The sequence below is a fragment of the Carnobacterium sp. genome (genome assembly GCF_040274945.1).
Taxonomy (GTDB): domain Bacteria; phylum Bacillota; class Bacilli; order Lactobacillales; family Carnobacteriaceae; genus Carnobacterium_B.
Window position 1 is genome coordinate 57672 of sequence record NZ_JBEMAR010000005.1, and the last position, 57671, is coordinate 115342.

A 57671-nucleotide genomic window follows, 5' to 3' on the forward strand; every position below is an offset into this window, starting at 1 on the left:
GTAAAAAGGTTGGTATGGTTTTTCAACAACCAAATCCATTTCCGATGAGTATTTACGATAATATTGCTTATGGTCCAAGAACACATGGGATCAAAGATAAAAAAGTATTAGATGCTTTAGTTGAAAAAAGTCTTCGAGGAGCAGCCATTTGGGAAGAAGTAAAAAATGATTTGAAAAAAAATGCGTTGTCTTTATCAGGTGGACAACAACAAAGAATTTGTATTGCACGTGCGTTAGCTGTTGAACCTGAGATCTTACTGATGGATGAACCTACAAGTGCATTAGATCCCATTTCGACTGCTAAAATAGAAGAGTTAGTTACAGTTTTGAAAGAAAATTATACCATTGTAATGGTTACACACAATATGCAACAGGCTTCTCGTGTATCAGATAGAACCGCATTTTTCTTAAATGGAAAAATTGTCGAAACTGGTGAAACAAGAAAAATATTTACAAATCCTCAACAAAAGCAAACAGAAGATTATATCTCAGGACGTTTTGGTTAACCATTTTAATAAGAATTGGAGGAAATGATTTGAGAAAAGTATACGAAGAAGATCTGGAAAATTTACATGTTCATTTTTCGGAGATGGGTATGATGGTTAATGAAGCTGTTTACAAGTCAGTCAAAGCATTTACTAATCATGACAAAGAACTTGCCCAGCAAGTGATCGATAACGATATTATGATCAACGCACGTGAAACTGAATTAGAAAAAAAATGTTTTGAGTTAATTGCATTGCAACAGCCGGTTACAAGTGATTTACGTAAAATAGTAACGGTTATGAAAGCTAGTGCTGATTTAGAAAGAATGGGAGATCACGCAGTAAGTGTGGCAAAAGCTGCTATTCGAGTTAAAGGTACAAAACGTGTTCCGAAAATTGAAGCTGATATAGCAGAGCTTTCAGAGAAAGTAAAAGTAATGGTTGAAGGTGTGCTAGAAGCTTATATCAAGGAAGATGCCAACAAAGCAAAGAATTTATCAACAGCTATTAACGATATTGATCAGGATTTTTATGGCATTTATCAGCAATGTATTGATGAAATGAAAGCAGATCCTGAATTGATTTTAGGGGCGACTGATTACATGTTGGCTGCAAGATATTTAAAGCGTATCGGTGATTATGTTACAAATATCTGTGAATGGATCGTTTATTTAAAAACGGGTAAAGTTGTAGAGTTGAATACCAGTAAACGATAAAAAGAAATAGTTTAAGCTGCTTTCTATAAAAATTAAGTGGATTTAAATTGGAGAGAGATAAAAAATCTCTCATTTGATTTTTTGGCAAGTAAATTAGAGAAGCAAAGAAAAAAAGCGTAGACCAGAGATAAAACTCTAGCTAACGCTTTTTTCTTTGCTCTTTTAATTTAAAAAAGCTAGAATGATAATAAGGTACATTGTGCCTTTACACAAAATTTACAATTACGCTATTTAATTTTTACAATAGTACGTTATTATTAAGAAGTATGTAATTTAGGTAAATACCTAGGAGGTATAAAATGAAATTAATAAATAGTCGATTTCTGTTGATCATTGCATTTGGATTTATTCTAACAGCATGTGGACCTGTAGTAGAAGAAGAATCGATTACTGCAGTTGGGTCATCTGCTTTACAACCCCTTGTAGAAGCTGCTGGCGAACAATTCAGTTCTGAAAATGTTGGGAAATTTATTAACGTTCAAGGCGGAGGTAGTGGAACTGGCTTAAGCCAAATTGCTGCGGATGCAGTAGATATTGGAAATTCAGATATTTTTGCTGAAGAAAAAGATGGCATTGATGCCTCTAAATTAGTTGATCATCGTGTAGCTGTTGTTGGAATCACACCAATTGTGACCCCCGGTACTGGAGTTACTGATATTAGTATACAAGAACTGCAAGACATCTTTACTGGGAAAATTACGAACTGGTCAGAATTAGGCGGTAAGGATTTGCCAATAACGGTTTTGAATCGTGCAGCTGGTAGTGGAACACGTGCTACATTTGAACAATGGGTCTTAGAAGAAGGTCAAAACAGCATTATTACACAAGAGCAAGAATCAAGCGGGACAGTACGTCAAATTGTTGCTAGTACCCCTGGAACAATCAGTTATGTAGCTTTCTCATATGTAAACGATGATGTGGTCGCTTTATCAATAGATGGAGTAGAACCAACAGATGAAAATGTAAAAACAAATGAATGGCCGATTTGGTCTTATGAACACATGTATACGAATGGAGAACCAACTGGTTTAACAAAAGAATTTCTGGATTACATTTTATCGGACGACATTCAAGCTTCATTGATTGGAGCTTTAGGCTATATTCCAACTAGTGAAATGGAAGTTGAACGAGATGTTGAAGGAAATACAGTACCTATAGAGTAGATTACTAATTTAAAATGAATAATGAGATAGAAAAGATAGCATGAAGCTGAAGACGATCTTTCAATATGAAAAACCGTCTTTCAGCTTGTTGTATTTGAGATAAGAGGAGGGCTTCTTTTGGAAGAGATTCAAGCAAGATTACTTGGAAACTCAAAAAAAGGTAGACTGGAAAAATTAGGAAAAACCGTTAGTTTTATTTGTATCGCTATTATCGTACTTGTAGTTGTGTCGATCTTATATTTCGTTACGAGCAAAGGTCTTTCTACTTTCTTTACTGATGGAGTTTCTTTTTGGGACTTTTTAACTGGTTCAGTTTGGAATCCAGGAAATGTTAGTGAAGACGGATTGCCTCTTGTAGGTGCACTTCCAATGATTACAGGGTCATTTTTAGTGACATTGCTTTCGGCAGCACTAGCGACACCATTTGCAATCGGTGCAGCAATTTTTATGACTGAAATTTCACCATCTACCGGGAAAAGAGTTTTACAGCCGGTCGTTGAATTACTAGTAGGTATCCCATCTGTAGTTTACGGATTTATTGGGCTGACTGTCGTTGTTCCTTTTGTTCGTTCTATTTTTGGAGGAACTGGTTTCGGTATTTTATCTGCTACTTTTGTGTTATTTGTTATGATTTTACCTACTGTAACAAGTATGGCAGTGGATGCTTTAAACTCTGTACCAAGACATTACCGTGAAGCTTCTCTTGCTATGGGTGCAACAAGATGGCAAACCATTTATAAAGTTGTTTTAAGAAGCGCAATGCCAGGATTGTTGACAGCTGTTGTTTTTGGAATGGCTCGTGCCTTTGGAGAAGCTCTTGCTGTTCAAATGGTTATTGGTAATGCTGCATTGATGCCTACAAGTTTAATTACTCCGGCTTCAACATTAACAAGTATATTGACCATGAGCATGGGGAATACAGTAATGGGAACATTAGAAAATAATGTTCTTTGGTCACTAGCATTAATTCTAATGGTTATGGCACTATTCTTTAATATCTTAACGCGTTGGATCGGTAAGAAAGGGGCTATAAAATAATGAATGCAAAAAAATGGGATAAATTCGCAGTCGGTGTCTTATATGCTTTATCTATGTTCATCGTTCTTATTTTATTCAGCCTACTAGCCTTTATTTTATGGCGAGGTGTACCACAAATTTCATGGGAGTTTTTAACTCAGCCTGCAAGATCGTTTCAAGTGGGTGGCGGGATAGGAATTCAATTATTCAACTCGTTTTACTTGTTATTTTTGACTATGTTGATTAGTGCACCATTAGCTTTAGGCGCTGCTATTTATTTGTCAGAATATGCAAAACAAAATTGGTTGACGGATATCATCAGAACAGCGATAGAAGTACTGAGTTCATTGCCTTCTATAGTTGTTGGGCTTTTTGGCTTTTTAATCTTTGTTATTCAATTTGATTTTGGCTTTTCGATCCTTTCTGGTGCTCTTGCATTAACGATCTTTAACTTGCCATTGTTAACACGAACAATAGAAGACTCACTGCAAGCCATACCCGGTGTTCAAAGAGAAGCTGGATTAGCTTTAGGATTATCTCGTTGGGAAACAGTTACTCGCATTATTTTACCTGCAGCATTGCCTGGTATTTTAACAGGAATGATTTTAGCGGCAGGACGTATTTTTGGTGAAGCAGCAGCATTGATTTACACAGCTGGACAAAGCGCACCAGCGTTAGATTTTGCCAACTGGAATCCACAATCAATCACAAGTCCATTGAATATTATGAGACCAGCTGAAACATTGGCTGTTCATATCTGGAAGATCAACAGTGAAGGTGTTATGCCCGATGGAGCACAAGTGTCGGCAGGAGCTTCAGCTGTTCTAATCATTGCAGTATTATTATTTAATTTAGTCGCTCGTTACCTAGGAAGAAAACTTCAAAAGAAAGCTACTTCTGCTTAGCAAAAGAACTAAATTGTAGAAGTAAGGATTCAGTTAGATAAGGAGGATTTATGGAATGCCCAATCAAGCTAACTTAGAGACAAATGTTTTAAAAATGGCCCCCGGTACGAAGATCGATTTGTCGACCGAAGATTTACATGTATGGTATGGAGATAATGAAGCAATCAAAGGTGTTTCATTAGAATTTGAAGAAAATAAAATTACCTCGCTTATCGGACCAAGTGGATGTGGAAAATCAACTTACTTGCGTTCTCTAAACCGGATGAATGATGAAATTGAATCGGCTAAAGTAACAGGGAAAATTATGTACGAAGGTATTGATGTAAATGCTTCAAATATCGATGTATATGAAATGCGTAAGAATATTGGAATGGTATTCCAGCGTCCTAATCCATTTAGTAAATCGATTTATGACAATATCGCCTTTGCTTTAAGAAGACATGGAGTCAAAGACAAAAATACGTTAGATGAAGCAGTGGAAACTAGTTTAAAACAAGCTGCTTTATGGGATCAAGTGAAAGATCAATTAAATAAAAGTGCTTTGGCCTTATCTGGAGGACAACAGCAACGTTTATGTATCGCAAGAGCGATTGCTCTTAAACCGAACATTTTACTATTAGATGAACCAGCTAGTGCATTGGATCCAATTTCTACTAGTCAAGTAGAAGAAACGCTACTGCAATTGAAAGAAGATTATTCAATTATTATCGTTACTCACAATATGCAGCAAGCTTCAAGAATCAGTGATTACACAGCTTTCTTTTATGTTGGAAACGTGATTGAGTATGATGAAACGAGAAAAGTTTTTACTCGTCCAAAAATTCAAGCAACAGAAGATTATGTATCTGGTCATTTTGGGTAGGAGGAAAAAGAGTGAGTAATGAAAAATTTATTATTGAATCTAAAGACGTTCATTTATACTATGGAAATAACGAGGCACTAAAGGGTGTTTCGCTGGACTTCAAGCCTAAGGAAATTACAGCATTGATTGGACCAAGTGGTTGCGGAAAATCTACTTTTTTAAGAACTTTAAATCGAATGAATGATTTGATTCCGAATGTGACGATTACTGGTAACGTAAAATTTGAAAATAAAGAAATATACAGTCCTAAAATGGATACTGTTGAATTAAGAAAAAAAGTCGGTATGGTATTTCAACAACCGAATCCTTTTCCATTTTCAATCTATGAAAATGTTGCTTATGGTTTGAAAATTGCAGGAATGAAAGACAAAGCTAAGATAGATGCCATTGTGGAAGAAAGCCTAAAAAAAGCAGCAGTTTGGGAAGATGTGAAAGATAAATTGCATAAAAGTGCTCTTTCACTTTCAGGTGGACAACAACAAAGAGTATGTATCGCACGAGTATTAGCAATTGAACCGTCTGTTATTCTACTGGATGAGCCGACAAGTGCTCTAGATCCTATTTCGAGCGCAAAAATTGAAAATATGTTATTAGAGTTAAAAAAAGATTATACCATGATAATCGTTACCCACAATATGCAACAAGCATCAAGAATATCTGATAATACAGCATTTTTCTTAAATGGACACTTGATTGAACATGGGGAAACAAGACAAATTTTTACAAGTCCTAAACAAAAAGAAACAGAAGACTATATTTCTGGACGTTTTGGGTAATTCATTGCATAATTAAGAAAATGGTATAGGAGTGATGGAAAGTGAGACGAGTATTTGAAGAGGAATTAAATGATTTACACGTTCATTTTTTTGAAATGGGAAAAATGGTTAACGAAGCAATTTATAAATCAGTAAAAGCCTTTGTAAATCATGATAAAGAGCTCGCTCAAGAAGTGATTAACGGAGACTTGGAAATTAACAGACACGAAGTTGAGTTAGAGAAGCAATGTTTTGAAATGATTGCGCTACAACAACCGGTCACAACAGATTTAAGAAAAATTGTCACGGTTATGAAAGCTTGTGCTGACCTTGAAAGAATGGGCGATCACGCAGTTAGTATTGCAAAGTCGACTATTCGAGTAAAAGGAAATAAACGTATCTATGAAGTTGAAGCAGAAATTGCTGAAATGTCTGAAAAAGTAAAAGTTATGGTTCAAGGCGTTTTAGATGCGTACGTTAATTTTGATACAGAAAAAGCTAAACAAATAGCATTGAGTGATCGAGCAGTAGATAAGGATGCAAAAAAAATCCACCACGATTGTATAGAACACATGAAAGTTGATTCAGAAATTGTGTTGGGTGGATCAGATTATATGCTTGTAGCTGGATACCTAGAACGAATTGGGGATTATGTAACAAATATTTCTGAATGGATCGTATACCTGAATTCTGGTAAAGTTGTTGAATTAAATACTCACAATAAAAATAGTCCTATAAGTTAATCAGCAAAAACGACTGGAATAATTATTCCAGTCGTTTTTTTATCTAGTTTAGAATAAGAGATATAGTTGTCAAGGTCTTTTGCTTTCTTAAGTATTCTATGTTAGGATAATAAAAATTTAACAAATGGAGGATGAGGTAAAATGGGGATGCACCAGTATATTAAAAGTTTAAGTGATTTAGAAAACATCTTTCGTTGTCCAGGGAAGTTTAAATATGAAGACCATTCTGTTGCAGCACATTCGTTTAAAGTTACTCAAATTGCACAATTTCTAGGAACTGTAGAAGAACAAGCAGGCAATGAAATCAACTGGAGAGCACTATATGAAAAAGCGCTCAATCATGACTATACAGAACTTTTTATAGGAGATATTAAAACGCCTGTTAAATATGCGACGCCTGAACTAAGAGGAATGTTAGCAGATGTTGAAGATTCAATGACGGAAAACTTCATAAAAAAAGAAATTCCAAAAGAATTCCAAACTGCTTATTTTGAACGATTAAAAGAAGGAAAAGATGAAACTTTAGAAGGTCAAATTTTATCAGTTTCAGACAAAGTTGATCTGCTTTATGAATCTTTTGGGGAAATTCAAAAAGGAAATCCGGAACGAGTTTTTACTGAAATATATGAAGAATCTCTAAAAACGATTTTAGAATTCAGACATTTGGCGAGTACACATTATTTTTTAAAGGAAGTGCTTCCGGACTTGTTAAGTGGGGATTTTACAAATCAAGATCAATTACAAAAAATAACGCAACGAATTGTGAATGATTCATTAAGCGACTAGCAAAAATCTGGGATGAACAAATGTTCGCCAAAAATAATAAAATATGATAAACTAGTAAGATAAAGGTAGGATGCATGTAGCTATCCTATTTTTTGTGTTTTCGTTAAACTATTCTTATAAACTAAAATTAGAAGCGTAAAAAAATAACTAAAAAGGAAGTAAGCAAATGGCACATGATAAAATTACCGTCAAGGGCGCACGTTCACACAATCTAAAAAACATTGATGTAACGATACCAAGAGACAAACTAGTAGTTGTGACCGGATTATCAGGGTCTGGTAAAAGTTCTTTAGCTTTCGATACTTTATATGCTGAAGGACAAAGACGTTATGTTGAAAGTCTTTCAGCTTATGCTCGACAATTTCTTGGTCAGATGGATAAACCAGATGTTGATAGTATAGATGGATTAAGTCCAGCTATCTCGATTGATCAAAAAACAACCAGTAAAAATCCACGCTCTACAGTAGGAACGGTAACGGAGATTAATGACTACTTAAGATTGTTGTATGCTCGTATTGGTCATCCTATTTGTCCAAATGATGGTACGGAGATTTCTAGTCAGTCTGTTGAGCAAATGGTGGACCGTGTCCTAGAATATCCTGAGGGTACAAGAATCCAATTGCTAGCTCCTATAGTTGTTGGAAAAAGAGGTCAGCACAAGAAAGTCTTTGATAAAGTTAAAACTGAAGGCTACGTTCGTGTACGAGTAAACAAAGAAATGTACGATATTACGGATGATATTGAGTTGGAAAAAAATAAAAAGCACGATATTGAAATTGTTATTGATCGAATTGTAGTCAAAGAAGGCATTCGTTCGCGTTTATTCGATTCATTCGAAGCAGCTTTGCGCTTAGCAGAAGGCTATGCGATTGCAGATATCATGGGTCAAGAAGAAGTATTGTTTAGTGAGCATTACGCATGTCCTTACTGTGGGTTCACTGTGGGTGAATTAGAACCTCGATTATTTTCATTTAATGCGCCATTTGGTTCTTGTCCCGATTGTGATGGGCTAGGCGTTAAATTAGAAGTAGATGTTGATTTAGTTGTGCCAGATAAAAGCTTATCGTTAAAAGACGGGGCTATTTTGCCATGGAATCCGATTAGTTCAAATTATTATCCGCAAATGTTGGAACAAGCCTGTAAACATTTTAACATTGATATGACCATTCCATTTGAAGAATTGCCCGAAGAAGAACAAGAATTTGTTTTAAAAGGTTCAAAAGGAGAATTATTCCATTTTCATTATAAAAATGATTTTGGTGGTGTACGTGATGTCGACATCCCATTTGAGGGCGTATTGACGAATATTGAAAGACGGTACCGTGAAACAAGCAGTGATTTTACAAGAGACCAAATGAGGTTGTACATGACGGAATTGGCTTGCCAATCTTGCGGTGGAAAACGATTAAATCCAGAAGCATTATCTGTAAAAGTTGCTGGAAAAGATATTGGGGAAATTTGTGAATATCCGATTGAAAAATCAATGCAATTTTTCGAAGAATTGTCTCTATCTGAGCATGATGTCATTATTGCAAAGCCTATCTTGAAAGAAGTAAACGATCGATTGAGTTTCTTGAAGAATGTTGGGTTGAATTATTTAACCCTAAGCCGAACTGCCGGTACTTTATCTGGGGGAGAAGCACAGCGTATTCGCCTGGCAACTCAGATTGGATCTAATTTGTCGGGTGTTTTATATATACTAGACGAGCCTTCAATAGGGCTGCATCAAAGAGATAACAATCGGCTTATTGAATCATTGCAAAAAATGCGTGATTTAGGAAACACGCTGATTGTTGTTGAACATGATGAAGACACTATGAGAGCTGCCGATTATTTGATTGATATAGGTCCTGGTGCGGGTGAAAAAGGCGGAGAAATCATGGCCATCGGAACACCTGAAGAAGTCGCTAATAATAAGAATTCCTTAACAGGTGCTTACTTATCGGGGAAAAAATTCATACCTGTTCCTAAAGAACGAAGGGCAGAAGATAAAGGTGTCATTCGCGTTAAAGGAGCAGCTGAGAACAACTTAAAAAATGTAAATGTTGATTTTCCGCTAGGCCGTTTTGTAGCTGTTACGGGTGTTTCAGGATCTGGTAAGAGTTCTTTAGTTAATTCTATTTTGAAAAAGACCTTGTCTCGTGATTTAAATCGTTCAAAACAAAAACCTGGGAAATACAAATCGTTAGAAGGTCATAAAGGATTAGAAAAAGTTATTGATATTGACCAAAGTCCAATAGGGCGTACACCTCGAAGCAATCCAGCAACGTATACAAGTGTATTTGATGATATGCGCGACTTATTTGCCCAAACAAATGAAGCTAAAATAAGAGGGTACAAAAAAGGACGGTTTAGCTTTAATGTAAAAGGTGGACGTTGTGAAGCATGTAGAGGAGATGGAATTTTAAAAATAGAAATGCATTTCCTTCCTGATGTTTACGTACCATGTGAAATTTGTCATGGTACACGTTACAATTCAGAAACATTAGAGGTCAGATACAAAGGGAAAAATATCTCTGAAGTTCTGAACATGACAATAGAAGAAGCAGTTGTCTTTTTTGAAAATGTTCCTAAAATTCGCAAAAAATTACAAACAATCATTGATGTTGGACTGGGGTATGTCACTCTAGGACAACCGGCTACCACATTATCAGGTGGGGAAGCGCAACGAATGAAGTTGGCTAGTGAATTACGTAAAAGTTCAAATGGTGATAACTTCTACATCTTAGATGAGCCTACGACAGGATTGCATACAGATGATATTGCACGACTATTAGTTGTGCTAAATCGATTAGTTGAAGCTGGCAACACCGTTTTAGTTATTGAACACAATTTGGATGTGATTAAAACAGCGGACTATGTGATTGATTTAGGACCAGAAGGTGGAGCTGGTGGAGGTACGATCATCGCTACTGGAACTCCAGAGGAAGTTGCTAAGGTCAAGAAAAGTTTTACTGGACAATACCTGAATGAAATCTTGAAAAGAGATAAGAAGCGCGAAAAAATGATGGAAAAATAATTGCTGATTAACAAAAGGATGAATCCAACTGAGATCAATCAGGTGAATTCGTCCTTTTTGACGTATTTCTTTTTTAAATCAAGTTGTTTCATGTTAAACTTAACATGAAAACTGACCTCCTGTTCAGACTATGTAACGATAGTAAAATCGTACTTAAGTCCTATGACAAATTTCCTTAGATGACGCATAATAATGATAACAACAAAGACAGTATACAACTAACTTTTAACATTATCAGGCAAACACTATTAGAGGAATTGAAAATTTTGAGGAGGAAATGACCATGAAACAAAGAGAAAGAATACTCGAACTAGTTAAACAAGGAATCATCTCAACTGACGAAGCCTTAGTTTTACTAGAAAATGCAGCAAAAAAAGAAGGTAAAGAAGCAATTAAAAAAGAACAAGCTCATACGCAAGAGACGCAAGAGCAAGCAGTTACACCACCTAAACCTGAAACACCATTTTTTAATGAAGAAACAGAAACTGATTCAGAGTTTTTAAAATCAGAAGAAGCCGCTCAAGACGAAGCGTTCTCTGCTGAAGAACAAAAAGATCGTGATCAGTTGGAAAAAATATTAGAAAGTTTATCTAATGAAGCATCTTCTTATTCTGTTAAATTAGACGAAAAGAATCTAGAAATTGCTACACTTAAAACTAAACTTAGAATGGTACAAGAGAAATTAATGGTACTTGAAACCAAAGAAGATTTGGATGAATTGCATCCTGAAAAGGCACCTGAAATGAAACAAATGAAAAATGAAATCAATGAGTTAGACATTCAGCTAAAAGATTTGGAAGAAGAAAAAGCTGAATTAGAAAATCAATTGAGAACGGTAAAAAGAAAACAATGGGGTACTCAAAAGAAACAAATTTCAGAAAAATTTGAGATACCAGAAGATTGGAAAGAAACAGCCAATGAAACATTGAATCAAGTAACAGGAAAAGTAGTGGATACTGGAAATCAATTTGGTAAGTTCATGAAAGAAACGTTCTCTACAGTGATGGAAAATATGGACTGGAAAGATGTTAATGTTCGTGTACCTGGTTTAGCTACAACTAAATTTACTCATGAATTTAATTACCCTGAAAGCACAGCATCTATTTTAGATGTAAAAGTTGCAAACGGAAATGTACTATTTAAAAATTGGGACAGCCAAGATATTAAAGTTGAAGCTGACGTTAAAATTTATGGTAAATTAGACACTGCTACACCTTTAGAAGCATTTGAAAAACGGAGCACGGTGGAAGTAACCGATGAAAAAATGGTATTCCACGTTCCAAACAAACGGATACGTTGTGACTTAGTATTTTATCTTCCTGAAAGAGTGTACGATCATACCGCAATCAACCTTTTGAATGGAAATGTAAAATTTGAAGATTTCGAAGGAAAAGATTTCTATGTTAAATGCACAAATGGGAATGTTTTTTTCCAAAATCTAACGGCTACCATGTTGGAAACTGATGGCGTTAATGGTACAGTTACAGTATTAGATAGCACAGTAAGAGATCTAATGGTGAAAAGTGTTAATGGTGGAATCGTTGCACATGGTAAAATTAAGAGTGGAAATCTTTCAACGGTCAATGGTACTGTAAAGGTTACATTAGAAGGTGAAGATTTAACACGTATGGCAGCTTCTTCTGTTAATGGAAGTGTAAAAGTATCTTTTCCTAAACAGTATAGTATAGAAGGAGAAGCAAAAAGTAATTTAGGAACGATCCAAAATAGAGTTGCAAATCTTGAAACGCTTAAAGAAAGAAAAGATCGTACAAGTCAACTTCTAGAGTTTAGAAGAATAGCTGATACGCAACTATTAGTGTTAAAATTAGAAACAACAACAGGTAACATTTTGTTAAAAGAAGCAGATGAATTAGTTTAAACTGTATGATAACTCAGAGAGGTGAATGAAAATGAAAAAATTGACTAAATCAAGAGACAATAAAATGGTGAGCGGTGTCTTAGCTGGTATCGCAGAATATTTTGGATTTGATCCAACAATGCTCCGTATTATTTATGGAGCAGCTACTTTAATCGGAGTCGGTTCGCCGTTTATTCTGTACATCGTGCTAGCTATTGTGATTCCGGAAGCTCCTAGAACGAATAATTCAGAAAATACAGGTGCGTATGGATTCAAACCAGGAAATAATCGACCAGAAAAAAAAGAACCACGTAAAGAAGCTGAGAAAGTTAAAGAGGAAGACTGGAGTGACTTCTAGTGAGATTCTGGCAAAAAATTATTGTTAATGCCTTAATTTTCTTAGCCTTAGCTGGTTTTTTGCAAAATATGTTCTATGTGGAAAGCATATGGGTAGCTTTAGGAGCAAGCCTGGTCTTGGCCATTTTGAATATGGCTGTAAAGCCAATCTTGTTTATCTTATCCTTACCTATAACTCTTTTAACTCTTGGACTGTTCACTATCGTTATTAACGCAGCTATGTTAAGTATGACCGCTGCGATTGTAGGGAGCGGATTTGAATTTTCATCATTTGGAGCAACGATGCTTGTGGCTATCTTGATGTCGCTAGTCAATATGTTATTAAATAGTCAATTAAGACAGCCTAAGTGATTGCGTAACGTAAAAAAGTATATTGAGACCCGGGTTTTCTGACTGGATACCGGGTCTGTTTTTTTTGAACACGTTTTAGAAAAATAATCAGATAGGCATAGGAGATGGAACGTTCGTTTCATTTCCTATGCCTATTTTTTGTTTTTAAAAGAAAATTAAACTTATAGGAATGAGTAATGTTGAAGCTTTTTATTATTTGAATAGGTTTTCTTGCGATTTCCTTTAAACAGAAGGATTAAAATGGTAAAATGAGAATCATGTAGTCGTTTCAAACAATTAAAAATGAAAGTAAAAAAAGATCTTTAAACAGAGGAGAAAAAATTATGACCAAAAGTGTAACTGTAAAACAATTAGTAGACTCTCTGAAGTTAGAAGTACATAACGGGAAGGAATTTCTTGATCGTAAAATTCTAACAGATGATATTTCACGGCCAGGTCTTGAACTTACTGGTTATTTTAATTATTATCCTCAAGAACGTATACAATTATTCGGAAGAACAGAAATTTCATTCTCTGAGCAAATGACCAGTGACGAACGGTTAATTGTGATGCGAAGAATGTGTCAACCAGATACACCTGCTTTTCTTGTTTCAAGAGGCCTGACTCCTCCAAAAGAGTTAGTACAAGCAACAACTGAAAAAAGCATTCCTTTACTCTCATCCCCACAATCAACTACACGTTTATCTAGCAATGTAACAAATTTCTTAGAAGCTGAATTAGCTGAGCGTATTGCTATGCATGGTGTGCTAGTAGACATTTATGGAATGGGCGTTATGATCACTGGAGATAGTGGAGTAGGTAAAAGTGAAACGGCATTGGAATTAATCAAAAGAGGCCACAGACTTGTAGCCGATGACCGCATTGAATTGTATGTGATCGATGATAAAAAAATCGTAGGTGAACCACCTGAAATTTTAAGTCATCTAATGGAGATTCGTGGAATAGGTATCATAGATGTCGTAAATCTATTTGGAGTTGGATCAATCCGTTTAAGTAAAGTCGTTAATTTAGTGGTTAATTTAGAACTTTGGGATAAAGAAAAAACGTATGATCGATTAGGTAGTGGAGAAGAAAAACAGCGTATTTTAAATGTTGACGTTCCTAAAATTTCGATTCCAGTTAGAACGGGACGTAATTTAGCGATCATTATTGAAAGTGCAGCAATGAATACTAGAGCAAAAATCATGGGATACAATGCTACCGAAACATTCGAACGCAATTTAGAAAAATTAATCAAAAAAAATTCAACTGAACAGTAAGATTGGAGATTGAAATATGAGCAATCTGTTAGGAGCAATTAATCCAATTGCCTTTTCATTAGGACCACTTGATGTATATTGGTACGGTATCATTATCGCTGCAGCAATATTTGTAGCAATTTTTTTAAGTACGCGAGAAGCTGAAAAAAGAGGAATTGATGGAGAACATATCGTGGATATGGCTCTTTGGGCGCTCCCGATAGCTTTCATTGGAGCACGTTTGTATTATGTGGTATTTGAATTAGATTACTATCTTCAAAATCCTGGTGAAATCATAGCAATTTGGAATGGCGGTATAGCGATTTATGGTGGCTTGATTGCCGGAGGGTTAACCGTCTACTGGTACACAAAGAAACATGGGATTCCACTTTGGTTAATGTTGGATATTTTAGCACCAAGCGTATTGCTAGCTCAAGCAATTGGACGTTGGGGCAATTTTATGAATCAAGAAGCCCATGGAGGAGAAGTAACGAGATCGTTTTTAGAAAATCTATTTTTGCCTGAATTTATTATCAAGCAAATGGAAATTAATGGCGTGTACTACCAACCTACTTTTTTATATGAGTCTTTATGGAGTTTAGTTGGTTTTGTACTAATTGTTATCTTGCGAAATAAGAAGCATTTATTTAGACAAGGTGAAGTGGCATTGAGTTATGTACTATGGTATTCTCTTGGACGTTTCTTTATTGAAGGTCTTAGAACAGACAGCTTATGGATTTTTGATTTTATTCGTGTGTCGCAAGCTTTATCTGTTGTTTTATTTATAGGAGCACTCAGCCTATGGGTTTACAGAAGAAGAGATTATCCGCCTATTCCGTACTATTTAGATGGGATGAATAAATCAGAAAAGAAACAGCAGAAATAAAGGAGCTTGAGTAAAATGTCAAAGAAAGTAGCCGTTTTAGGAGCTGGTTCTTGGGGAACTGCTTTAGCAATGGTATTAGAAGAAAATGGAAATGATGTTCGCATATGGAGTCATAAAGCAAAACAAGCAGATGAAATCAATCGTAAACACACCAATAAATTTTATCTGCCGTCAGTTGTTTTAGCTGACAGCATTAAAGCAACACATCATATTGAAGAAGCAATCAAAGATGCTGAAGTGATTGTTTTTGTGGTTCCAACCAAAGCCATTCGTGAAGTCGCTAAGAAAGTTGAACCATTTTTAACTAAGTCAACGGTCATTGTTCATGCCAGTAAAGGGCTAGAGCAAGAGAGCCACAAACGTATTTCAGAAATTTTAGAAGAAGAAATTTCCGAAAGCAAACGCCAAGCGGTAGTAGCTTTATCGGGTCCTAGCCATGCGGAAGAAGTTGCACTTAAAGATTTAACAACCATAACTGCAGCTTCAACAAATAAAGACGTGGCTAAAATTGTCCAAGAATTATTTATGAATGATTATTTTAGAATTTATACCAACGATGATATTATCGGTGTTGAATTGGGCGCAGCTTTAAAAAATATTATTGCCGTAGGAGCCGGAGCACTTCAAGGATTAGGTTATGGCGATAATGCAAAGGCTGCTTTAATGACTAGAGGATTAGCTGAGATAAGTCGTTTAGGAGTAGCTTTTGGCGCAGACCCAATTACTTTTCTTGGATTGAGCGGTGTAGGTGATTTAATTGTCACTTGTACAAGTATTCATTCTAGAAACTGGCGAGCTGGTCACATGTTAGGTAAAGGAAACAGTTTGAAAGAAGTCCTTGAAAGTATGGGAATGGTTGTAGAAGGAATTGCAACCACTAAAGCAGCCTATGAGTTAGCTCAGGAAAAAGGGATTGAGATGCCAATCACTGCAGCAATTTACGAAGTATTGTATAATGGAGCTAAAGTGGAAGATATTATCGTCTCATTGATGCAACGAGAAGGAAAATCAGAAGCATAAGGAAAGAAATACCCATTATCTAAATCAATTGGAGGAATAAAAGACATGCAAAAAGTACGTAAAGCAATTATCCCCGCAGCAGGATTAGGAACACGATTTTTACCAGCAACAAAAGCTATGGCTAAAGAAATGCTGCCAATTGTAGACAAACCAACGATTCAGTTTATTGTAGAAGAAGCAATTAATTCAGGTATTGAGGATATTTTAATTGTAACTGGGAAAAGCAAACGCCCTATTGAAGATCACTTTGACTCAAATCCAGAACTGGAAGCTAATCTAAAATCTAAAGGGAAAATGGAACTTTTAGAATTAGTTGAAGAAACAACCGGTTTAAATTTATTTTTTGTTCGTCAATCGTATCCAAAAGGTTTAGGTGATGCAGTCTTACAGGCTAAAGCATTTGTTGGAAATGAACCATTTGTTGTTATGCTTGGAGATGACTTAATGGAAGATGAAGTTCCGCTAACCAAACAACTGATTAACGGATACGACAAAACCCATGCATCAAACATTGCTGTAATGAAAGTACCTCATGAAGAAACCTCTAAATATGGAATCATTGATGTAGAAGGACAAGTAGATGAAACAACCTATAATGTTCGTCGTTTTGTTGAAAAACCAAATCCAGAAGATGCACCAAGTGATTTAGCGATCATTGGACGTTACTTACTAACTCCTGAAATTTTTGATATTTTAGAAACGCAAGAACCAGGTGCTGGAAATGAAATTCAACTAACGGATGCAATCGATACTCTAAATAAAACGCAACGTGTTTTTGCACATGAGTTTAAAGGAACCCGTTATGATGTTGGAGATAAATTTGGTTTCTTGAAAACAAGCATTCAATACGGTTTGAAACATCCAGAGATAAAAGATTCTTTAAATGAATACATTATTGAACTAGGTAAAAAATTAGAAGCTGAATAATCTACACTAGCTAAACTACAAAGAGGTGAACGAGAAATTGTTCCCCTCTTTGTAGTTTTTTGGCTTGAACAAGACCTATTAAAAATACCACCTATATGCTATACTGGTTAGTAAATGTTACTTTAGAGGAGGATTGCATATGTCTGAAATTGAAAATCAAAAGGCGACGATTATAGAAGTTATTCCAACAAGTGAATTTTATTTTAAGCGTGGAATTGCTGCATTTCAAAAAAATGAAATGGATCGTGCAAAAAAATACTTCTCACGAGCAGTAACCTTATCAAAAAATGAAGAGGAAAGTATTTTCGCCTCTTGCCAATTAGCTATTTGTTATCAACATACTGGTGAATACGATGAATCAATCGAAATATTAGATGAACTAATTAAAAACAGTGGCGATATTTTTGCAGAAGCCTACTATTTCCAAGCCAATAACTATGCTTTTTTAGAAGATTTAGAACAGTCATTGATATTAGTAGAACAATACCTGACTCTGGATCCAGACGGTGACTTTGTTGACGAAGCATCTGAGTTGCAAGAGACACTAAAAATGGAATTAAACGAATTTTAGAATAATTATTCATTCACTTCTAATTTGTAAGCAAATATATAGCGATTCTTGGCAAAAAGGTGTACAGTAAGATGAAACGATTAAGGAAAAAGAGGGGTTTTATAATGGAAACAGAAGAAAAAATTTATGATGTTGTTGTTATTGGAAGCGGCCCAGCAGGAATGACAGCTGCTTTGTATGCTTCAAGATCTAATTTATCTACGCTGATGTTGGAACGTGGAGTACCCGGCGGACAAATGATCAATACAGCAGAAATTGAAAATTATCCTGGATTTAATAGTATCGTAGGACCAGAGTTGTCTGAAAAGATGTTTGAAGGTTCTAAACAATTTGGAGCAGAGTATGCGTATGCTGATGTTAAAGAAATTCAACAAGGAACAGAATACAAAACAATTATTGCTGGAAAAAAAGTCTTTAAAACACGCTCGATCATTATTGCAACAGGTGCAGAACACCGTAAATTAAATGTTGGTGGCGAAAATGAATACAACGGTCGCGGTGTCTCTTACTGTGCCGTTTGTGATGGGGCCTTTTTCCGTAATAAAGAGTTAGTAGTTGTTGGCGGAGGAGACTCGGCTGTTGAAGAAGGAACCTATTTAACTCAATTTGCTAAAAAAGTTACGATTATTCACCGTCGCGATGAGCTAAGAGCTCAAAAAATTCTTCAAGATAGAGCCTTTAAGAATGAAAAAGTTGATTTCATTTGGGATTCTACCGTAGAAAATATTTATGGTGATGACAACAAAGTAACAGGTGTCAAAGTTAGAAACGTTCATACAAGTGAAGTCAAAGAATTTCCTGCAGATGGCGCATTTATTTATGTAGGTATTTTGCCAAACACAGATAAATTTAGAGACTTAGGGATTACGGATGAAGAAGGTTGGATTCCAACTAATGAAACAATGGAGACTTCACAACCTGGAATTTTTGCTATTGGAGATGTTCGTTTAACTCCTTTACGTCAAGTTGCAACAGCTGTTGGTGACGGCAGTTTAGCAGGGAATGCCGTTTTCCACTATGTTGAGAAACTGAAAGAAAGCTTAGAAGCAAAAGCGATTACTTCAAACTAATAGAAAAGAAAAATAGATTTAAATAGTAGTAAAGAAAGAAACAAGAGAAATCTTGTTTCTTTTTTTATACAAATAAACTTTATTAGTGTAGATTATTCTTTTGTAATTAAAATGGTTACTAAATCAAAAAAAGGTCAACCGATTATTTGAATTGAAATGTGTGCTAGGATGAATAAGAAATGGTATACTTATAAGGGAAGCGTTAACGAAAAATAAAAGACTACTAATTATGTAAAGGGTGAATTGAAATGAGCTGGAGAGAGACTTATCAACTTTGGGAAAATTTTAATGATTTAGAAATTGAATTAAAAGAAGAATTAAAATCTTTGAAAGATGATTCGGATACATTAGAAGATGCATTTTATGCTCCTCTAGAATTTGGAACGGCAGGTATGCGTGGAATCATTGGTGCAGGTGTTAATCGTATGAATGCTTACACAGTAAGACAAGCAACAGAAGGACTAGCTCTTTTTATGGACAGCCTTGGAAATGAAACGCAAAAACGTGGAGTCGCAATCGCTTATGATTCAAGACACAAGTCTCCAGAATTTGCTATGGAAGCTGCAAGAACACTTGGAGCACATGGAATTCCGGCTTTTGTTTTTGAAAGTCTTCGTCCAACACCAGAATTATCTTTTGCTGTTCGTCATTTAAATGCATTTGCAGGGATCATGATTACTGCAAGTCACAACCCCGCTGAATACAATGGATACAAAGTGTACGGAGAAGATGGCGGACAAATGCCACCCAAAGAAGCAGATGCTTTAACAGCCTACGTTCGCAGTGTCGAAAATATTCTTGAAATTGAAGTGTTATCACAAGAAGACCTTGAATCACAAGGACTACTTACGATTATTGGAGAAGATGTAGATAGCGAATACTTAAAAAATGTGGGAAAAGTTACGGTTAATCCAGAGTTAGTGAAGGAAATGAGCAAAGAGATGAAATTAGTCTATACGCCGCTTCATGGAACTGGAAAAATGTTAGGTGAAAGAGCTTTGAAAAATGCCGGATTTGAATCTATTTACCTTGTTCCAGAACAAGCTGAAGCAGATCCTGATTTCTCGACAGTTAAATCTCCTAACCCTGAGGAACCTGGCGCATTTGAATATGCAATCAAGTTAGGTAAAGAAATTGATGCTGATGTATTAGTGGCAACAGATCCAGATGCTGACCGTTTGGGGATAGCTGTTAAGACTGCAGAAGGTCATTACGAAGTGTTGACAGGAAATCAAATAGCAAGCTTGATGCTACACTATTTATTAACTGCACAAAATGAAGCGGGAACATTACCAGCTAACGGAGTGGTTCTTAAATCGATTGTTTCTAGTGAATTACCTACTCAAATTGCGGATAGTTTTAACGTCAAAATGGTGGACGTTTTAACAGGATTTAAATTTATTGCTGAAAAAATTAAGCAATATGAAACAGATAGCAGTCAAACGTTCTTGTTCGGCTTTGAAGAAAGCTATGGTTACCTTGTTTCACCATTTGTACGGGATAAAGATGCTATTCAAGCTCTTGTGCTGATTGCAGAAGTAGCTGCTTATTATAAGCAAAAAGGCGATACATTATATGATGGATTGAAACAAATCTTCCATAACTATGGCCATTTTAAAGAAAAAACGATTTCCATCAGCATGCAAGGGATCACTGGAGCTGAAAAGATCAAAGCATTAATGGTGAAATTCCGTGAAGAGTCACCAAAAGAATTTGCTGGAATTGAAGTCGAATACGTAGAAGACTTTTCAATCGCTAAACGTACGCTTCATGATGGGACAATAGAAGATATTGATATGCCTACAGCTGACGTCTTGAAGTATAAATTAGTCGACAGCAGTTGGATTGCTATCCGTCCTTCAGGAACAGAACCGAAAATCAAATTCTACATTGGAGCATGTGATGATTCAGGTGTAGAGATTGAAAATAAAGTTATTCGTCTTGAAGAAAGCATCAATTCAATCGTAAACGAATAAAAAATAGCGAAAAAACAACGCAAAGTAGTTAAAATTGCGTTGTTTTTTCATGCTATCTAAAATAAAAAATAGTGTACCTTTAGAAAATTGACTAAGGAATGATTAAGTTTCAAGGAAAAGCTTGAGATAACTATACACGACACACCCGGCATGCTATAATGAATTAGGTGAAGTCCGAAGAACCAAAAGAAAGAGGCGAATAAGATGGTAGATAGTCTACAATTAGTCATTCTTACTGGAATGAGTGGAGCAGGTAAAACTGTGGCAATGCAGAGTTTTGAGGATATGGGTTATTTTTGTGTGGACAATATGCCGCCAAGCTTACTGCCGAAATTTTGGGAATTAGTTAAAGAATCTGGTAAATTAACAAAAATTGCTTTAGTGATTGATTTACGCTCGAGAGCTTTCTTTGAAGAAATCGTAACAGCTTTGGAATCTATGGATAATACCTCTTTTGTGACGACAAAAATAGTCTATTTAGATGCAAGTGATGAAGAATTGGTTTCTCGTTATAAAGAAACACGACGCACACATCCTTTAGCAATGAATGGACGTCTCATAGTAGGAATAAAAAAAGAAAGAGAATTATTAGAAGATATAAAAGGGCGAGCGCAAATTGTGATTGATACAACGAAATTGACGCCACGACAATTAAGAGAAAAAATCAATAGTAATTTTAAAACCGTGGATACAGAGTTATTTAGAATTGAAATGGTATCATTTGGATTCAAATATGGTTTACCAATTGATGCAGATGTAGTAATGGATGTTCGCTTTCTACCGAATCCTCATTATATTGATAATTTAAGACCGTTAACAGGTCAAGATAAACCTGTTTATGACTATGTAATGAAACAACCAGAAACAGAAATATTTTATCGTAAATTTACAGATTTATTAGAGTATATTTTGCCTGGATATAAAAAAGAAGGTAAAAACAATGTCACTATCGCAATTGGCTGCACGGGTGGAAAACATCGCTCAGTAGCCTTAGTAGAACGGATTGCTCAGAAAATTGAAATCGATGGCTACCCTGTTCATGTTACTCATCGCGATAAAGGAAAGGTTAAAGAATCGGTGAATCGTTCATGATACAAGAAAGAAAGAAAAATAGACCTAAAATCGTGGTCATTGGTGGAGGTACTGGGTTACCTGTGATTTTGAATGGTTTAAAATCAAAACAAGCAGATGTAACAGCCATTGTAACCGTTGCTGATGATGGAGGAAGCAGCGGAACATTAAGGAACTATGCCAATATCGTTCCTCCAGGAGATATTCGTAATGTGCTGATCTCACTTTCCAATATTCCTCCTGCTCAAAAAGAAATTTTTCAGTATCGATTTGATACAAATGATAACTTTTTAGCAGGACACTCAATTGGGAATCTGATCATTGCTGCTATGTCTGAAATGAGAGGGAGTATTTTTGAAGCCATTCAAGTACTGTCTAAAATGATGTTAGTAGATGGACATGTTTACCCAGCAGCAGAAGAACCGTTAACATTGCATGCCATTTTTGAGGATGGTTCTAAAATTTCAGGGGAATCAAAAATTGCCAAAGAAAGAAAAAAAATAGAACGCGTATATGTAACAACAGTAGAAGATGATCATAAAGCTAAAGCTTCTAGAAAAGTCATTTCAGCTATTCATGATGCAGATATGGTCGTTTTAGGACCAGGAAGCTTATTCACGAGTATTTTACCCAATTTAATGATTGATGATTTAGGGAAAGCAGTCAAAGAGACTAAAGCAAAAGTTGTTTACATTTGCAATATCATGACTCAGCTTGGCGAAACCGAAAATTTTACGGATGCTGACCACGTATGTGTGTTGCATCAACACTTAGGAAAAAAATTCATTGATACAGTCTTGGTCAATATCGGTGAAGTTCCGGAAAATTATATGGATACTGAACGTTATAATGAGTACTTAGTACAAGTAGCCCATGATTTTAAAGGATTAGCTGAGGAAGTTCCTTCTATTATATCGGATGATTTCCTTGAATTAAGAGACCAAGGAGTCTTTCATAATGGAACAAAAGTTGTGGATGAATTATTTAAATTAGCTTTTGACCATAGACGCTTAAAAAAAAGAAATAGTTATTAAATAAAGGAATAAATAATAGAAAGGAGGTTACTCTATGTCTTATGCTTCAGAAGTAAAAAAGGAATTGACTCAATTAGAAGTTCATAGGGAGCACGCTAAAGCTGAATTAGCAGCTTTGATTCGTATGAATGGAACGGTCGGGTTAGTAGATAAAAAATTTATTTTAAACGTACAAACTGAAAATGCAGCTATCGCAAGAAGAATCTATGTGTTGTTGAAAGATCATTTTGATGTTGAAAGTGAATTGTTGGTTCGACGGAAAATGAAATTAAAGAAAAATAATGTGTATATTGTACGGTTAAAACACGGAACTAAGGAAGTGCTCTCAGATTTATCTATTATGGAAGGGATGTCTTTTCATAGCCATGTTTCAGATGAAGTAATGATGAATACTCAAAAAGTAAAATCGTATTTACGAGGCGCTTTTTTAGCAGGAGGATCCGTGAACAACCCAGAAACTAGTCGTTACCATCTTGAGATTCATTCAAGTTATGAAGAACATAATGATGATATTTGTCAAATGATGAATCAATTCGATATGAATGCTCGTACATTAGAAAGACGCAATGGGTATATTACTTATTTGAAAGAAGCAGAAAAAATTGCAGACTTTTTAGCGTTGATTGGCGCAACAAGCGGTATGCTTAAGTTTGAAGATGTACGAATTATCAGAGATATGAGGAATTCAGTAAATCGTTTGGTCAATTGTGAAAATGCCAATTTAAATAAGACGATTGATGCGGCCAGTAAACAAATTGAAAGCATTAAATTTATCGATGAGATGATTGGATTAGATAAAATTCCAACAAAACTAAGAGAAATCGCGCTTGTGCGTTTAGAATATCCAGAAGTAACGCTAAAAGAATTAGGAGAAATGATCCCTAGTGGAACGATTAGTAAGTCAGGAATCAATCATCGCTTGCGCAAGTTGAATGAGATGGCAGAAAACTTAAGAACTAAGGAACGTACAAGATCCGTTGTAGGCAATTAAAAAATATAGGTATAAAGACATGCAAGAAATTTCTTTGTTTGAAGAGAAATGTAGACTTGGTCAGTCTAGAAATTCTCCTTGTTTTTTCATTATAACTGGGCTACACTGTAATAGTTGGTATTTTGGCGTTTGTCAAAATAGGATTGTAACTTAAACAAGGTTGTTTGAGAGCAGTCCCCTTAGTGTAATGGATATCACGCAAGATTCCGATTCTTGAAATGGGGGTTCGATTCCCTCAGGGGGCATTTATGTAGGCCTAATGATGTTGGTATAACAATACTTTGAAATGTGTGTCGTAAAGTTATCACATGCTATTGAAGAGAATACATGTAAAATTCAGACCCGAATTTCGTGGGAATACTTACGATTTTTGGATCTTTTTTTCTATCTCATTTGTTCTACAATGTTTTTTTGAATTTTAATAAAGCTGTCTAACCAACTTGTAGAAGAGGAATAAATAGGTAAGGTACCTAAAGGAAACGAATTGGACTTATTTTATAAATGTCTGTATAATTTCAACTGTTAAAAAATCATTATTGAACGGCTATTTAGTTTGTATAGATGTATATAATTTGGGTGAAAGTATAATCTAATAGCCCGTTATGGAAGGATCGATTAGTTAAGATGAAAGAAAATTTTTGGCAAGATTTGCCACGTCCGTTTTTTGTATTGGCACCGATGGAAGATGTAACGGATGTCGTGTTTCGCCATGTAGTGAGTGCAGCAGGTAAGCCAGATGTATTTTTTACAGAGTTTACAAATGCCGTTAGCTATTGTCATCCAGAAGGACGTGATAGTGTTCGTGGTCGTTTAACATTTACGGAAGACGAACAACCAATGGTAGCTCATATATGGGGAGACGAACCAGAACACTTCCGCCAAATGAGCATTGGTATGGCAGAACAAGGTTTTAAAGGAATCGATATTAATATGGGCTGCCCGGTACCGAATGTAGCAGGTAAAGGAAAAGGTAGTGGTCTTATTCGCCGTGCTGCAGTTGCGGCAGATTTAATCCAAGCAGCAAAAGCAGGGGGGCTACCGGTAAGTGTCAAGACTCGACTTGGCTATACAAATATCGATGAATGGCGTGATTGGTTGTCACACGTTTTTGAACAAGATATTGCCAATCTTTCTATCCATTTACGGACAAGAAAAGAAATGAGTAAAGGCAATGCGCATTGGGAAATGATTTCAGAAATTAAAAAATTGCGCGACGAAATTGCACCTCAGACACTTTTGACGATCAACGGAGACATTCCGGACCGTGAAACAGGATTGAAACTTGTTGAAGAATATGGTGTGGATGGCGTTATGATTGGGCGAGGTATTTTTCACAACCCTTATGCGTTTGAAAGAGAACCAAAAGAGCACAGCAGCCAAGAATTGCTGAATCTATTTAGATTGCACTTAGATCTTTTTGATAAATATACCGTTGATGAGCCACGTGCATTCAGACCACTTCGTCGTTTTTTTAAAATTTATGTTCGTGGTATTCGTGGAGCAAGTGACTTAAGAGTACAGTTGATGGAAACAGAAACAACAGATCAAGCCCGTGCATTACTTGATGAATTTGAAGAAAAGAATAAGGATATTTTAGGGGAATAAAAAGAGTATCGCTCTATTAAGATTAATTTTTTTATGGTGGATAAAAGATGAAGTAGATAATAACCATTTAGAAGCTTATGATTTTTTGAATAAAATATTTATGTTATAATTATTTTATTGAAAATGATTGAATTGTATTAAAGTTTTTAAGGTTGTTTTTGTGATTAGAGTATAAATTCTAATCGCTTTTTTTTCAAAGTTAGCAAACGAAAAAAATTGACCTTTTTTGACCAATGGAGTAAAATACACTTAGTAACTCTTAGTGTAAATCGTTTAGTTGCACTATAAAAGAAACGAACAATTGAGGAGGAAACAAATTATGAATTTAGTCCCTACAGTAATCGAACAGTCATCAAGAGGTGAACGTGCCTATGACATTTATTCACGTCTTTTAAAAGACCGTATTATCATGTTAAGTGGTCCAGTAGACGATGATCTAGCAAACGCTGTAATCGCTCAGCTGTTATTTTTAGACGCACAAGATTCTGAAAAAGATATTTATATTTATATTAATTCTCCAGGTGGTAGTGTAACTGCTGGTTTAGCGATTTTTGATACAATGAACTTTATTAAAGCAGATGTACAAACCATTGCAATGGGAATGGCTGCTTCAATGGGAAGTTTCTTATTGACGGCTGGTACAAAAGGGAAACGTTATGCGTTACCGAACGCTGAAATCATGATTCACCAACCATCAGGCGGATCTCAAGGGCAAGCTACAGAAATTGAAATTGCTGCTCGTCACATTTTAAAAACTCGTGAACGCTTGAATAAAATTTTATCTGACCGTACAGGTCAACCAATAGAAGTTATCCAACGTGATACAGATCGTGATAACTACATGTCTGCAGAAGATGCAAAAGCTTATGGTTTAATTGATGAAATTATGGAAAACAGTTCAGCATTAAGCTAATAGTACAGACTCGTCTAGATAAGTAAGGCACTAGACAAGGAATACATCTGAAGAGTAAAAAAAAGAGATTGGAGCAGTGCTTCAGTCTCTTTTTTTTGTTCTATTGGTCAGTGGAACAACTAAATAAGTCGAATCCATTTAATTGATCCAATATTATCTGTATAATGAAATCAATGAGTGAATAGGGGAGGATATTTAATGGATATCAGCAACATAAAGGCAGACAAAGTAAACACAACCCATGGAATTAAAATTGGAAGTGATGACGCTCCAGTTAAGGTGATTGAATTTATTAATTTAAAATGCCCTTATTGTAAAATGTGGTACGAAGATTCAAAAGATATACTAAACGACTATGTTTTTGCTGGAAAAGTGCAGCGAATCATTAAGCATTTTGATAAAGAAAAACCGAGTTTAAAAAAAGGGAATATTGTGCACCGTTATTTAGACTATTCAAATCCTGAAAAAGCGCTTGAAGACATCGATTTCTTTTTTGCTCACCAAGAAGAGTGGGGATATTTAGAATCGTTTGATGATATAGCTGCTTATGCAGTTGAGAAAAGAAGTTTATCCTTACAATCAAATGAATCGGTAGCTCAAGAAATTATCCAAGAAGCGAACCAAGCAAATGTTGTATTTGTACCGACCGTGTTTATTGATGAAGAGATCTTCGATGAACATATTACACAACAAGAACTTAAAAACTTGATTGATGCACGCCTTTAAGAAATCGCTTGTGAAAAAGACCTATCTTCTTCACGATTTTAATGAAAAACTTATAAACATAATAGTTGAAAGATTACTAGATAACTGGTACAATTAACGTTGTGAGAGATGGTAATAGTGCTTCGTTTGGTGCTGTTGTTGAATGATAAGAAAACAAGTACAGGAAACTGAAAGTTTGATTTTCATTTTTGATTCTCTTGTTTTTTTAAGTAACAATGGTCGCTGAACGACTAACGCGGTCACAAAGCGACCAACGTAGAAAGAGGTCGCTTATGCAAAATGTATTATCTGTTATCGAAGAAGTCATTCCAGATATCATGTATACACTTCAGAATCGTTACCAAATTTTGCGCAATGTCTTTTTATTAGGTCCTGTTGGAAGAAGAGTCGTATCTGATCGTATGGGAATTACAGAACGTGTTTTACGTACAGAATCAGAAGGCTTAAAGAAACAAGGGTTGATAAAAACTTCGAAAATGGGAATGGAGCTAACCGAAAAAGGGGAATCCATTTACCACCAATTAGATCAGTTAATGGGTCAACTGTTGGGGATGAAAGAGAAAGAGAAAAAACTCGCTTCTTATTTGGAGATTGAACACTGTGTGATTATTTCTGGTGATGTAGATGAACAGTCGAAATTACATGAAGAGATGGGTCGTGCTGCAGTAGAAGCTTTAGACTTTTTACTTCCAGAAGGCAATAATATTATTGCTGTTATGGGTGGTACTACTATGGCAGAAGCGGCAAATCAAATGAATGAAACTCTTTCTCGCAAAAGAAAGTTAATGTTTGTTCCTGCCAGAGGTGGATTAGGAGAATCGGTCGATATTCAAGCCAATTCTATTAGTGCTTTAATGGCACAAAAAACGGGTGGCGAAAACCGTGTTCTTTATGTTCCGGAACAAGTAAGCGTAGAAACCTATAAACCGCTATTACAAGAACCGGGAATTAAAAAAACACTTAAGTTGGTTGACGATGCGGATTGTGTTTTATATGGCATCGGAGATGCTACACTTATGGCAGAACGCAGAGGGATGAACGAAGAGGTTCTAGCTCTGATTGAAACTAAAGCAGCAGTTGGGGAAGCGTTTGGAGAATTTTACAATCAGTCTGGTGGAGTGGTGTATAAAATCCCACGCATTGGTTTGCAATCTGAAAAACTGGCAGATATTGCTAGTGTGATCGCAGTAGCTGGTGGTAAATCCAAAGCAAAAGCAATTGAGGCTCATATGAAAAAAGCACCGCGCCATACGTGGCTCATCACAGATGAGGGTGCCGCTAACGAGATTTTAACAGGGATAACCCTTTAAAATAAATATATTGCATGATTCCTAAAGGAGGAAATCTATTTATGACAGTTAAAGTAGGTATCAACGGTTTTGGACGTATTGGACGTCTTGCATTCCGTCGTATTCAAGAATTAGAAGGTATTGAAGTGGTAGCAGTTAACGATTTAACAGATCCAAAAATGTTAGCTCACTTATTAAAATATGATACAACACAAGGACGTTTCAACGGTGACGTTGAAGTTAAAGATGGCGCATTTACTGTTAATGGTAAAGACGTTAAAGTTTTAAGCAACCGCAACCCAGAAGAACTTCCATGGGGAGAGCTTGGAGTTGAAATCGTATTAGAATGTACTGGTTTCTTCACTACTCAAGAAGCTGCTGAATTACACATCAAAGCAGGAGCTAAAAAAGTTGTTATTTCTGCACCAGCAACTGGTAACATGAAAACAATCGTTTACAATGTAAACCACGAAACTCTTGACGGTTCTGAAACAGTTATCTCTGGTGCTTCTTGTACTACTAACTGTTTAGCTCCTATGGCTCAAGTACTAAATGACAAATTTGGTATTGAATTAGGATTAATGACAACTATCCACGCTTACACAGGTGACCAAAACACATTAGATGCTCCACATCCAAAAGGCGACTTCCGTCGTGCTCGTGCTGCAGCAGCTAATATTATTCCTAACACAACTGGTGCTGCTAAAGCAATCGGTGAAGTATTACCAGAATTAAAAGGTAAATTAGATGGAGCTGCACAACGTGTTCCTGTTGCTGCTGGTTCATTAACTGAATTACAAACAGTATTAAGAACAAAAGTAACTGCTGAAGAAGTAGATGCAGCAATGAAAGCAGCTGCTAACGAATCTTACGGATATACTGAAGACGCAATTGTTTCTTCTGATATCTTAGGAATGTCATTCGGTTCATTATACGATGCAACACAAACGAAAGTTATCACTGTTGGTGACAAACAAATCGTTAAAACTGTTGCTTGGTATGACAACGAAATGTCATATACTTCACAATTAATTCGTACTTTAGAATACTTTGCTAAATTAGGTTAATCTTTAACGAGAAACTTGAATTAGGATAGAGAATAGTAAAAAGCGGGGAGGCAGCGCGCTTCCCCGCTTTTCTTTTTTCAAAGATTAGTATTTACACATAATTGCTCTTTAGAGGAGGAACCTTAATGGTAAAAAAAGTTGTAACTGATTTAGACCTTAATGGTAAAAAAGTTTTAGTACGTGCAGACTTCAACGTTCCAATGAAAGACGGAGTTATTACTAATGACAACCGTATTCAAGCAGCATTGCCAACAATTCAATATATTATTGAACAAGGTGGGAAAGTAGTATTATTCTCTCACTTAGGTAAAGTGAAAACTGAAGAAGATAAAGAAGGCAAAAGTTTACGTCCAGTCGCTGATCGTTTAAGCGAATTATTAGGAAAAGACGTAACATTTGTACCTGAAACACGTGGTGAAGTATTAGAAACGGCTATTGCTGGATTAAACACTGGTGATGTATTAGTAGTTGAAAATACACGTTTTGAAGACATCGATGGTAAAAAAGAAAGCAAAAATGATCCTGAACTTGGGAAATATTGGGCTGGCTTAGGCGATGTTTTTGTTAATGATGCATTTGGTACGGCTCACCGTGCGCATGCTTCTAACGTAGGAATTGCTTCAAATCTTGAAAGTGCTGCTGGCTTCTTGATGGATAAAGAAATCAAATTTATTGGTGGCGCAGTTGACGAACCTAAACGTCCATTCGTGGCAATTTTAGGTGGCGCAAAAGTTAGTGATAAAATTGGTGTTATCGAAAACTTATTAAGCAAAGCTGATAAGGTTCTTATCGGTGGCGGAATGACGTATACTTTCTATGCTGCAAAAGGTATTGAAATTGGAAAATCATTAGTCGAAGAAGACAAAATTGAATTAGCTAGAACATTGATTGAAAAAGGCGGAGACAAATTAGTCTTGCCAATCGACTCTGTTACATCTCCAGAATTCAGTAACGATGCACCAACTGAAATTCATGATGGCGCTGTACCAGCTGATCAAATGGGTCTTGATATTGGACCAAAAACAATTGAATTATTCACTAAAGAATTACAAGGTGCTAAAACAGTTGTATGGAACGGACCAATGGGCGTATTTGAAATGTCTAACTTTGCTCAAGGAACAATTGGTGTTTGTGAAGCAATTGCTAACTTAACTGATGCAACGACTATTATTGGTGGAGGAGACTCTGCAGCTGCAGCAATGCAATTAGGTTTTGCAGATCAATTTACTCACATCTCTACAGGTGGCGGAGCATCATTAGAATACCTTGAAGGTAAAGAACTTCCAGGGGTAGCATCAATTTCAGATAAATAATTTAGTTCAATTAGAGAAAGGAAGTTATGTTATGCGTAAACCTATTATTGCTGGTAACTGGAAAATGAACAAAACAGCTGCTGAGGCTGCTGATTTTGTAGAAGCAGTTAAAACAAAAATACCTTCTTCTGAACAAGTAGATTCAGTTGTTGGAGCTCCTGCTTTATACTTACAATCGTTAGTTAAAGCATCAGAAGGAACAGAATTAAAAATTGCAGCTCAAAACAGCTACTTTGAAGAAGCTGGAGCATTCACAGGCGAAATCAGCCCTGCTGCTTTAGGAGACTTAGGAGTAAACTATGTAATCATTGGTCACTCTGAGCGTCGTGAATTCTTCCATGAAACAGATGAAGAAATTAACAAAAAAGCACATGCTATTTTCAAAAACGGTATGATTCCAATCATTTGCTGTGGTGAAACGTTAGAACAACGTGAAGCTGGAGAAACAAATGAATGGGTAAGCGGACAAGTTAAAGCGGCAATCGCTGGCTTAACAGAAGGTCAAATAGCTGAATCAGTTATTGCTTATGAACCAATCTGGGCAATCGGAACTGGTAAATCTTCTACTTCAAAAGACGCAAACGATACTTGTGCAGTTATTCGTCAAACAATTGCAAAAGAAGTTTCTCAAGATGCTGCTGATGCTGTACGTATTCAATACGGCGGAAGTGTAAAACCTGAGAATATTGCTGAATACATGGCTGAATCAGATATTGATGGAGCTTTAGTAGGAGGAGCAAGCTTAGAAGCAGAATCGTTCTTAGCATTATTGGAGGCTGTTAAATAATGACAAAAGCACCTGTAGCCATCATCATCTTAGATGGATTAGGATGGCGTAATGAAGTAATGGGTAACGCTGTAGCTCAAGCCAACAAACCAAACTTTGACCATCTTTTAGAAAAATATCCTCATAGTACGTTAAAAGCTTCTGGACTAGATGTAGGTCTTCCAGAAGGGCAAATGGGGAATTCTGAAGTTGGACATACAAATATTGGAGCTGGACGAGTGGTTTATCAAAGCTTAACACGTATTGATAAAGCCATTGAAGACGGCGAATTTCAAACAAACCCTGTTTTAAGCGATGCAATGGAAAGAACAATCAAGTACCAATCTAATTTGCACTTGTTTGGACTTTTATCAGATGGTGGAGTACACAGTCACATCAATCATTTGATTTCATTGATTAAAACAGCAAAAGAAAAAGGTGTACCAAATATTTATGTTCATGCTTTTCTTGATGGACGTGATGTAGCACCTAATTCTGGAATCAAATATGTAGAGCAATTAGAACAAGCTATCAAAGAAATCGGAGCAGGAGAAATTGCTACTGTTTCTGGTCGATTCTATGCTATGGACCGCGATAAACGTTGGGAACGTGTAGAAAAAGCGTATAATGCTATTGCTCATGGAGAAGGCGAAAAGGCTACTAGTGCACTAGAAGCTGTACAAACAAGTTATGACAAAGAAAAATTTGACGAGTTTGTTATGCCAACAGTTATTGAAAAAGATGGGAAACCTGTCGCAACTTTACAAGACAATGATTCCATCATTTTCTTCAACTTCCGTCCTGACCGTGCTATTCAATTATCAAATGCCATTACGGATGATGAATGGGAATTCTTTGATCGTGGACAAAGAGCACAAAATCTTAAACTTGTAACAATGACAATGTATAACCCAAGTATTAAAGCTGAAATAGCTTTCCCACCGGTTGCATTGAAAAATGTTATAGGTGAAGTTCTATCAGCTCATGGACTTTCTCAATTGCGTATTGCGGAAACTGAAAAATACCCGCACGTTACTTTCTTTATGAATGGCGGACGCAATGAAGAGTTCCCAGGTGAAAACCGTATCTTGATTCCATCTCCAAAAGTGGAAACATATGATTTGAAACCTGAAATGAGTGCTTACGAAGTAACGGATGCATTAGTAGCAGATATTGAAGCGGATAAACATGACGCGATTATCTTAAACTTTGCTAACCCGGATATGGTTGGACACTCAGGTATGCTTGAACCAACTATCAAAGCTATCGAAGCGGTTGATGAAAACTTAGGTCGCGTAGTAGATGCAATCACTGCTAAAGGCGGATATGCAATTATCTTTGCCGATCACGGTAATGCAGATACAATGACGACACCTGAGGGCAAACCGCATACTGCTCATACAACTGTGCCTGTTCCTGTAATTGTAACTAAAGAAGGAGCAACACTACGCGAAGGCGGACGTTTAGCTGATATTGCACCAACGATGTTAGATTTATTAAACATTGAAAAACCAGAGGATATGACTGGTAAATCTTTGCTTCAAAAGTAAAATAAACGATCTATTATGCGAAAGATAATGATGTAAAAGCTGCAGACTTTGCATGAATTCTTTCAATTTAGATAAGTTTAGTAAAAGAAACTGTTAGACAAGACCTAAAGTGTTTGCATTTAACAGGCAAACTCACTAAAATGAAGCTATGGGCAAAGCCCTGGCACTAAAAATTTTGTACACTCAAAGGAGAGAAATTAAATGCCATTTATTACAGATATTTTAGCTCGTGAAGTATTAGACTCACGCGGTAACCCAACAATCGAAGTAGAAGTTTACACAGAAAGCGGAGCATTTGGCCGTGGAATGGTTCCATCTGGTGCATCAACTGGGGAACATGAAGCACATGAATTACGTGACGAAGACAATGGTCGTTACCTTGGAAAAGGTGTTTTGAAAGCAGTAGAAAACGTAAATAACGTTATCTCTGAAGCTCTTATTGGATTTGACGTTCGCGATCAAATGGCAATTGACAAAACAATGATCGATTTAGACGGAACTCCAAACAAAGCTAAATTAGGCGCTAACGCTATTTTAGGTGTTTCTATCGCTGTAGCACGTGCTGCTGCTGACTACCTAGATGTTCCTTTATACCAATACCTAGGAGGCTTCAATACTAAAGTATTGCCAACTCCTATGATGAACATCATCAATGGTGGATCTCACTCTGATGCTCCAATCGCATTCCAAGAGTTCATGATCTTACCAGTTGGAGCTCCAACTTTTAAAGAAGCATTACGTTGGGGAGCTGAAATTTTCCACGCATTGAAATCAATCTTGAAATCTCGTGGTTTAGAAACATCTGTTGGGGATGAAGGTGGATTTGCACCTCGTTTTGACGGAACTGAAGATGGAGTAGAAACTATTCTTGAAGCAATCAAAAAAGTTGGTCTTGAACCAGGTAAAGATGTTTATCTAGGTTTTGACTGTGCTTCTTCAGAATTTTACGAAGACGGTATTTACAACTACGCTAAATTCGAAGGCGAAAATGGTGCTAAACGTACTGCTGCTGAACAAGTAGATTACTTGGAAGAATTAGTAAACAAATACCCAATTATCTCTATCGAAGACGGTATGGATGAAAATGACTGGGATGGTTGGAAACTATTGACTGAACGCTTAGGCGACAAAGTTCAATTAGTTGGTGACGATTTATTCGTTACAAACACTGAAATCTTGTCTAAAGGTATTTCAGAAAACATTGGTAATTCAATCTTAATCAAAGTTAACCAAATTGGTTCATTAACAGAAACATTTGATGCTATTGAAATGGCTAAAAAAGCTGGTTACACTGCTGTAATCTCTCACCGTTCTGGTGAAACTGAAGATTCAACTATTGCTGATATCTCAGTAGCTACAAACGCTGGTCAAATCAAAACTGGTTCATTAAGCCGTACTGACCGTATTGCTAAATACAACCAATTGTTACGTATCGAAGATCAATTAGGCGACTTAGCTGTATACGAAGGTTTACAAGCTTTCTACAACCTAAAAAACAAATAAGAATTTAAGTTAAACTAAATTCTTGAATAGAGAAACACTTCATTAGTTGAGGCAACGCAACTAATGAAGTGTTTTTTTTATTTTTAAAAGCTGCTAGAGTCTAGTTAAGTCGATTATAAATAATCTCTGGAGGAATAGGGTTGCTTGTAGCCGTGTAAAGGATTCAATGCGAATTACAAAGCATTAGCGCTTCAGCGGCTATGCTTTGTTTAAGGCTTGAAAGATCTGAAGACTACAGGCTTCAAGCGGTCCCATGGCTCTCCACAAGCAAAATTGCTATTCCAGAAGAGATTTCATTTTAAGCACTTTATCATTCGTCAAATAATTTATGTTAGAAGTGAACAAAAAATGAACAATAATTTCGATTTTGATACACAAATTTTACTGTATCAAAATTAATGATACAAATTGGTCTATTTGTGATAGAATGTAAGCGATTAAGAATACAGGAAGGCAGGTAACTAAATGAAGAGAAAAGATTTAGTTTATCAGTTTGTTAAAAAGCATACGGAAAAACTTACTAGTGAAGAAATAGAATTCGGATCAGGGCTAACGACTAGCGAAATTTCTGATGCTTTGAATATTGTTCGCACGAATGTAAGCAAAGAATTAAATCTTCTAGTTCGTGAAGGGAAAATAGCGAAACTTGAAGGAAGACCTGTGCGATATATTGACAGCAGTTGCTTAAAGTGGAGACCTTTATCTAAACCTGTAAAATCCTATAAAGATGAATCATTAATCAAAAAGAAACTGACATTAGAAAAACCAAATGATGCTAGAAAAAATGACCATAGTCTATTTGAGTACATGATTGGGTCAAATGGCAGTTTGAAAAATCAAATGGAGCAAGCAAAAGCGGCCATTTTTTATCCACCCAAAGGGTTAAACAGCCTGATTATCGGACCGACTGGATCAGGAAAAACGTTTTTTGCTAATGCTATGTATCAGTATTCTCAGGATAAAGGAATCATTGAATCGAAACATTCCTTGATTATTTTTAACTGTGCAGATTATTCGCAAAATCCGCAGTTGCTGATGTCACATTTATTTGGACATACTAAGGGTGCTTATACTGGAGCTACAGAAGCAAAAGAAGGATTATTGTTAAAATCAGACAATAATATGTTGTTCTTAGATGAAATCCATCGATTGCCTCCAGAAGGACAAGAAATGTTATTTTACTTTATGGATACAGGTACATTTCAACCAATGGGAGAAACAGAAAAAAGGTATTCAGCTAACGTTCGAATTATTTGTGCAACAACTGAAGATCCAAGTTCAGCTTTATTAAAGACGTTTGTACGACGTATTCCAGTAACCATTCAATTGCCAGCATTTAATGAGCGGCCAGCCAATGAACGCATCCAACTGCTCAAATTATTATTGTCTATTGAAGCGAACCGTATTGATAAGCGAATCGTTATCGAGGAAAATGTGGTTAAAGCTTTACTGGGAAGCGTTACTTATGGAAATATCGGTCAATTGAAATCAAGTATTCAATTGGCATGTGCCAAAGCCTTTTTGAACAGCATGGACAACAATGAAGAAATGCTGATCAACATGGATTTATTAACGGGAGAGCTGCAAGAAGGGCTGGTTAATCTTGCGAGAAATCGAGATGAACTGAATGAAATCAGTAATTACCTTGAACCACGAATGATCATCCATCCTAAAGATTCTGTCTATATGCTGGAGCAGGATACGTATGAATTGCCGTTCAATTTATATGAAATTATTGGAGATAAGGCAGTTATGCTCAAAGATGAAGGATTGAACCAAGATGATATTGAAAATTTTATTACAACAGACATTAACCTTCATCTGAAATCATTTTATAAAACCAATCAATTGATTCCTAATAATGAGCACAATTTAAGAGACATTGTCGAGCAAGAAGTAATTACACTAACAAAAGAAATTTGGAAAATGGCGGAAGATCATTTAGGCTATCATTTCAAACAAAATTTCTTATACGCTATGAGTTTGCATCTAAGTTCTTTTATCAAACGTTCAAAAGAAGGTTTTGTTCAAATCAAACAAAATAGTGAATTAGATAAATTGATTTTGAATTACCAAAATGAATATGAAGTAGCTATCTTGATTAAAAACCATATGAAAGAAAACTACCAAATTAACGTTCCAGAAGTAGAATGCTGGTATCTAACCATGCTGCTGGTCTCTTTAAAGGAACAAAATAATTTAGGTGATGTGGGAATCGTTGTCGCTGCACATGGACGCTCGACAGCGACAAGTATGGTTCAAGTTGTGGCTAAATTACTAGATGTTAAGAATATTGAAGCTGTAGATATGCCTTTGGAAATGAGTCCTCAGCAAGCCTATAAATTGGTTTTGAGCTCTATTCAAAATGTTAATGAAGGCAAGGGCGTACTTTTATTAGTCGATATGGGCTCTTTAACAACATTTGGCGTAAAAGCGATGCGTGAGACAGATATTGCTGTAAAAACACTAGATATGGTAACCACGCCTCTTGTCTTAGAAGCAGCACGCAAGACGTCTTTTATGGACAATCAATTAGATGAAATTTATTGGTCTTTAAAAAATTTCAGAGGATACAGCAACCTTCCCGAAGACAAACCAGTCTTTCTATCTACATCAAAACAACAAGAGATCTATAAGCCGAAAGCTATTATTACGATTTGTTCAACCGGCGAAGGGACAGCCGTGCGTATCAAAGAACGAGTAGAAAGCTTGTTGGAAGATTTTATTGATGAAACCATTGAAATTTTTTCCATTTCTTTAATTGGTATGGAAGAAGAAGTTCAAAAAATTTCGCAAGACTATCAAGTGTTAGCCACAGCAGGAATAGCAAAACCGGCATTAAATGTTCCTCATCTATCATTGGAAGAATTGTTCCAGTCTTCAGGAGATGAAAAGGTTAAGCAAGTCATTTTGGATCAGCAATATGCTGAAGGAAGTTATGCAGAGTCAATGGATACAAAGCAGTTATGTGAAGAGTACCTAGCTACTTACTTTACCTTTCTTAATCCGCGGAAATTTATCAATATATTGTGGGATTATACAGAAATTATAGAAGAAGAATTAAATAAAAAACTCAGTAATAGTGTTCAAATTGGTTTGCTGATGCATATGGCGGGCGTGATTGAACGAGTATTGTTCAGCGATCCGATGAGTCAATCGGATGAAACAATTAACAAAGACTCAATTTATTATCAATCGGTTAAAGAAGCTAATGGATTGCTTGAATCAAGATTAAATATGACGATTCCAGAATCAGAATTATTTTACATTGTTAAAATTGTAGATGCACATCAAGAAACCATTTAACGAAGTAATGAGTAATGTATTGTTCAATTAAAAAAATAATGAGGAGAATGAGGTACCATGTCAATGGAAATCCGATTAGTCCGTATTGATGACAGGCTGATTCATGGTCAGGTTGTGACTGTATGGGCAAAAGTAACAAAAGTAAACCGTATTTTAGTTGTTAGCGATGTGGTAGCAAAAGATATGTTGCGAAAGACGTTGTTAAAACAAGCAGCTCCTCCGGGTGTGAATGTTAATGTGATTACAATCGATAAAATGATTTCAATCTATGATGATCCTACATTCAATACGTTTAAATCAATGTTGCTGTTTACTAATCCGCGTGATGTCAGAAGAGTAGTAGAAGGTGGAGTCAGTTTTGATTCCATTAATATAGGCGGAATGAGTTTTTCAGATGGAAAAAAAATGATCACAAACGCAGTTGCAGTAAATCATCAAGATATTGAAGACTTATATTATTTAAGTGAGCAAGGAATCGGTCTAGAGATTCGTAAAGTAGTAACAGATAATAAGGTTTATATGATGGATCTACTGAAAAAAGAAGGAATGGTGTAGTGCTAAAAAAAAGCTATTTCGAAAGAAACAACTAAATTAACTTAACAAACAAACGGACTGGGATTTTTCCTAGTCCGTTTGTTTATTTCTTTATAAAAAATAGGAATATGGCTGTTTAAATAAAAAAATACTGGTATAATTAAAATCATGTTTATGAGATTTTAATTAGCGTTATCAGGAAATTGTTAGGAGTGGATTAAAATGGAGCGAGTTTACAATTTTTCAGCAGGGCCGGCGATTATGCCGGTATCCGTATTAAAAACGATACAGGAAGACTTATTGTCCTATCAGGGCAGTGGGATGTCGGTTATGGAATTGAGTCACCGATCCTCCTTATTCCAGTCCATTATGAATGATGCAGAATCACTTTTACGGGAACTCATGACTATCCCGCCAAATTATAAAGTATTATTTTTGCAAGGTGGCGCAAGTTTACAATTTACAATGCTGCCCATGAATTTAGGGAAAACTAAAGTAGCGTATGTCAATACTGGAAGTTGGTCTGAAAAGGCTATAGAAGAAGCCCTGAAAGTTGATGGATTAACAGTAGAAGTCATTGCTAGTTCAAAAGAAAATAACTTTACAGAAAATCCGGAAATTCCCTTAGTAACTAAAGAATACGATTATGTACATATCACAACAAACAATACGATTGAAGGAACAGCTTTTATCAACGTTCCGACTTATGGTGAAGTGCCGCTTGTTGCGGATATGTCTTCTAATATTTTATCCAGTAGTTATGATGTATCTGACTTTGGATTGATTTATGCTGGGGCTCAAAAAAATATTGGGCCTGCAGGTGTGACTGTGGTCATTGTTCGTGAAGATTTAATTGGACTAAAAGAAAACTTACCTGCTATGTTAGATTACAAGATACAAGCAGATAATGGTTCCATGTACAACACTCCACCGACATTTGCTATTTATGCAGCTAAGTTAATGTTTGAATGGCTCAAAGAATTAGGCGGTGTTGCAGAAATTGAGAAGATAAACCGGAAAAAGGCAGCTATACTTTACGAGGCCATTGATTCTTCAAAGCTGTTTCTTTCGCCCGTTTCTAAAAATTCCCGTTCGTTAACCAATATTCCATTTGTTACGGGAAATGCTGAACTAGACAAAATGTTTATCAAACAAGCTGAAAGCCAAGGAATGATCAATTTAAAAGGACACCGTTCTGTAGGTGGAATGCGAGCTAGTTTATACAATGCTTTTCCAATAGAAGGAGTAAATGAATTGGTAGCTCTTATGAAAGAATTTGAAACGAAAGTAGAAGGGAAGTAACAGCATGTACGCCATTAAAACATATAATGCAATAGCTGAAGAAGGTTTGAAAAAATTTGAAGTAGAAAATTATCAATTAAATGAAACGGATAATCCAGATGGGATAGTATTAAGAAGCCACAATTTGCATGGCATGACTTTCCCTAGTCAGTTAAAAGCAATTGCCCGTGCCGGAGCAGGAACCAATAATATTCCAGTAGAAGAATGTTCTGAAAAAGGAATTGTTGTTTTCAATACTCCCGGGGCCAATGCAAATGCGGTAAAAGAATTGATCATAGCTAGTTTACTCTTAGCGGTCCGTCCGATCATTGAAGGTGTGGAATGGGTCAAAACACTCAAAGGTCCAGATGTAGAAAAAAAAGTTGAAGCAGAAAAGAAACGGTTTGTTGGAAGTGAACTAGCTGGAAAACAGTTAGGCGTTATAGGTTTGGGATCAATTGGAGCAATGGTAGCAAACGATGCTTACCGTCTTGGGATGGACGTAGTGGGTTATGATCCATATGTTTCAGTTGATACAGCTTGGAGCATTTCCAGTCGGGTCAAAAGAGTGTTAACTATTGAGGAAGTACTGACAACTTCTGATTATATCACTGTTCATGTACCATTAATGTCTTCAACTAGAGCTATGATCAGTGCTGAGAAATTACTATTAGTAAAAAAAGATGCTGTTTTATTGAATTTTGCACGTGGAGAATTGGTTGATGTGGAAGCTGTTATTGCTGCTCTTGAAAAAGGAAAATTGAAAAGCTACTTAACGGACTTTGCTGATGAACGTTTAATTGAGATGGATAATGCAATTGTTTTACCGCATTTAGGTGCTTCAACAGAAGAGGCAGAAATCAATTGTGCCAAAATGGCATCAAAAACATTAAAGTATTTTTTAGAAACAGGCAATATTGTTCACTCTGTTAATTTTCCAAGTGTAGAAATGGTTCTCAATTCACCAATCCGGTTAGCTGTTATCAATCTCAATGTGACCAATATGGTAGCACAAATGTCGATTGGATTAGCAGAATACGACGTAAATATTGTAAACATAATGAATAAAAGCCGAGGAGACTATGCCTATACATTGATTGATGTGGAGTCGGTTTCTGAGGATAAATTGACGGAGATCGTTAAAAAAATTAGTAGTGTCGAAGGCATATTAAGCGTTCGCGTAATCAAAAATACAAATGGGAAGTAGGAGGAAATATGGTTAAAATTAAACCGTTTAAGGCTATTCGCCCAACTGGAAAATATGCAAGTGAAATAGCATCTCTTCCTTATGATGTCTTGAATTCAAAAGAAGCACGATTGATAGGAGATCAAAAAGAGAAGTCTTTTTTACACATTGATAAAGCTGAAATTGATTTAGCGGAAGAAAGTTCTCCATATGCGCAACAAGTGTATCAAAAAGCCGCAGAGAATTTGAAGACTTTTTTACAAAAGGGTTGGTTGATCCAAGAGGATACCGAGCAGTTTTATCTTTATCAGTTAACAATGAATGGACGCTCACAAATGGGATTAGTCGTCTGCGCATCAATTGAGGACTATCTGGAAAAGAACATAAAAAAACATGAATTTACACGTGAAGAAAAAGAAGTGGATCGTATTCGACACGTGGATGCGACGGATGCAAATACTAGTCCGATTTTTTTAACGTATCGAGATCAAGAATCAATTGATGCACTGATTAAAAAATGGGCAGCAGAAAATGAACCAATTTATCACTTCACAAGTTTTCATGCGGTAGAACATACAGTATGGGTCATTGATCAAGAAGCTGCTAGGGATAAATTAACACAATTATTTGATCAAAACGTAGCGGAATTGTATATTGCAGATGGTCACCATCGGACTGAATCTGCTGTGAAAGTTGCATTAAAAAGGAAAGAGACGTACCCAAATGCACCAGATGAAGCAGAATTCAATTATTTCTTGGCTGTACTGTTTCCTAAATCACAATTGGCAATTTGGGATTACAACCGAGTAGTAAAAGGACTGATTCAAGAGGATTTTTTAGAAAAAGTAGCTGAAAAATTTGATGTTGAAAAAGTGCTGTCTCCTTACAAACCTGAACAACCAAAGACGATTGGGATGTATGTGAATGACGAATGGTATAAGTTAACGGTAAGGTCTGAATTTATTTCAACTCATCCAGTACAAGGGTTAGATGTCTCTCTTTTACAAGAGTATCTATTGACGCCTTTGTTTGGTATAGAAGACATTCGCACAGATAAAAGAATTGATTTCATTGGTGGAATCCGAGGGATGCAAGCGTTGAGTGATGCTGTAGATGAAGGATCGTTTTCAGCAGCGTTTTCTATGTACCCTACGACGATTGATGAACTGATACGTGTTGCAGATAGCGGAGAGGTATTGCCTCCAAAATCGACTTGGTTCGAGCCGAAGTTATTAAGTGGATTATTTGTTCATGATCTTGAAAGTAAGTAAACATGAGGAAATAGTAAGCTGAGAAGTTCATTTATTTTCTAGTAATTTACTATCTTTTATGTTAGAGTTAGGGGTAGAAGAAACGGTAGACAGGAGGGCAATGAAATTGTACGATACACTTTTAATTGCTGAACTAATTGTATCAGTTTTACTTATCATTGTAGTTGCTATGCAACCTACAAAGACCAGCAATGCTGCTAGTGCATTCACCGGCGGAGCTGAACAATTATTTGGGAAACAAAAAGCACGCGGATTTGAGGCTGTATTGCAACGTGCTACAGTAGTACTTGGAACATTATTCTTTGCGTTGGCACTTGCTCTTGCTTATATAGCAATTAATTAAGGAACTTAGTTAAGCTACCTGAAATCTTCAGGTGGCTTTTTTTTCTAAAAAAATCTACAAGTTCTTTAGAAGAACGAGATACTTTTCATAACCTTTCATAGTGTTTGAGTATGAAAAAAGGCAATTATACAGTAAAATAGTAGAATGAAGACTTACAGGAAAGAGAAGAAGGAGAATACCAATGGCTATAAAATCATTTTTTTTTGAAAAGGGGCCTCAAGCTGTTATTTTGATGCATGCCTACTCTAGTACACCGAATGACGTACGAATGTTGGGAAGAGCACTGGAGAAAGAAAATTATACCGTTTATGCACCGTTATTCAAAGGGCATGGCACAATGGAACCAGAGGATATTTTAGACGCATCACCAAAAGATTGGATAGAAGATGCAAAGGAAGCTATCCATTTTTTACAAGAAAATGGCTACGAAGAAATTGCGGTATTTGGCTTGTCTTTAGGCGGAATCATAGCGACAAAAATGGTGGTTGACAAAGAACCAGTACTAGCTGGTGGCACGTTTTGCTCACCAGTGATTGATTTTCATAAAGCGAATAACGTGAGAGAAGAATTTTTAACGTTTGTGCGTATATTGAAAAAGAAGGCAGGTTATTCTGAGACAGATATAGCTAACCGTATGCCAGAAGTAGAGCGAAAATTAGATAACCAATTAAACGAAATAAGTGAACTAACACAATCAATGAAGGCTCATTATAATGAGGTCACACAGCCCATTTTTATTGCACAAGCTGGTCAAGATGAAATGATTGATCCACAAGTTGCAGTCGCATTTAAAGAAGCATTAACACAAGCTTCCGTAGTCGATTTTCATTGGTATGAAAAGAGCAAACATGCGGTAACGGTAGGTGTAGATAGAAAAGCCTTGCAAGAAGATGTTAGCAACTTTTTAAAACAGTTAGATTGGAATGGAGGATAAAAAATGAACGACAAAAAAGCATTACAAGAAGCGATTTTAGTTTTTATGAAAGAACATAAGAAAGTTTCGTTTCAAGTTAGTGATATCAGTGAGGGAATGGGTTTGACTAGTGCAGCCGATTTTAAAGTCCTTGTCAGTTCATTGGCTGAAATGGAACGAGAAGGTAAACTCTTTTTAAATAAAAAAGGGCATTTTAAATTGCCAAGTAATGATCCTGTTTTAACTGGTACTTTCAGAGCAAGCGATCGAGGTTTTGGCTTTGTTTCAATCGAAGATGAAGAAAAAGATATTTATATCCCACCTAATATGACAAATTATGCATTAGATGGAGATAAAGTAACAGTAGACATTATTAAACCTGCGGAACCTTGGTCAGATAAAGGTGCTGAAGGAAAGATAAATGCTATTATTGAACGTAAATTTACTCAATTAGTTGGGGAATTTTATGCGTACAGTGAAGAAGGAATCGAAGAAACGGGTCTATATGGCTACCTTGATCCTCAAGATAAAAAAATTACAGACATTCGTGTCTTTATTGAATCTGAAGGAATCAAACCGGTTGACGGCTCTATTGTTGTCGTAGAAATAACCTTGTATCCAGATGATGAATTTCCAAGAAGTATGCAGGGAATCGTTAAAAAAGTTGTAGGACATATAAATGATCCAGGGATCGACATTTTAACCATCGTTTACAAACACGGCATTCCAACTGAATTTTCGCCAGAGGCTATACAACAAGCAGACGAAGTACCGGATAGTATTAAAGAATCTGATCTTGAAGGACGTCGTGACTTAAGAGATGAAGTTCTTGTGACGATCGATGGAGAAGACGCAAAAGACTTAGATGATGCTGTAGGCTTGAAATTATTAGATAACGGGAATTATCAACTTGGTGTTCATATAGCAGATGTTTCCTATTATGTAACAGAAGACAGTCCTTTAGACAAAGATGCATTTGAAAGAGGAACAAGCGTATACTTAACCGATCGAGTTATTCCAATGATTCCTCAACGTTTATCTAATGGAATCTGTTCGTTAAACCCTCATGTAGACCGTCTAACGATGAGCTGTGTGATGGAAATGACACCAGATGGAGAAATTGTCGGACAAGATATTTTCCAAAGTGTGATACGAACAACTGAACGGATGACTTATACTGAAGTAAACGAAATAGTAACGGATAAAAATCCAGAAACACGTGAAAAATATAGTGATTTAGTGGATATGTTTGAATTAATGGAAAATCTGCATCATACACTTGAGAAAAAACGTAAATCTCGTGGAGCGATTGACTTTGATACAAAAGAAGCCAAAATTATCGTTGATCCTGAAGGCAAGCCATTAGATATTGTATTAAGAGAACGTGGTGTTGGTGAACGTTTGATTGAATCCTTTATGTTGGCAGCGAATGAAACGGTATCTGAACATTTCTCTAAAATGGAAGTTCCGTTAATTTACCGTATTCATGAACAACCGGATAGTGACCGTATGCAAAAATTCATGGAATTTGTTACAGCATTTGGCATTACTGTTAAAGGTACCAGCCAAGATGTTTCTCCTAAGACATTACAAACAGTTGTTAATAGTGTTAAAGGTAAGCCTGAAGAACAAGTTGTTTCAACAATGATGTTACGAAGCATGAAACAAGCTAAATATGATGTGGAACCATTAGGTCACTTTGGACTTGGAGCAGAATATTATTCGCACTTTACGTCTCCAATTCGTCGTTATCCAGACTTAATTCTACACCGTTTGATTCGTTCGTATGGTGAAAAAGGAACAGGTTCTGCTCAAAAAGCGAAATGGGAAAATCGTTTACCAGATATTGCTGAGCAAACATCAAAAGCGGAACGTCGTGCAGTTGATGCTGAAAGAGAAACGGATGCATTAAAGAAAACTGAATTTATGGCTGATAAAGTTGGCGAAATCTATGAAGGAATCATTGGTTCGGTGTTGAAATTTGGTTTGTTCGTTGAATTGCCGAATACAGTTGAAGGTCTGGTCCATATTTCAAATATGAAAGACGACTACTTTAATTATATCGAAGAACAAATGATGCTCGTTGGAGAACGTACTGGGGTCGTTTACCGTATTGGACAAAAAGTAAAAGTGAAAATAACAAAAGCAGATCCTGAAACACGTGAAATCGATTTTGAACTGGTTCCAGATCCGGATGCACCTAAATATGATGGGCCGAAACGTTCAACAAAAGGCAGAGGTAGAGGGAATAGTCAAACTCGTGGAAAAGATAGTGGTTCAAAAGAGAAATTTTCATCTTATAAACCTAAAGAAAAAGAAACAAGCAAAAAGAAAGGCAAACCTTTTTATAAAGAGGTAGCTAAAAAGAAAAAACCTAAGAAAAAATAAAAGGTTTTTAATGAGTTAGGAGGCAATCATAGATGCCAAAAGGTTCAGGTAAAGTACTTGCACAAAATAGAAAAGCGAGCTATGATTTTTCAATATTAGATACAGTAGAAGCTGGAATAGTATTGCAAGGAACAGAAATCAAATCTATTAGAGCAGGTCGAATCAATCTAAAAGACGGATACGCTAAAATACAAAATGGTGAAATTTATTTACACAATGTTCATATCAGTCCTTATGAACAAGGAAATCAATTTAATCATGATCCGTTAAGAACAAGAAAATTGTTGATGCACAAAAAACAAATCACGAATTTATTGGGGGAAACAAAATCCAGCGGAAATACGTTGATTCCTTTAAAGGTCTACTTAAAAGACGGCTACGCAAAAGTATTGATCGGCTTAGCAAAAGGGAAGAAAAAATACGATAAACGTGAAGATTTGAAACGAAAAGACCAAAAACGTGAACTGGATCGTGCATTAAGATCAAGATAAGCATGGTCAAAGTTGCCAAATCGTTACTGTTGACTTTGATAAAGTAAGTGATGTAAAGTAAGCATAATAAATGTAAGCTTTAAAAATTGGATGTGAAAGAAGGACTAACAATGTCTGTTTACGATTATACGGTTACTGAAGTTGGTGGAGAAGAAGTTTCGCTATCAAAATACAAAGGAAAAGTTTTACTAATTGTGAACACAGCTACAGAATGTGGTTTGGCTCCTCAATTAGAAGGTTTAGAAAAATTGTATCAAACGTATAAAGAGCAAGGCCTAGTTGTACTAGGTTTCCCTTCTAATCAATTTATGAATCAAGAACCTCGTGAAGGTGAAGAAATCGCAAGTTTTTGTCAAAAAAATTATGGTGTTTCTTTTCAGTTTCATGAAAAAATTCTGGTGAATGGGAAAAATGCCGATCCACTTTACCACTACCTTACATCAGAGACAGGAAACAAAAAAATTAAATGGAATTTCACAAAATTTTTAATTGGTCGAGATGGTGAAATCATTGAACGATTTGGTTCAACAAAGGTACCTGAAAAAATGGAAACGACTGTAGCAAAAGTAGTAACGAACAGTTAATGGTGTTGAAAAGGTTCTTAGACAAGCTGTCTTGGGACCTTTTTTTTATTATAGAAGTTTTGAAGACTAAATACCCTCTTGTAAGACGGAGGGGTTTTTTAGTACATTAAGAAGGAAAGAATAAATCAGAAACATGGTATACTGATTTGGTATAGATTATAAAGGGGTGAGAAAACATGGACTCAACTAAAAAGTATTTGAATTTATTAGCTAAAGAATACCCAACCATTGGGGATACGACAACTGAAATTATTAACTTGGAAGCTATTATGAATTTACCTAAAGGTACGGAACATTTTGTTAGTGATGTTCATGGAGAATACGAGTCTTTTCAACATGTTCTTAGAAATGGATCAGGCAATGTAAAAGAGAAGATAAAAGAAATTTTTCATAATCGTTTAAGTCAAAGAGAAATGAACAGCTTAGCAACATTAATTTATTATCCTGAAAATAAAATTCAATTGGTCTGTAATGAATTTGAGGATCAAGAAGAAATAAATGAATGGTATAGCATTACACTGTCTAGATTAATAGAATTGTGTGTATTTGTAGCTTCAAAGTACACCCGGTCAAAAGTCCGGAAGGCTTTGCCAAATGAATTTGCCTATATTATTGAAGAGCTGTTATCAAAAGATGGAGATGGCTATACAAATAAAGAAGATTATTATAGTGAGATTATTGGCAGCATTATTTCATTGGATAGAGGAACTGAATTTATTACGGCTATATCCTATCTGATCCAACGGCTTGTAGTAGATCAATTGCATGTTGTAGGGGATATTTATGATAGGGGTCCTTATCCTGATAAAATTATTGATACGTTAATGGAACATCATTCAGTTGATGTACAATGGGGAAACCACGATATCTTGTGGATGGGAGCGGCAAGTGGTTCAGCGGTTTGTATTGCAAATGTTTTACGTATTAGTGCTCGCTATGATAATTTAGAAATTATTGAAGATGCTTATGGTATCTCGTTACGTCAGTTGCTTACATTTGCGGAAATGACATATCCAGAAGATTTGAAAAGTTGTTTTTATCCTAAAGTAGATCCAAATAAAGAAGATTATTTTGAAGATGAAATCCGCCAAATCACCAAAATGCATCAAGCTATTTCAGTGATTCAGTTCAAACTTGAGGGTGAAATCATTAACAGACATCCCGAATTTCAATTAGACCACCGATTAGTGTTAAATGGAATTGATTACGAAAATGGGACAATTATAATCAAAGGAAAAGAGTATCCGTTACTAAATACTAATTTTCCGACGATTGATCCAGCTGATCCTTATAAATTAACTCCAGAAGAAGAGTTTGTTGTCGAAAAATTGATCACAGCGTTTAAAAATTGTGGACGTCTGCAACACCATATTTCTTATTTGTACAGCAAAGGCAATATGTACCTTAAGTATAACGATAATTTATTGTTCCATGGTTGTATGCCTTTAACGGAAACTGGTGAGTTTATGGGAATGGAGATTCAAGGAGAACAATACGCTGGCAAAAAATTATTGGACAAGTTTGAGGAAGTACTACGAAAAGGGTATTTAAATAAAGGCCATAAAGACAATGACAAGTATTTAGATTATGTATGGTATTTATGGACAGGTCCAGTATCTTCGCTTTTTGGAAAAGATCAAATGACGACTTTCGAACGGTATTACGTTGCAGATAAAGCTACACATGAAGAAAAGAAAAATGCTTATTACGCTATGCGCAATGATGAAAAAACATGTGAAAAGATTTTGAGTGAGTTTGGATTAGATCCTCTTAAAGGGCATATCATTAACGGACACACACCTGTGAAAGAAAAGCGCGGAGAAGATCCTATAAAAGCGAATGGACGGATCATTGTCATCGATGGCGGATTTTCTAAAGCGTATCAAGGAACAACTGGGTTAGCGGGGTATACGTTGTTGTACAACTCTTATGGAATGGTTTTAGTTTCTCATCAACCGTTCACTTCTGTAAATGACGCGATTGAAAATGAAATAGACATCATGTCTACCAGAAGAGTTATTGACCGAGAATTAGACCGCAAAAAAGTTCGAGAAACCGATGTGGGTAAAGGACTAACTAAGCAAGTCAGTGATTTGAAAGAATTGTTAGAAGCTTATCGTAATGGAGATATTATTGAAAAGCAAAAACAAAATTACTTCATTCTTAAGTAATAAGCCTTTTTAACACAATGTTTACTTAAAACTAAACGGATATTTATATTATGGCTCGTTTTTTTGGTACAATAAGGTAGACACTAAAAGAATAAACACAACTACTGTACTGGAGGAGATTTTTTATGGAAGAAGGCTGCACTTTTTATTTTGTACGTCATGGCCAAACTTACTTTAATCATTACAAAAAAATGCAAGGGTGGTCTAACACTCCGTTAACGCCAAATGGACGCGAAGATGTTCGCAGCAGTGGAAGAGGTTTAGCGGATGTTGAGTTTGATGCCGCTTATACAAGTGACTTAAGTCGTACGATTGAAACAGCGACGATCATATTAGAAGAAAATAAAAAAGGCAAAGAGATGACACTGAAATCAATGCCAGAATTTCGTGAAGTTTTCTTCGGATCATTTGAAGGTAGTGATGTAGAGGAAACTTGGGGAAAAGTGAATGAAGAAATGGGTTATTCAAGTGTTGCAGAGATGTGGGCTGAAACGTCTATTCCTGAACAAATGAATGCCTTTAAAAAAGCAGATCCTTACCACGATGCTGAAGACTTTTTAACATTTTGGCTTAGAGTAGAACAAGGACTGATCAAACTAGTGGATAAACATCGTGACACCGGAGATAAAGTCATGATTGTTGCTCACGGAAATACCATTCGGTACTTGCTGAATAATTTGGTTCCAGAACTTGAAAATCCACAACCGTTATTGAATGCAAGTGTCTCAGTTGTAAAATATTACAATGGGAGATACCACTTGGAAGCCTACAATGAAGTTGGGCATTTTATAGAGTTGTAACATAGGCTAAAAAGTTTTTTACAAAAAGGAGATTAATATGGTACTGCCAAAAGCATTAGTTTTTTTCGATTTAGATGGAACACTTTTAAATAATAAATCTGAAATAGACCAAGAAGTCACTCTTGCTCTAGAAAAACTGAAAGAAAATGGAGGAGTTCCATTTATCGCCACTGGAAGAAGTCCTCTTGAAATTCAACATGTACTAGACACGACGCCTATAGAATCGTTTATCACGCTAAACGGTCAATACATTATGTATGAAGGCAAAGAAATTTATCGCAGTCAAATGCCAAAAGAGTTATTGATTCGTTTAAAAGAAGCGGCTGACGACCTAGATCTAGCCGTTTCTTTCTATACAAGTGATAAAATTCGGGTTACGTATACTTCCCAAGAAGTAGAGCGTGCCTATAACTTTCTTCATGCAAAAGCACCAGCTGTTGATGCTGCTATTCATTTAAATGAAGAAGTCTTGATGGCCTTGATTCTAACGACTGATACGTCTATTGATGATCAATTTAGGGAAAAATTTCCTGAGCTGTCTTTCTACAGAAATACACCATTCAGTATCGATGTGATCACAAAAGGCAATTCAAAAGCTACTGGTATTCAAGAATTGGTCAAATTAATGCAATTTGATAACATTCCGACTTATGCATTTGGAGACGGTCCAAATGATCTAGAGATGGTGAGTCATGCTGATTACGGTGTAGCGATGGCAAATGGCATTGATGTGTTAAAAAATACTGCGGATTATATAACGTCTAGTCATGTTGAAGGCGGAATTATTGAAGGATTAGAGTTTTACGACTTAATTAAATAAGCGGATAAAGCTAAAAAGAGACATTAGGATTTTTCCTAATGTCTCTTTTTTTTGTATGGAAAAACTAAAATATACATTTTGTATACATAAAAAGATTAATAATTGTATAAAATAATTAATTTACTCTTTTTAGTTGCATAAATAGTTCGTTTTGTTATAATAAGAATAATTAAAATTACATGAAAGAAGGTTAAGAATTGATGAAAGCAGCTATTGTTGGTGCAACGGGATATAGCGCATTAGAACTTATCCGTTTATTAAACCGACACCCACATGTAACCGTTACGGAGATGATTTCTCATTCTCATGATGAAGAATTGCTAAGTGATATATACCCTCATATGAAAGCCATTATTGAAAAACCTATGATTGAATATGATCTTTCTTATCTTGAAAAAGAAGTAGATGTAGTGTTTTTTGCAACGCCAGCTGGTATCAGTAAGTCGTTGGTTCCAGAAGTTTTAAAAACGTCTCTGCAATGCATTGATTTAAGTGGAGATTTTAGGTTACTAAAGAAGGATTATGAAGAATGGTATGGAGGAGAGGCTGCAGCAAGTGAAGTGCAAAAAAAAGCTAAATTTGGATTAGCTGAAATTTACAAAGAAGAAATAAAAAATGCTGCTTTCATTTCTAATCCGGGATGTTACTCAACCGCTGCTCTATTAGGATTGATTCCTATTGTCCAAACGGAATGGATTACCAAAAAGGGTATCGTTATTGATGCCAAAAGTGGTACTTCAGGCGCAGGACGTAAACTTTCAAGAATGACTCATTTTTCAGAAATGAATGAAGCGCTCATTCCTTATAAGTTTGGAAAGCATCAGCATACACCTGAGATTGAGCATTACTTATCTAAAGAAGCAGGTGAAGAAATAAAAGTGACTTTAGCGACCCACTTAGTACCTATGACCAGAGGGCTCTTGTGTACTATGTATCTTCCATTGAACCAATCCGTAACATCAAAAGACATTTGGGAATTATACCAATCCTTTTATGAACATGATCCTTTTATTCGCCTTCAACCACTTGGAACATTGCCTCAAACCAAACAAGTTACTGGGAGCAATTACGTTGATATAGGCATTCATGTCGATGAACGAACAGAACAATTGATCATTGTTGTAGCGATAGATAATTTAGTCAAAGGAGCAGCAGGTCAAGCAATTCAAAATTTGAACTTGATGAACGACTGGCCGATTGACGAAGGGTTAGAATATAGCCCCATATACCCTTGAAAAAGTGAGGAGAAAAATGATGATGGCAATAGATATTACGCAGCCTACACAAAAAATCCATATAGTAGAGGACGGACATGTTACATCTCCAAAAGGTTTTACAGCTGGAGGTGTACATACTGGTTTACGAAAAGCAGCTCTTGATTTTGGGTGGATCCATTCAGAAATACCTGCTACTACGGCAGGAGTTTACACATTAAATAGTTTTCAAGCAGCTCCACTGAAACTGACCAAAAAGCATGTAGATACAGCAAAAAAAATCCAGACAATCGTAGTGAATTCTGGAAATGCTAATTCTTGTACGGGTGAAGACGGTATGAAAAAAGCTCAAGCAACAGCGGAATTGGTTGCAAAAGAAAAAGGTATTGAAGAGCATCTAGTAGCCATTGCTTCTACTGGAATCATCGGCGTTCCTCTACCATTTGAACCGATAAAAAGAGGTGTTCAGTACCTAAACGATCCGCTTTGTCAAAATGTATCCGATTTTGAACGGGCTATTTTAACAACGGATATTGAAACGAAACATATTGCTGTGGAATTTGAGATTGATGGAAAACACATTACTGTTGGGGGAGCTGCAAAAGGCTCGGGTATGATCCACCCTAATATGGCAACGATGCTTGGTTTTATTACCACAGATGCTGTTGTAGATAGCAAAAGCTTAGAAGAAGCATTGAAAGCAACGACGGATAAGACTTTTAACATGATTACAGTTGATGGAGACTCGAGTACAAATGATATGGTACTTGCGTTAGCCAATGGAACACAAGGCAATACTCTTTTAAATCAAGATCACCCACAATGGACAGTGTTTTTGGAAGGCTTTCAATATGTTTGCAAAACGCTTGCTAAGTCGATTGCACGTGATGGAGAGGGTGCTACCAAATTAATCGAAGTAGAAGTAATCGGAGCAAAAACAGCTGAAGTGGCTCAAGCTGTGGCCAAATCAGTTATTTCATCGAATTTAGTAAAAACAGCCATGTACGGTTCAGATGCCAATTGGGGAAGAATTATCACAGCAATAGGATACAGCAATCAAAAAATTGAACCAGAACTGGTAAAAATTTTAATTGGCGATACAGTAGTGGTTGAAAAAGGGATTGGTGTTCCTTTCGATGAAGAAGCCGTTATGCTTACGCTAGTGAAGGATGATGTCAAGCTGATCATTGTTTTACAACAAGGTCAACATTCAGCAACAGCATGGGGCTGTGATCTAACCTATGATTACATTCGAATCAATTCATCCTATCGGACATGAGGTGAGAAAATGGATATACTGATTATGAAAATCGGCGGAAGCATACAAAATAAATTACCAGAGTCATTCTATCAAATGATCGCCCAACTGCAACAAACAAAAAAATGTTATCCGGTGATTGTTCATGGCGGAGGTCCAATGATCAATGAGTTATTGGAAAAATTAGCGATTCCTACAAAGTTTGTCAATGGATTGCGTGTGACCACAAAAGAAGTTTTAACAGTAGTAGAAATGGTTTTAAGCGGATCCATCAACAATGAAATCGTGACTCACTGTCAAATTCAACAACTGCAAGCTATTGGGATGAGTGGCATTGATCATGGCTTGCTAAAGGTCAAACCTATCAAAACTATTAAAGAAATTGGTTTTGTTGGAGAAGTGACTGAGGTCAATACAGCTTTTCTAATGAACTTACTGGAAAATAATATCATTCCAGTGATTTCACCTATTGGAATGGATGAGACAGGGCAACACTATAATATCAATGGAGATATGGCAGCAGCAGCTATCGCAAAAGCGTTAGGTGGAAAGCTAGCGTTTATCAGCAATGTTCCTGGAGTCATGGAACAAAAAAAAGATTATTTGAAAATTCACTCTTCACTAACAAAAGGAGAAGCAGAACAACTAATTAAAGAGGAAATCATTACTGATGGAATGATTCCTAAAGTGCGTTCGGCTATTGGAAGTCTTTCTATTCATATGAAACAAGCTGTTATTTTGAATGGACTGAAACCAGAAGATATTGCAAGTTATCTAAAGGGAAATGAAGTGGGTACACGATTTGTCTATAAGGAGGAAGTAATCTATGGCTAAAATAGAAAACCAAGCAGCTCTTATGTCAACTTATGCGCGTTTTCCAATCACCATTACTAAAGGAAAAGGAACGTATGTATGGGATGACAAAAATGAGATGTACTTAGACTTTACATCGGGTATTGCGACATGCAACTTAGGGCATGTTCCTGATCCAGTAGCACAAAAGTTGCACAAACAATTAGATACGTTATGGCACTGTTCCAATTTATATGAAATTCCATTACAAACCAAATTAGCAGAAGAGCTTGTCCTTTATTCGCAATTTGATCAAGTCTTTTTTTGCAATAGCGGAGCAGAAGCTAATGAAGCAGCGTTAAAAATTGCGCGTAAATACGCAAAAGATCATGGTCATTCAGAGCGCACATCGGTAGTTTCCTTTAAAGATTCCTTTCATGGAAGAACCTTTGCTACATTGTCTGTAACCGGACAAGAAAAAGTTCAAAAGGGGTATGAACCTTTAATGCCAGGTGTACGTTCTTTAAATTTTAACGAAGAATCTGATCTTGGGAAAATTCATAACGGAAAAACAACTGCAGTCTTGTTGGAACTTGTCCAAGGAGAGGGTGGAGTCAATCCGGCACATAAGGAGTGGCTTCATTCCTTGCAGGATATCTGTCAAGCGTACGATATTCTTTTAATGGTAGATGAAGTTCAAACGGGTATGGGAAGAACAGGAACGTTGTTTGCTTATGAACAATACGGTATTGAGCCGGATGTTCTGACCCTAGCAAAAGGTTTAGGATCAGGCTTTCCAATCGGAGCAATGCTAGCTAAAACACATGTTGCAAAATCCTTTACTCCAGGAACCCACGGCACAACTTTTGGAGGGAATCCATTAGCAGCAGCAGCCGGAGTAGCTACCTTAAGCGAAATGACCAAACCAGGATTTATGAAAGACGTACAGAAAAAAGCAACTTCTTTTAAAGAACAATTGGAACACTTAGCCAATCGGTTTAATGTGATAAAAAATGTAAAAGGAATGGGTTTTCTAATCGGAATTGAAGTAAATATGGAAGCCAAAGAACTCGTGACTTTATTGCAAGAAAAGCATGTTTTGACGTTAACAGCAGGTCCAAAAGTCTTGCGTGTTTTGCCACCTTTGACCGTTACAACTGAAGAAATAAATGAGTTTCTTCAAAAATTTGAAGAAGTGCTCATTTCAATACAAAAGAGTAAGTGAAGAGAAAGTGAGTGAGAGATTGAGAATGGCAGAACAAAATTGGGAACTAAGCAAAAAGGATATTTTACAAGTAGCGGATTTAACAAGAAAAGAGTTAACTGCACTTATTCAAGACGCGATCATCATGAAACAACAAACCAAATCAGGGATTCCACATCCACACTTGCAAGGAAAAACATTGGGTATGATTTTTGAAAAATCGTCTACACGAACGCGGGTGTCTTTTGAAGTGGGGATGACACAATTAGGTGGCCACGCCTTATTTTTAAGTTCGAAGGATATTCAGTTAGGTAGAGGTGAGAGTATCGCGGATACTGCAAAAGTGCTTTCTCGTTATGTGGATGGACTGATGATTCGTACGTTTGGACACGAAATGATTGAGGAATTCGCAGAAAATGCGTCGGTACCTATTATAAATGGGTTAACCAATGAACACCATCCGATGCAGGTTCTAGCAGACTTAATGACGATTTATGAAAAAAAAGGAAAATTACAAGGTTTAACAGTGGCTTATGTAGGAGATGGGAACAATAATATGCCTCACTCATTAATGGAGGGAGCTGCCATCATGGGGATGAATATGCGTATAGCTAGTCCCAAAGGGTATGAACCTCTAGAAGCTGTTTTTCAAGATGCAAAAAGTAAAGCTGAAAAGCTAGGAGCCACTGTCCACTTTACATATGATCCAATAGAAGCAGTAAAAGAAGCTGATATTGTTGTAACGGATGTATGGACAAGTATGGGAATGGAAGCTGAAGAAGCAGAACGCTTAACGGCATTTTTACCTTATCAAGTGAATACAGCACTGACTCATTGTGCAAAGGAAGATTTTATATTCCTACATTGCCTTCCTGCACACCGTGGTGAAGAAGTAACCGCTGAAATTATTGATGGCAACCACTCTGTTGTATTTGATGAAGCAGAGAATCGCTTGCATGCTCAAAAAGCTGTATTGAAAAAATTAATGGGAAATCATTAAATCTAAAAAAGCCATCAGGAATCAATCCTGATGGCTTTTTTTAGATTTTAAGATGAAATGAAATCCTACATTAGATACTGAGTTGGATAAATGTTGTTCCAACGACGCTTTAATGAAAAACTACAAAAAAAGAGCTTATAAATGTTATTGAAACAACATTTACAAGCCCTTTTATAAATCATGTAAGTCACGATTTTTCCTATGGAAGCGAGGGGAGTCGAACCCCTGTCCAAATATATCGGCACCTAGACGTCTACGTTCATAGTTGTACTATTAAGGTTTCGCTCAGTATTAGCCGCACAACAGGCATCATACGTCGCTAGTCTGATGATCTCTTCTAAAACTTGCAGACGGAAAGTTTTAGCGTATCCCACTAATTATAGGACCCTTGCTCGAGCACATGGGCGATGCCGAGAGGATCTACACTAAGCTGTTATTACGCAGCTAAAGCGTAAGAGTTATTATTGTTTTTATCAGTTATATTTAACTGTAACGTTTTAGCGTAGCCGTAACCTACGAAACGCGATCCAAGCTCGACCTATACCTGTCGATTCCGTAACGCTCCCTAAATGGGATGTATACAGAGAATGTTCTGTTTTGAATCATCACTAATCTGTTTAACTCTCTCCAAATAGTATAACATATTTTAGAAAAAAAGAAAATATGTTCGTTTCATAAGTCTTTATTCCATTTTTTCAAAAGAATGAATTAAGAGCAACAAGCTATTCTTTATTGAATCTAGCGTGTAATATTGGTATATTTAACAAGAAACATTATAATGTTTTGAAATACACTAATGGAATGATTAGATTTTGGAAAAGAGGAAGGTTATGAAGAGGAAAAAACTTCTTTATGCAGATATTGCTGATGATATCCGAAAGAATATTTTAAACGGTATATATGCAGTAGGAGAACAAATACCTACTGAAAATGAACTTGAAGAAAAATACAATGTTAGCAAAATAACGATTCGTAAGGCGATTGAAATATTAGCTGTTGATGGATATGTTGAGAAAAAAAGCGGTAAAGGTACAACAGTAATCAGTGATCGTTTATTTAATAAGCTTTCTAAAGCAGCTTCTTTTTCAAGTATTATTGAAATGAATGGCCATAAATTAAGAAAAGAAATAATAGCAATAGAAGAGGTACAAACAATAAATGAGGATGACGATATTCAAAAGACATTTAAAGATAAAGCCTATAAATTAACTCGAATTTATTATTTAGATGAAGAACCGTATATTTATTTTGAGCATTTCCTTCCAGTTCTTGGAACTATTGAAACATTGAAGCAAATAGAAAGCGTCTCTCTCTATAAATGGTTAGCGGAATTCGATAAAAATGTTGGCAGGTTCCAAGATAGCTTTGAAGTGGTAAGAATCGAAGAGTCTGTAAAAGAGAAACTGAATATAACACACACACATCTTTTAAAAAGAGTAAGAAAAACATTTAGTACAACAAATGAGATTATTGAAATTTCTCACGCAATATATGATACAAGCAAGTATCCCTACATTATTGATTATGAAGTTTAAGTTTGAAAGGTAGGAAAAACGATTTTTTTAAGGAAATCGTTTACAAC

The 57671-nt window shown here is 36.1% G+C and carries 51 protein-coding genes, 1 tRNA gene and 1 other RNA gene (1 of these 53 only partly in view); 52 read left to right on the forward strand and 1 reads right to left on the reverse strand.

Going from position 1 to position 57671, the window contains the following annotated elements:
• The 51 genes from pstB (ABS916_RS06520) to argF all read left to right on the forward strand — a co-directional run.
• Positions 1-506 carry the 3' portion of a phosphate ABC transporter ATP-binding protein PstB gene (gene pstB, locus ABS916_RS06520; RefSeq protein WP_350451117.1) on the forward strand. The gene continues 247 nt to the left of window position 1, outside the view, so only the last 506 of its 753 coding nucleotides appear in the window; its start codon lies off the left edge, out of view; the stop codon is at positions 504-506.
• A 29-nt stretch (positions 507-535) separates the two neighbouring features.
• Entirely contained in the window at positions 536-1201 is a 666-nt protein-coding gene (gene phoU, locus ABS916_RS06525) for a phosphate signaling complex protein PhoU (RefSeq protein WP_350451118.1), read from the forward strand.
• A gap of 299 nt (positions 1202-1500) precedes the next feature.
• Positions 1501-2364: a phosphate ABC transporter substrate-binding protein PstS family protein gene (locus ABS916_RS06530; RefSeq protein WP_350451119.1), complete on the forward strand. Its 864-nt coding sequence runs from the start codon at positions 1501-1503 to the stop codon at positions 2362-2364.
• A 117-nt stretch (positions 2365-2481) separates the two neighbouring features.
• Positions 2482-3402: a phosphate ABC transporter permease subunit PstC gene (gene pstC / locus ABS916_RS06535; protein ID WP_350451120.1), complete on the forward strand. Its 921-nt coding sequence runs from the start codon at positions 2482-2484 to the stop codon at positions 3400-3402.
• Positions 3402-4286 carry a phosphate ABC transporter permease PstA gene (pstA, locus tag ABS916_RS06540; RefSeq protein WP_350451121.1) on the forward strand — a complete coding sequence of 295 codons (885 nt, stop codon included), beginning with the start codon at positions 3402-3404 and terminating at the stop codon, positions 4284-4286. The genes pstC and pstA overlap by 1 nt, the downstream gene beginning before the upstream one ends.
• Before the next feature lie 55 nt (positions 4287-4341).
• Positions 4342-5148, forward strand: coding sequence for a phosphate ABC transporter ATP-binding protein PstB (gene pstB / locus ABS916_RS06545; RefSeq protein ID WP_350451122.1), 807 nt, complete (start codon positions 4342-4344; stop codon positions 5146-5148).
• Between the two features lie 11 nt (positions 5149-5159).
• The gene (gene pstB / locus ABS916_RS06550; RefSeq protein ID WP_350451123.1) at positions 5160-5924 is read left to right on the forward strand and encodes a phosphate ABC transporter ATP-binding protein PstB; all 765 of its coding nucleotides are present in this window, start codon (positions 5160-5162) and stop codon (positions 5922-5924) included.
• A 41-nt stretch (positions 5925-5965) separates the two neighbouring features.
• Entirely contained in the window at positions 5966-6646 is a 681-nt protein-coding gene (gene phoU, locus ABS916_RS06555; RefSeq protein ID WP_350451124.1) for a phosphate signaling complex protein PhoU, read from the forward strand.
• Between the two features lie 141 nt (positions 6647-6787).
• Positions 6788-7432 carry a YfbR-like 5'-deoxynucleotidase gene (locus ABS916_RS06560; protein WP_350451125.1) on the forward strand — a complete coding sequence of 215 codons (645 nt, stop codon included), beginning with the start codon at positions 6788-6790 and terminating at the stop codon, positions 7430-7432.
• A gap of 166 nt (positions 7433-7598) precedes the next feature.
• Entirely contained in the window at positions 7599-10451 is a 2853-nt protein-coding gene (gene uvrA / locus ABS916_RS06565) for an excinuclease ABC subunit UvrA (RefSeq protein WP_350451126.1), read from the forward strand.
• Positions 10452-10734: 283 nt separating this feature from the next.
• The gene (gene liaX, locus ABS916_RS06570) at positions 10735-12330 is read left to right on the forward strand and encodes a daptomycin-sensing surface protein LiaX (protein ID WP_350451127.1); all 1596 of its coding nucleotides are present in this window, start codon (positions 10735-10737) and stop codon (positions 12328-12330) included.
• 31 nt (positions 12331-12361) lie between these two features.
• On the forward strand, positions 12362-12667 hold the full coding sequence (locus tag ABS916_RS06575) for a PspC domain-containing protein (RefSeq protein ID WP_502880587.1): 306 nt from the start codon (positions 12362-12364) through the stop codon (positions 12665-12667).
• Positions 12667-13017, forward strand: coding sequence for a phage holin family protein (locus ABS916_RS06580; RefSeq protein ID WP_035021419.1), 351 nt, complete (start codon positions 12667-12669; stop codon positions 13015-13017). Before ABS916_RS06575 ends, ABS916_RS06580 begins: the two co-directional genes overlap by 1 nt.
• A 323-nt stretch (positions 13018-13340) precedes the next feature.
• A complete protein-coding gene (gene hprK / locus ABS916_RS06585) occupies positions 13341-14276 on the forward strand; it encodes an HPr(Ser) kinase/phosphatase (RefSeq protein ID WP_350451129.1) in 936 nt (311 codons plus the stop codon).
• Positions 14277-14292: 16 nt separating this feature from the next.
• Complete coding sequence (gene lgt, locus ABS916_RS06590; RefSeq protein ID WP_350451130.1) at positions 14293-15141, forward strand: prolipoprotein diacylglyceryl transferase; 849 nt, start codon at positions 14293-14295, stop codon at positions 15139-15141.
• Between the two features lie 15 nt (positions 15142-15156).
• Positions 15157-16161, forward strand: coding sequence for an NAD(P)H-dependent glycerol-3-phosphate dehydrogenase (locus tag ABS916_RS06595; RefSeq protein WP_350451131.1), 1005 nt, complete (start codon positions 15157-15159; stop codon positions 16159-16161).
• Positions 16162-16206: 45 nt separating this feature from the next.
• Positions 16207-17088, forward strand: coding sequence for a UTP--glucose-1-phosphate uridylyltransferase GalU (gene galU, locus ABS916_RS06600; RefSeq protein ID WP_350451132.1), 882 nt, complete (start codon positions 16207-16209; stop codon positions 17086-17088).
• 139 nt (positions 17089-17227) lie between these two features.
• Complete coding sequence (locus tag ABS916_RS06605; protein WP_350451133.1) at positions 17228-17659, forward strand: tetratricopeptide repeat protein; 432 nt, start codon at positions 17228-17230, stop codon at positions 17657-17659.
• Between the two features lie 104 nt (positions 17660-17763).
• A complete protein-coding gene (gene trxB, locus ABS916_RS06610) occupies positions 17764-18729 on the forward strand; it encodes a thioredoxin-disulfide reductase (protein WP_350451134.1) in 966 nt (321 codons plus the stop codon).
• A 248-nt stretch (positions 18730-18977) separates the two neighbouring features.
• Complete coding sequence (locus ABS916_RS06615; RefSeq protein ID WP_350451135.1) at positions 18978-20705, forward strand: phospho-sugar mutase; 1728 nt, start codon at positions 18978-18980, stop codon at positions 20703-20705.
• Between the two features lie 204 nt (positions 20706-20909).
• Complete coding sequence (gene rapZ, locus ABS916_RS06620) at positions 20910-21797, forward strand: RNase adapter RapZ (protein ID WP_350451136.1); 888 nt, start codon at positions 20910-20912, stop codon at positions 21795-21797.
• Positions 21794-22810 (forward strand): gluconeogenesis morphogenetic factor MgfK, encoded by a 1017-nt coding sequence (gene mgfK / locus ABS916_RS06625; RefSeq protein ID WP_350451137.1) that lies wholly within the window; start codon positions 21794-21796, stop codon positions 22808-22810. The genes rapZ and mgfK overlap by 4 nt, the downstream gene beginning before the upstream one ends.
• 34 nt (positions 22811-22844) lie before the next feature.
• Positions 22845-23801 (forward strand): DNA-binding protein WhiA, encoded by a 957-nt coding sequence (gene whiA / locus ABS916_RS06630; protein WP_350451138.1) that lies wholly within the window; start codon positions 22845-22847, stop codon positions 23799-23801.
• Between the two features lie 173 nt (positions 23802-23974).
• Positions 23975-24046, forward strand: a tRNA-Arg gene (locus ABS916_RS06635).
• A 379-nt stretch (positions 24047-24425) separates the two neighbouring features.
• Positions 24426-25406, forward strand: coding sequence for a tRNA dihydrouridine synthase (locus tag ABS916_RS06640; RefSeq protein WP_350451139.1), 981 nt, complete (start codon positions 24426-24428; stop codon positions 25404-25406).
• A 319-nt stretch (positions 25407-25725) separates the two neighbouring features.
• Positions 25726-26319 (forward strand): ATP-dependent Clp endopeptidase proteolytic subunit ClpP, encoded by a 594-nt coding sequence (gene clpP, locus ABS916_RS06645; RefSeq protein WP_187948908.1) that lies wholly within the window; start codon positions 25726-25728, stop codon positions 26317-26319.
• 198 nt (positions 26320-26517) lie between these two features.
• Entirely contained in the window at positions 26518-27045 is a 528-nt protein-coding gene (locus ABS916_RS06650; protein ID WP_350451140.1) for a DsbA family protein, read from the forward strand.
• Between the two features lie 272 nt (positions 27046-27317).
• Positions 27318-28355, forward strand: a complete 1038-nt coding sequence (locus tag ABS916_RS06655) for a sugar-binding transcriptional regulator (protein WP_350451141.1) — start codon at positions 27318-27320, stop codon at positions 28353-28355.
• A gap of 41 nt (positions 28356-28396) precedes the next feature.
• The gene (gene gap, locus ABS916_RS06660; RefSeq protein ID WP_035021437.1) at positions 28397-29401 is read left to right on the forward strand and encodes a type I glyceraldehyde-3-phosphate dehydrogenase; all 1005 of its coding nucleotides are present in this window, start codon (positions 28397-28399) and stop codon (positions 29399-29401) included.
• A gap of 125 nt (positions 29402-29526) precedes the next feature.
• Complete coding sequence (locus ABS916_RS06665; protein WP_350451142.1) at positions 29527-30714, forward strand: phosphoglycerate kinase; 1188 nt, start codon at positions 29527-29529, stop codon at positions 30712-30714.
• 31 nt (positions 30715-30745) lie between these two features.
• Positions 30746-31501, forward strand: coding sequence for a triose-phosphate isomerase (tpiA, locus tag ABS916_RS06670; RefSeq protein WP_350451143.1), 756 nt, complete (start codon positions 30746-30748; stop codon positions 31499-31501).
• Positions 31501-33030 (forward strand): 2,3-bisphosphoglycerate-independent phosphoglycerate mutase, encoded by a 1530-nt coding sequence (gene gpmI, locus ABS916_RS06675; RefSeq protein ID WP_350451144.1) that lies wholly within the window; start codon positions 31501-31503, stop codon positions 33028-33030. The genes tpiA and gpmI overlap by 1 nt, the downstream gene beginning before the upstream one ends.
• Before the next feature lie 201 nt (positions 33031-33231).
• Positions 33232-34533 (forward strand): phosphopyruvate hydratase, encoded by a 1302-nt coding sequence (eno, locus tag ABS916_RS06680; RefSeq protein WP_350451145.1) that lies wholly within the window; start codon positions 33232-33234, stop codon positions 34531-34533.
• 465 nt (positions 34534-34998) lie between these two features.
• Positions 34999-37839, forward strand: coding sequence for a sigma-54-dependent transcriptional regulator (locus ABS916_RS06685; protein ID WP_350451146.1), 2841 nt, complete (start codon positions 34999-35001; stop codon positions 37837-37839).
• Positions 37840-37896: 57 nt separating this feature from the next.
• Complete coding sequence (locus tag ABS916_RS06690) at positions 37897-38394, forward strand: mannose/fructose/sorbose PTS transporter subunit IIB (protein ID WP_350451147.1); 498 nt, start codon at positions 37897-37899, stop codon at positions 38392-38394.
• A 201-nt stretch (positions 38395-38595) separates the two neighbouring features.
• On the forward strand, positions 38596-39675 hold the full coding sequence (gene serC / locus ABS916_RS06695) for a 3-phosphoserine/phosphohydroxythreonine transaminase (RefSeq protein WP_350451148.1): 1080 nt from the start codon (positions 38596-38598) through the stop codon (positions 39673-39675).
• A gap of 4 nt (positions 39676-39679) precedes the next feature.
• Positions 39680-40861 carry a 3-phosphoglycerate dehydrogenase family protein gene (locus ABS916_RS06700; RefSeq protein WP_350451149.1) on the forward strand — a complete coding sequence of 394 codons (1182 nt, stop codon included), beginning with the start codon at positions 39680-39682 and terminating at the stop codon, positions 40859-40861.
• Between the two features lie 8 nt (positions 40862-40869).
• Positions 40870-42111: a DUF1015 domain-containing protein gene (locus ABS916_RS06705; protein WP_350451150.1), complete on the forward strand. Its 1242-nt coding sequence runs from the start codon at positions 40870-40872 to the stop codon at positions 42109-42111.
• A gap of 106 nt (positions 42112-42217) precedes the next feature.
• Positions 42218-42454 (forward strand): preprotein translocase subunit SecG, encoded by a 237-nt coding sequence (gene secG, locus ABS916_RS06710; protein WP_035021456.1) that lies wholly within the window; start codon positions 42218-42220, stop codon positions 42452-42454.
• 181 nt (positions 42455-42635) lie between these two features.
• Positions 42636-43388, forward strand: coding sequence for an alpha/beta hydrolase (locus tag ABS916_RS06715; RefSeq protein ID WP_350451151.1), 753 nt, complete (start codon positions 42636-42638; stop codon positions 43386-43388).
• A gap of 3 nt (positions 43389-43391) precedes the next feature.
• Positions 43392-45755: a ribonuclease R gene (gene rnr, locus ABS916_RS06720; protein WP_350451152.1), complete on the forward strand. Its 2364-nt coding sequence runs from the start codon at positions 43392-43394 to the stop codon at positions 45753-45755.
• 32 nt (positions 45756-45787) lie between these two features.
• The gene (gene smpB / locus ABS916_RS06725) at positions 45788-46246 is read left to right on the forward strand and encodes an SsrA-binding protein SmpB (RefSeq protein ID WP_013710076.1); all 459 of its coding nucleotides are present in this window, start codon (positions 45788-45790) and stop codon (positions 46244-46246) included.
• A 110-nt stretch (positions 46247-46356) separates the two neighbouring features.
• Positions 46357-46830, forward strand: coding sequence for a glutathione peroxidase (locus tag ABS916_RS06730; RefSeq protein WP_350451153.1), 474 nt, complete (start codon positions 46357-46359; stop codon positions 46828-46830).
• A 176-nt stretch (positions 46831-47006) separates the two neighbouring features.
• Positions 47007-49001 carry a fructose-1,6-bisphosphatase gene (locus tag ABS916_RS06735; protein WP_350451154.1) on the forward strand — a complete coding sequence of 665 codons (1995 nt, stop codon included), beginning with the start codon at positions 47007-47009 and terminating at the stop codon, positions 48999-49001.
• 125 nt (positions 49002-49126) lie between these two features.
• A complete protein-coding gene (locus ABS916_RS06740) occupies positions 49127-49801 on the forward strand; it encodes a histidine phosphatase family protein (RefSeq protein WP_350451155.1) in 675 nt (224 codons plus the stop codon).
• Between the two features lie 37 nt (positions 49802-49838).
• A complete protein-coding gene (locus tag ABS916_RS06745; RefSeq protein ID WP_350451156.1) occupies positions 49839-50621 on the forward strand; it encodes a Cof-type HAD-IIB family hydrolase in 783 nt (260 codons plus the stop codon).
• 200 nt (positions 50622-50821) lie between these two features.
• A complete protein-coding gene (argC, locus tag ABS916_RS06750; RefSeq protein ID WP_350451157.1) occupies positions 50822-51856 on the forward strand; it encodes an N-acetyl-gamma-glutamyl-phosphate reductase in 1035 nt (344 codons plus the stop codon).
• A 22-nt stretch (positions 51857-51878) separates the two neighbouring features.
• A complete protein-coding gene (argJ, locus tag ABS916_RS06755) occupies positions 51879-53114 on the forward strand; it encodes a bifunctional ornithine acetyltransferase/N-acetylglutamate synthase (RefSeq protein WP_502880588.1) in 1236 nt (411 codons plus the stop codon).
• A 9-nt stretch (positions 53115-53123) separates the two neighbouring features.
• Positions 53124-53927, forward strand: a complete 804-nt coding sequence (gene argB, locus ABS916_RS06760) for an acetylglutamate kinase (protein ID WP_350451159.1) — start codon at positions 53124-53126, stop codon at positions 53925-53927.
• On the forward strand, positions 53920-55110 hold the full coding sequence (gene argD / locus ABS916_RS06765; protein ID WP_350451160.1) for an acetylornithine transaminase: 1191 nt from the start codon (positions 53920-53922) through the stop codon (positions 55108-55110). Before argB ends, argD begins: the two co-directional genes overlap by 8 nt.
• Positions 55111-55135: 25 nt before the next feature.
• The gene (gene argF, locus ABS916_RS06770; protein WP_350451161.1) at positions 55136-56089 is read left to right on the forward strand and encodes an ornithine carbamoyltransferase; all 954 of its coding nucleotides are present in this window, start codon (positions 55136-55138) and stop codon (positions 56087-56089) included.
• A 199-nt stretch (positions 56090-56288) separates the two neighbouring features.
• Here the strand turns inward: argF and ssrA are convergent.
• Positions 56289-56655, reverse strand: a transfer-messenger RNA (tmRNA) gene (ssrA, locus tag ABS916_RS06775).
• A 264-nt stretch (positions 56656-56919) separates the two neighbouring features.
• On the opposite strand from ssrA, the gene ABS916_RS06780 reads away from it, so the two are divergent.
• Positions 56920-57624, forward strand: coding sequence for a GntR family transcriptional regulator (locus ABS916_RS06780; protein ID WP_350451162.1), 705 nt, complete (start codon positions 56920-56922; stop codon positions 57622-57624).
• Positions 57625-57671 lie beyond the last annotated feature (47 nt).

What these genes read in the sequence shown, in the direction of transcription:
- ABS916_RS06530 (WP_350451119.1), top strand. Translation starts at nt 1,501, where the DNA reads ATGAAATTAATAAATAGTCGATTTCTGTTGATCATTGCATTTGGATTT.
- pstA (WP_350451121.1), top strand. Translation starts at nt 3,402, where the DNA reads ATGAATGCAAAAAAATGGGATAAATTCGCAGTCGGTGTCTTATATGCT.
- pstB (WP_350451122.1), top strand. Translation starts at nt 4,342, where the DNA reads ATGCCCAATCAAGCTAACTTAGAGACAAATGTTTTAAAAATGGCCCCC.
- ABS916_RS06560 (WP_350451125.1), top strand. Translation starts at nt 6,788, where the DNA reads ATGGGGATGCACCAGTATATTAAAAGTTTAAGTGATTTAGAAAACATC.
- uvrA (WP_350451126.1), top strand. Translation starts at nt 7,599, where the DNA reads ATGGCACATGATAAAATTACCGTCAAGGGCGCACGTTCACACAATCTA.
- liaX (WP_350451127.1), top strand. Translation starts at nt 10,735, where the DNA reads ATGAAACAAAGAGAAAGAATACTCGAACTAGTTAAACAAGGAATCATC.
- ABS916_RS06575 (WP_502880587.1), top strand. Translation starts at nt 12,362, where the DNA reads ATGAAAAAATTGACTAAATCAAGAGACAATAAAATGGTGAGCGGTGTC.
- hprK (WP_350451129.1), top strand. Translation starts at nt 13,341, where the DNA reads ATGACCAAAAGTGTAACTGTAAAACAATTAGTAGACTCTCTGAAGTTA.
- lgt (WP_350451130.1), top strand. Translation starts at nt 14,293, where the DNA reads ATGAGCAATCTGTTAGGAGCAATTAATCCAATTGCCTTTTCATTAGGA.
- ABS916_RS06595 (WP_350451131.1), top strand. Translation starts at nt 15,157, where the DNA reads ATGTCAAAGAAAGTAGCCGTTTTAGGAGCTGGTTCTTGGGGAACTGCT.
- galU (WP_350451132.1), top strand. Translation starts at nt 16,207, where the DNA reads ATGCAAAAAGTACGTAAAGCAATTATCCCCGCAGCAGGATTAGGAACA.
- ABS916_RS06605 (WP_350451133.1), top strand. Translation starts at nt 17,228, where the DNA reads ATGTCTGAAATTGAAAATCAAAAGGCGACGATTATAGAAGTTATTCCA.
- trxB (WP_350451134.1), top strand. Translation starts at nt 17,764, where the DNA reads ATGGAAACAGAAGAAAAAATTTATGATGTTGTTGTTATTGGAAGCGGC.
- ABS916_RS06615 (WP_350451135.1), top strand. Translation starts at nt 18,978, where the DNA reads ATGAGCTGGAGAGAGACTTATCAACTTTGGGAAAATTTTAATGATTTA.
- rapZ (WP_350451136.1), top strand. Translation starts at nt 20,910, where the DNA reads ATGGTAGATAGTCTACAATTAGTCATTCTTACTGGAATGAGTGGAGCA.
- mgfK (WP_350451137.1), top strand. Translation starts at nt 21,794, where the DNA reads ATGATACAAGAAAGAAAGAAAAATAGACCTAAAATCGTGGTCATTGGT.
- whiA (WP_350451138.1), top strand. Translation starts at nt 22,845, where the DNA reads ATGTCTTATGCTTCAGAAGTAAAAAAGGAATTGACTCAATTAGAAGTT.
- ABS916_RS06640 (WP_350451139.1), top strand. Translation starts at nt 24,426, where the DNA reads ATGAAAGAAAATTTTTGGCAAGATTTGCCACGTCCGTTTTTTGTATTG.
- clpP (WP_187948908.1), top strand. Translation starts at nt 25,726, where the DNA reads ATGAATTTAGTCCCTACAGTAATCGAACAGTCATCAAGAGGTGAACGT.
- ABS916_RS06650 (WP_350451140.1), top strand. Translation starts at nt 26,518, where the DNA reads ATGGATATCAGCAACATAAAGGCAGACAAAGTAAACACAACCCATGGA.
- ABS916_RS06655 (WP_350451141.1), top strand. Translation starts at nt 27,318, where the DNA reads ATGCAAAATGTATTATCTGTTATCGAAGAAGTCATTCCAGATATCATG.
- gap (WP_035021437.1), top strand. Translation starts at nt 28,397, where the DNA reads ATGACAGTTAAAGTAGGTATCAACGGTTTTGGACGTATTGGACGTCTT.
- ABS916_RS06665 (WP_350451142.1), top strand. Translation starts at nt 29,527, where the DNA reads ATGGTAAAAAAAGTTGTAACTGATTTAGACCTTAATGGTAAAAAAGTT.
- tpiA (WP_350451143.1), top strand. Translation starts at nt 30,746, where the DNA reads ATGCGTAAACCTATTATTGCTGGTAACTGGAAAATGAACAAAACAGCT.
- gpmI (WP_350451144.1), top strand. Translation starts at nt 31,501, where the DNA reads ATGACAAAAGCACCTGTAGCCATCATCATCTTAGATGGATTAGGATGG.
- eno (WP_350451145.1), top strand. Translation starts at nt 33,232, where the DNA reads ATGCCATTTATTACAGATATTTTAGCTCGTGAAGTATTAGACTCACGC.
- ABS916_RS06685 (WP_350451146.1), top strand. Translation starts at nt 34,999, where the DNA reads ATGAAGAGAAAAGATTTAGTTTATCAGTTTGTTAAAAAGCATACGGAA.
- ABS916_RS06690 (WP_350451147.1), top strand. Translation starts at nt 37,897, where the DNA reads ATGTCAATGGAAATCCGATTAGTCCGTATTGATGACAGGCTGATTCAT.
- serC (WP_350451148.1), top strand. Translation starts at nt 38,596, where the DNA reads ATGGAGCGAGTTTACAATTTTTCAGCAGGGCCGGCGATTATGCCGGTA.
- ABS916_RS06700 (WP_350451149.1), top strand. Translation starts at nt 39,680, where the DNA reads ATGTACGCCATTAAAACATATAATGCAATAGCTGAAGAAGGTTTGAAA.
- ABS916_RS06705 (WP_350451150.1), top strand. Translation starts at nt 40,870, where the DNA reads ATGGTTAAAATTAAACCGTTTAAGGCTATTCGCCCAACTGGAAAATAT.
- ABS916_RS06715 (WP_350451151.1), top strand. Translation starts at nt 42,636, where the DNA reads ATGGCTATAAAATCATTTTTTTTTGAAAAGGGGCCTCAAGCTGTTATT.
- rnr (WP_350451152.1), top strand. Translation starts at nt 43,392, where the DNA reads ATGAACGACAAAAAAGCATTACAAGAAGCGATTTTAGTTTTTATGAAA.
- smpB (WP_013710076.1), top strand. Translation starts at nt 45,788, where the DNA reads ATGCCAAAAGGTTCAGGTAAAGTACTTGCACAAAATAGAAAAGCGAGC.
- ABS916_RS06730 (WP_350451153.1), top strand. Translation starts at nt 46,357, where the DNA reads ATGTCTGTTTACGATTATACGGTTACTGAAGTTGGTGGAGAAGAAGTT.
- ABS916_RS06735 (WP_350451154.1), top strand. Translation starts at nt 47,007, where the DNA reads ATGGACTCAACTAAAAAGTATTTGAATTTATTAGCTAAAGAATACCCA.
- ABS916_RS06740 (WP_350451155.1), top strand. Translation starts at nt 49,127, where the DNA reads ATGGAAGAAGGCTGCACTTTTTATTTTGTACGTCATGGCCAAACTTAC.
- ABS916_RS06745 (WP_350451156.1), top strand. Translation starts at nt 49,839, where the DNA reads ATGGTACTGCCAAAAGCATTAGTTTTTTTCGATTTAGATGGAACACTT.
- argC (WP_350451157.1), top strand. Translation starts at nt 50,822, where the DNA reads ATGAAAGCAGCTATTGTTGGTGCAACGGGATATAGCGCATTAGAACTT.
- argJ (WP_502880588.1), top strand. Translation starts at nt 51,879, where the DNA reads ATGGCAATAGATATTACGCAGCCTACACAAAAAATCCATATAGTAGAG.
- argB (WP_350451159.1), top strand. Translation starts at nt 53,124, where the DNA reads ATGGATATACTGATTATGAAAATCGGCGGAAGCATACAAAATAAATTA.
- argD (WP_350451160.1), top strand. Translation starts at nt 53,920, where the DNA reads ATGGCTAAAATAGAAAACCAAGCAGCTCTTATGTCAACTTATGCGCGT.
- argF (WP_350451161.1), top strand. Translation starts at nt 55,136, where the DNA reads ATGGCAGAACAAAATTGGGAACTAAGCAAAAAGGATATTTTACAAGTA.
- ABS916_RS06780 (WP_350451162.1), top strand. Translation starts at nt 56,920, where the DNA reads ATGAAGAGGAAAAAACTTCTTTATGCAGATATTGCTGATGATATCCGA.